The sequence below is a fragment of the Streptomyces sp. NPDC020884 genome (assembly GCF_044333935.1).
GTDB lineage: Bacteria > Actinomycetota > Actinomycetes > Streptomycetales > Streptomycetaceae > Streptomyces.
In genome coordinates this window covers 1-57671 of the sequence record NZ_JBIRRY010000003.1, presented here as the reverse complement: position 1 = coordinate 57671, position 57671 = coordinate 1, and the positions used below count along the sequence as shown (strand labels likewise).

The window sequence follows — 57671 nt, the reverse complement described above, 5'->3', positions numbered from 1 at the left end:
CCCAGCAGCCGGCGCAGCAGCGGCAGCGAGAGCCCGATGACATTGCCGTGGTCGCCCTCGATGGAGTCGACGAACGGCGCCGAGCGGCCGTCCAGGGTGAACGCCCCCGCGACATGGAGCGGTTCGCCCGAGGCCACATACGCGGCGACCTCCGCGTCGCTCGGCTCGCCGAACCGTACGACGGTGGACGCCGTCGCCGAGGCGTGCCGGCCGGAGGCGGTGTCGATCACGCTGTGGCCGGTCCGCAGGATGCCGGACCGGCCGCGCATCGCCTTCCAGCGGGCGGTGGCCTCCTCGGCGTCGGCCGGCTTGCCGAGCGCCTCGCCGTCCAGCTCCAGCACCGAGTCGCAGCCGATGACCAGGGCGTCCGCCGCCTCGGGGCGCTCCGCGACCGCCGCCGCCTTCGCCCGTGCCAGGACGAGCGCCAGCTCGGCGGGGGTCGGTGCGCTCAGCGCGTCCTCGTCGACCCCGCTGACGATCACCTCGGGGGCGAATCCGGCCTGCCGCAGCAGACCGAGACGGGCGGGGGAGGCGGAGGCGAGCACGAGACGGCGCTGCTGCTGATCAGTCATACGGGCCATCGTAGAAGGGCCCGCGGGGCCCTCTGGCCGGGCCTCAGCGGATGCCGAGGACGTACATCGCCACCAGCATCGCCAGGGCCACCAGGAAACCCGCTCTGCGCATCATGGCCTGGGCGTCGCGCAGTTCCTTGGGCGGCTTGTTCTCGGGGTCGGACCAGAGCATGCCTCGATCCTGCTGCGCCGCCCGGCCCCGCGCCTGAGTACGGGTACTCAAAGCCGCCCCCGCCGTGCGGACGGGGGCGGCTCGCGGCGGTCCGGCGGCTCAGGCCGGCCAGTACGTCCGGGCCCAGGCGCGGGGGCCCGGCTGCCGGCTGCCCGCGCGGGCGATGCGCCCCGGGTCGGACCACTGCTCGGGCGGCAGGGGTGCGCCGGACGACACGGCGGACGCCGCCGCGGCGCGCGCCCGGACCACCGCGAGCGCGGCGGCCAGTTCCTCCGGGGTGGGGTTGCCCCGTACGACCTTGATCATGGGCAGGCCTTTCTGCGAGTGGGCGGTCCGAACGGAAGGACCTAGAGCGGGATGTTGCCGTGCTTCTTCGGGGGCAAGGTTTCCCGCTTCGTACGCAGCTGACGCAGGCCCTTGACGATATGGGCCCGGGTGTCCGACGGCATGATCACCGCGTCGACGTAACCGCGCTCGGCCGCCACGTACGGGTTGAGCAGCGCGTCCTCGTAGTCCGTCATCAGCTCGGCGCGCTTGGTGTCCGGGTCCTCGGCGGCGGCGATGGTGCGGCGGTGCAGGATGTTCACCGCGCCCTGCGCCCCCATGACGGCGATCTGCGCGGTCGGCCAGGCGAGGTTGAGGTCGGCGCCCAGGTGCTTGGAGCCCATCACGTCGTACGCGCCGCCGAAGGCCTTGCGGGTGATGACGGTGATCAGCGGGACCGTCGCCTCCGCGTAGGCGTAGATCAGCTTCGCGCCGCGCCGGATGATGCCGCCGTGCTCCTGGTCCACGCCCGGCAGGAAGCCCGGCACGTCCACGAAGGTGATGACGGGGACGTTGAACGCGTCGCAGGTGCGGACGAAGCGCGCCGCCTTCTCGCCGGCGTTGATGTCCAGACAGCCGGCGAACTGCATCGGCTGGTTGGCGACGATGCCGACCGGGTGGCCCTCGACCCGGCCGAAGCCGGTGATGATGTTGGGCGCGAACAGGGCCTGGGTCTCCAGGAACTCGCCGTCGTCCAGCACGTGCTCGATCGCGGTGTGCATGTCGTACGGCTGGTTCGCCGAGTCCGGGATGAGCGTGTCCAGCTCGCGGTCCTCGTCGGTGGTGGCGAGGTCCGCCTCCTCCGGGAAGGCCGGGGCCTCGGAGAGGTTGTTCGAAGGCAGGTAGGACAGCAGCGACTTGACGTACTCGATGGCGTCCTTCTCGTCGCCCGCCATGTGGTGCGCCACCCCGGAGGTGGTGTTGTGCGTACGGGCGCCGCCCAGCTCCTCGAAGCCGACGTCCTCCCCGGTGACCGTCTTGATGACGTCGGGACCGGTGATGAACATGTGCGAGGTCTGGTCGACCATCACCGTGAAGTCGGTGATCGCGGGGGAGTAGACCGCACCGCCCGCACACGGGCCGACGATCAGCGAGATCTGCGGGATCACCCCGGAGGCGTGCACGTTGCGGCGGAAGATCTCGGCGAACAGGCCGAGCGCGACGACGCCTTCCTGGATCCGCGCGCCGCCGCCGTCGTTGATGCCGATGACCGGGCAGCCGGTCTTCAGCGCGAAGTCCATGACCTTGACGATCTTCTCGCCGTAGACCTCGCCGAGCGAACCGCCGAAGATCGTGAAGTCCTGCGAGTACACGCAGACCGGGCGGCCGTCGACCGTGCCGTAACCGGTGACGACACCGTCTCCGTACGGGCGGTTCTTCTCGATGCCGAAGTTGGTGGAGCGGTGCCGGGCGAACTCGTCGAGCTCCACGAAGGAGCCCTCGTCCAGGAGCAGCTCGACCCGCTCACGGGCCGTCAGCTTGCCCTTGGCGTGCTGCTTCTCGACCGCGCGGGCCGAACCGGCGTGCGTCGCTTCGTCGATGCGGCGCGTCAGGTCCGCGAGCTTGCCCGCGGTGGTGTGGATGTCGCTTAGCGGCTCGGACATCGGGGGGAGGCTCCCTGCCTGGTCACGGGGACGACGTCTGGCGCCGGTCACGGGGGGACGGCCAGCCGTCAGTCCGGCTCTGGCTACTGACTCGTAGCGTATCGGCGCGACTCCGGAAAGGCAGTGCGTCCTTTGCCACACCTAGGGTGGGTTGCATGACACCACCGGATGCGCCACACAACCGCTGGTCGGACCTGGACCGGCCGCCCCTCAACGTGACCGCGCTGCGCCGCGGACTGCTGCGGCCGGACGCGCGGTGGACGTCGCTGGAGGTCGTGGAGACCACCGGATCGACCAACACCGACCTCGCCGAGCAGGCGCGTTCCGGGGCGGTGGGCGAGGGCGCCGTGCTGGTCGCCGAGGAGCAGACGGCCGGGCGCGGACGGCTGGAGCGCACCTGGACCGCGCCGCCCCGCTCCGGACTGTTCTTCTCGGTGTACCTGGAGCCCGGCGACGTGCCGGTGGAGCGCTGGGGGTGGGTGCCGCTGCTGGCCGGGGTCGCCGCGGCGACCGGGCTCGCGAAGTCGGCGGGTGTCGACATGTCGCTGAAGTGGCCCAACGATCTGCTCGTCACGGTGGCGGGGGAGGAACGCAAGGCCGGCGGCATCCTCGGCGAGTTCGCCGGGGGCGGCATCGTCGTCGGCCTGGGCATCAACGTCTCGCTGCGCGCCGACGAGCTGCCCGCCCCCACCGCCGGATCGCTGGCCCTCGCCGGAGCGGTCTCCTGCGACCGGGAGACCCTGCTGCGCGCCGTCCTGCGCTCGCTGGAGCACTGGTACGACCGGTGGAGGGCGGCGGACGGCGACGCGGCCGCCAGCGGGCTCCAGGCCGCCTACGCGGCGGGCTGCGCCACGCTCGACCGGACGGTGCGGGCCGAGCTGCCGGGCGGGAAGTCGCTGGTCGGCGAGGCGGTCGCGATCGACGGGGACGGGCGTCTCGTCCTCTCCACCGAGGGCGGGCTCCAGCACCCGGTGTCGGCCGGCGACATCGTCCACCTGCGGGGCGCGGCGGGCGGCCTGACCTGAGGCGGGTTCCCGACCCCGACGGGCGTACCGGCGTCCACCGCGGACGCCCGGATGTCACGCGCGACGCACCGGTGGCGGGCAGCCAAGGACGTGAGCTGGGGCACACCTGCCGTATCGTTGAGGCGATCCAGCGACAGATCGGCAGGGCAGTGCGCAGGGAACGGGCAGGAGGCGGCTGGTGACCGTCGGCGACACGACGTCCGGCACGGGTGAGGAACCCGGGTCGGACTCCTCGGTCCACGCCACACCCCACCACGAGGTCGACCACACGGTGGAGCCGACCGACGACCCCCTCGCCATCCGCCTCGAAGCGCTGATCCTGGGGGCCGACCGGCGATACACGCCCTTCCAGGCGGCCCGCACCGCCGGCGTCTCCATGGATCTGGCCTCCCGGTTCTGGCGGGCCATGGGCTTCGCCGACATCGGCCAGGCCAAGGCGCTCACCGAGGCCGACGTGCTCGCCCTGCGGCGGCTCGCCGGTCTCGTCGAGGCGGGGCTGCTCAGCGAGCCGATGGCGATCCAGGTCGCCCGGTCGACCGGACAGACCACCGCCCGGCTCGCCGAATGGCAGATCGACTCGTTCCTGGAGGGTCTGACCGAGCCGCCGGAGCCCGGCATGACCCGCACCGAGGTCACGTATCCGCTGGTCGAACTGCTGCTCCCGGAGCTCCAGGAGTTCCTCGTCTATGTGTGGCGCCGCCAGCTGGCCGCCGCCACCGGCCGGGTCGTGCAGGCGGCGGACGACGAGGAGATGGTCGACCGGCGGCTCGCCGTCGGCTTCGCGGACCTGGTCGGCTTCACGCGGCTGACCCGGCGCCTGGAGGAGGAGGAGCTCGGCGAACTGGTCGAGTCCTTCGAGACGACCGCCGCCGACCTGGTCGCCGCGCACGGCGGCCGGCTCATCAAGACCCTCGGCGACGAGGTCCTCTTCGCCGCCGACGACTCGGGCACGGCCGCCGAGATAGCGCTCCGGCTGATCGAGACCCTGTCCCAGGACGAGACGATGCCCGCCCTGCGGGTCGGCATCGCCTTCGGCACGGTCACCACCCGGATGGGCGATGTCTTCGGCACCACGGTGAACCTCGCCAGCCGGCTCACCTCGATAGCTCCGAAGAACGCCGTACTGGTCGACGGGGCGTTCGCCGAGGAGCTGGTCCGGCACGGAGAGGCCCCGGAGTCCGAGGCGCAGGCCGCCGAGGCCGTCGCGGCCGCCGCCGAACGGGCCCGCCGGGCCGAGAAGGAGGGCCGCGAGCCGGACGACGAGCCGCCGCTGCCCACGTACCGCTTCGGGCTCCAGCCGATGTGGCAGCGCCCGGTGCGCGGGCTCGGCGTCGTGGAGCCGTGGCTGCTGGCCCGGCGCGGCAAAACCGGCTCCTGAGCGGTGACGCGTTCGCTCACCGCCCGCTCTGTCGGTCCGGCGGTCGCCCTGTCTAGGATCCCTGTCGATAACGCTCGTTAACAGGCGTCGTCGAGCGGACGTCGTCAACCGACAGGGGTGCAGCCATGACCGTCACGTCCGAGCAGCGGTTCGGGGAGTTCGTCGTCGTACGGCGGCACGAGGGGCAGGACCACGTCGCCGAGCTGGTCCTCGACCGGCCGAAGGCCATGAACGCCGTCTCCACCGACATGGCCCGCTCCATCGCCGCCGCCTGCGAGGCGCTCGGCGCGGACCGGGACGTCCGGGCGACCGTCCTCACCTCCAGCCACGACCGGGCCTTCTGCGTGGGCGCGGACCTCAAGGAGCGCAACTCCTTCACCGACGCCGATCTCGTACGCCAGCGGCCCACCGCCCGCGCCGCCTACACCGGGGTCCTGGAGCTGTCGATGCCGGTGATCGCCGCCGTGCACGGCTTCGCCCTCGGCGGCGGCTTCGAACTCGCCCTCGCCTGCGATGTGATCGTCGCCGACGCCACCGCCGTGGTCGGACTGCCCGAGGTGTCCGTGGGCGTCATCCCGGGCGGTGGCGGTACGCAGCTGCTGCCGCGCCGGGTGGGGGCGGCGCGCGCTGCCGAGCTGGTCTTCAGCGCCCGCCGGGTCGAGGCCGCCGAGGCGCGCGAGCTGGGCCTGGTGGACGAGCTGGTCGAGGCGGGCCGGGACCGCGAGGAGGCCCTCGCGCTGGGCGGCCGGATCGCCGCCAACTCGCCGGTCGGGCTGCGCGCGGCCAAGAAGGCGCTCCGGCTGGGGCAGGGGCTGGACCTGCGGGCGGGCCTGGAGGTGGAGGACGCGGCCTGGCGGTCGGTGGCCTTCTCCGGGGACCGGGCGGAGGGTGTGGCCGCGTTCAACGAGAAGCGCCGCCCCGACTGGCCCGGTGAGTGAGCCCCGGCGCGGTCACCCAGGGTGAGCGCTTCATCAGAAATAGTTGAAATTAGTTACGCATCAAACTGATCAAAAGGGGACAAATCTACATAGGCTGGAGGAATGGGTGGTGACGATGCGCGGCTACGGGCCGTGGTTTCGCTGGCGCAGACCATGGCCGCGGCCTACACGCCGCGTGAATCGTGGCGGGCGGCGGCGCTGGGCGCCTGCGAGGCGCTGAGCGGCAGCTTCGCCGCGCTCTCCGTGTGGGAGCGGGACCGGGGCAGGCTGCGGGTGCTGGTGAACGCGGGGCAACGGGCCGAGGGGGAGGAGGAGTTCCCCGAGGAGGAGGCCTATCCGGTCCATGAGTTCCCGGAGATCACCGAGTTCCTGCACGAGCGCTGGGCCGGCGGCGGTGAGCCCGACGCCTGGGTGGAGACCGCCGACGGACTGCCCGGCGCGGGCGCTCCGGCGCGCGGCGCCCGCCCCTACTGCCACCAGCGGGTCGCGGCGCTGCGGCGGCGCGGCCGGGGCTGCTGCGTGGTCGCGCCGATCGTGCTGCACGGCCGGGCCTGGGGCGAGCTGTACGTGGCGCGGCCGGCCGGACAGCCCGTCTTCGACCGGGCCGACGCCGACTTCGCGACCGTGCTCGCCGCTGTCGTGGCCTCCGGGATCGCGCAGACCGAGCGGCTGGAGGAGGTCCGCAAGCTGGCCTTCACCGACCCGCTGACCGGCCTCGCCAACCGCCGCGCGGTCGACATCCGGCTCGACGAGGCCATCGAGCTGCACCGCGCCGACGACACCGTCGTCAGCCTCGTCGTCTGCGACCTCAACGGCCTCAAGACGGTGAACGACACCCACGGCCATGCCGTCGGCGACCGTCTGCTGGAACGTTTCGGCTCGGTGTTGTCGCTGTGCGGGGCGATGCTGCCCCAGGCGCTGGCGGCCCGGCTGGGCGGCGACGAGTTCTGCCTGCTCGCCGCCGGGCCCCCGGCCGACGCGGTGGTCGGCGTCGCCACCGAGCTCTGCGACCGGGCGGCGGTGATCGACCTGGGCAACGGCGTCGCCTGCGGGGTGGCCTCCACCGGCGATCCGATCGGCCCGGTGCGGTCGGCCCGCCGGCTGTTCCGGCTGGCGGACGCCGCGCAGTACCGGGCCAAGGCCGCGGGCTCGCCGGGGCCCGTGGTGGCCGGGCGGGACGGCGAGGTCGTCCGGCTCGCGGACTCCCCGCCGAAGTCCGCCCACGACCGGCGCAGGCTGCGCGGCAACCGCGGCTGAACGACGGGCCCGCCCGCGGTCGCCCGCAGGGGTTTCAGTGCGGCGGCGGCATCGGGTCCAGGGCGTTGGCGATGGTGCAGCCTCCCTCCCCGGGCATCCGCTGGATCCGGGACGGCACCCACGCCTCGGTGGTGCCGGGGCGGACGTGGCCGAGGAGGCAGTCCTGCGGGTCGTGGCCGTTGCCCTTCAGCGACAGGAGGACGCCGACCCGGTCGGCGCCCGCCTTCACCTCGGTGCGGATCGCCGGGTCCAGGTCCAGTGCGGCGAGCGTGCGCCGCACCTCCGCCTCGTCCACCCGGCCGCCCTCCGGCACCCGGGGAAGCCGGGCGCGCAGCTGCTCGTACGGCAGCCGGGGCGGTTCGGGCGGCGGGGCGAAGGTCAGCGGAGGGCCGTCCGGGCAGTCCACGTCGCGGGGCGTCTCGCGCCACTCCGACGTGGGCGACACCCGCACCGAGAAGCAGCGCCGCACGGTGACGGGGTCGGGGTCGAAGGTCTGGTTGTACGCCGACCCGGACGTGCGGACGACCACGTGGACGCCGTCCCCGTCATGGGTCGAGGTGCCCGTCACCCGCAGGACCTCCACCCCGTCGACGGCGGCGGCGGAGCGCCCGACCTCCTCCGCCGTGCGCGGATGCTGGCCGTGCAGCCGCTCGCCCGCCGTCCTGGCCACATCGCGGGCGGCGTCCGTCGCCTCGCCCTCGGAGGACCGGAGCACGCCGCAGCCGGCGGCGAGCAGCAACAGCGGTGCGAGGAGCAAGGATCGGCGCATGGGAACACTCTTGCGGGATCGCGCGCGAGGGTCCATCCGCCCGGGTACTCAGCCGGTTCCGTAAGGGGCCCTGAGCGGCACCGCTAGTGACATGAAGGGTTTCAGTCCGTACGCTGCTGAATATGGATATGCACACTGTCGTGGTGGGGACGTCCGGGACCACCGCCGAGGATGTCGTCGCCGTGGCCCGCCACGGCGCCCGGGTCGAGCTCTCCGCCGCCGCCGTGGAAGCCCTGGCCGCCGCCCGTCTCATCGTGGACGCCCTCGCCGCCAAGCCCGAGCCGGTCTACGGCGTCTCCACCGGCTTCGGCGCCCTCGCCAGCCGCCACATCAGCCCCGAGCTGCGGGCGCAGCTCCAGCGCAACATCGTCCGCTCGCACGCGGCGGGCATGGGCCCCCGGGTCGAGCGCGAGGTCGTCCGCGCCCTGATGTTCCTCCGGCTGAAGACGGTCGCCTCCGGCCACACCGGCGTACGCCCCGAGGTCGCGCAGACCATGGCCGACCTGCTGAACGCGGGCATCACGCCCGTCGTCCACGAGTACGGCTCGCTCGGCTGCTCCGGCGACCTCGCCCCGCTCTCGCACTGCGCGCTCACCCTGATGGGCGAGGGCGACGCGGAGGGCCCCGACGGCACGGTCCGCCCGGCGGGCGAGCTGCTGGCCGCGCACGGCATCACCCCGGTCGAACTCCGTGAGAAGGAGGGCCTCGCCCTCCTCAACGGCACCGACGGCATGCTCGGCATGCTTGTCATGGCCCTCGCCGACCTGAAAAGCCTCTACACCTCGGCCGACATCACCGCCGCCCTCTCCCTGGAGGCGCTGCTCGGCACGGACAAGGTCCTCGCCCCCGAGCTGCACGCCATCCGCCCGCACCCCGGCCAGGGCGCCAGCGCGGACAACATGCTGCGGGTGCTGGCGGGTTCCGGCCTGACGGGCCACCACCAGGACGACGCGCCCCGGGTCCAGGACGCCTACTCGGTGCGCTGCGCCCCCCAGGTGAACGGCGCGGGCCGCGACACCCTGGACTACGCGGCGGTGGTCGCGGGCCGCGAACTGGCCTCCTCGGTCGACAACCCGGTGGTGCTCCCCGACGGCAGGGTCGAGTCCAACGGCAACTTCCACGGCGCGCCCGTGGCGTACGTCCTGGACTTCCTCGCGATCGTCGCCGCCGACCTCGGCTCGATCTGCGAGCGCCGCACCGACCGGCTGCTCGACAAGAACCGCTCGCACGGGCTGCCGCCGTTCCTCGCGGACGACGCCGGGGTCGACTCGGGCCTGATGATCGCCCAGTACACCCAGGCCGCCCTGGTCAGCGAGATGAAGCGGCTCGCGGTCCCCGCCTCCGCCGACTCCATCCCGTCCTCCGCGATGCAGGAGGACCACGTCTCCATGGGCTGGTCCGCCGCGCGCAAGCTGCGCACCGCCGTGGACAACCTGACCCGGATCGTCGCCGTCGAGCTGTACGCCGCGACCCGCGCCGTCGAGATCCGGGCCGCCGCGGGCCTCACCCCCGCCCCCGCCTCGCAGGCCGCGGTGGACGCGCTGCGGGCCGCCGGCGCCGAGGGGCCCGGCCCGGATCGCTTCCTCGCGCCGGACCTGGCCGCCGCCGACACGTTCGTCCGGGAAGGGCGTCTGGTCGCGGCCGTGGAGCCGGTCACCGGGCCGCTGGCCTGAGCCGGTCCCGTACGAGTGAGGGCTGCCGCGCCGGTGGGTGCGGCAGCCCTCACCCGTAGGCCGGCGAGGGTCAGAGCGCCGCGCGGGTCCCGGCCCCGGAGTGGCGCACCGCGTAGGTGACGAAGCCCGCGCCGAGGCCCAACAGGGCGGTGCCGCCGATGAGATACGGGGTGGTGTCCACGCCCGTGCCGGTGTCGGCGAGGCGTGGGCCGGAGGCGTCGTCGGCCGGCTCGGCGGTCCGGCCGGACGGGGCGGCGGGGGCGCCCTGCGAGCCGTTCTCACCGGTCGCGTTGGCCGACGGGACGAACCAGAGAGCGGCCAGCAGGGTGCCTGCGGCGGTGGTGGTCAGCAGTGTGCGACGAGCGACGGACACAGATTCGATCCCCTTGCGACAACCATGAGTTAGCCCCGTGGGCCGATGCTAAGCAAAGCAGCGGGTCGGAGGAAAGTCGCGGCCTCGCCGAGCCTTACGCTCCGGCCTATGAGCACAGAAGAGACATCCAGGTTTGTTCGACTTCGCGTGGAGATGGTGCTGGAGGTCACCGACCTCGACGCCCTTACCGGCACCGCCCTCGAATCCATCGCCGCCGAGTACGGGGAGCCCGTCTCGACGGTCGCCGGAAGTGACACCGCCGAGGAGCGGATGCATGCCGAGGCCACGGTCCGGGCAGACGGTGCAGAGGCCCTCGCCTCGCTGGTCGACCCCTTCGACCTGGTCAGCGAGGTGCCCGGGGTCGAGCTCGCCCAGGCCTCCTGGAGCAGCGAGAGCATCGACTACGACCCCGAAGCGGAGGGCTGGGACGACGCGGACGACGGCGACGAGGACCTCTTCCTGCCACGGGACGAGGGCGATGAGGAGGGGTATGACGACGCGGTCGCGCACAATGGGAAGAACGACGGCGAGGACGGTGACCCCGCGCAGCGGGTGTGACGTGTGAGAACACCGGCCCCGGCCCCGCTGACCTGCGGACCGGGGCCGCACCGTGAGGCGGCGGAAACCGGGGCCCGGCCACGGGAACCGCCGCCGCCGCGGCCGCGTCGATGAGTGGTGTTCCCCACATCTGTCGTGGATGCGGAACGGAGCACCCTTTCCGGGTGTTCTTGGAACATTGACGGGGAATGCCCGCCTGGCGGTCCCGTCCGGGGATTTTGGGGAAATCGGCAACGATGGAGAAGCGTGTGATGACGGACAGCAAGCGGCGCAGGGGCCTCGTGGCCGTGTCCGCACTGCTCGGCGGCGTGCTGGTGCTTTCGGCCTGTAGCGACGACGGAGACAAGGGCGGCAAGACGAGCGCCGGGAGTTCGGAGTCGTCGCAGCGGGAGGTGGACAAGGCGGCAGCCGCGGACGCCTCCGAGGCGCAGATAGCGATTCTGCCGAAGAACGGCGCGACCAACGCCAGCATCAACAACGCGGCCAAGGTCACCGTCACCAAGGGCAAGCTGACCGAGGTCGTCATGACCACGGCGGACGGCGAGGCCGTCGAGGGCACCCTGGCGGCCGACGGGTCCAGCTGGAAGCCCGCGGGGCAGCTGGAGCGGTCCACCACGTACAAGATCGATGCCACGGCGGCCGACTCGAAGGGCCGCGAGGCCCACGAGAACAGCTCCTTCACCACCGTCTCGCCCGACAACAGCTTCATCGGGAACTTCACCCCCGAGGACGGCTCCACGGTCGGCGTCGGGATGCCCGTCTCGATCAACTTCAACAAGGCGATCACGGACAAGAAGGCCGTCCAGGACGGCATCACCGTGACCACCAGCAGCGGCCAGGAAGTCGTCGGCCACTGGTTCAACGCCCAGCGTCTGGACCTGCGCCCGGAGGACTACTGGCAGGGCGGCTCCACCGTCACCCTGAAGCTGGCGCTCGACGGCGTCGAGGGCGCGGACGGCGTCTTCGGCGTCCAGCAGAAGACGGTGACCTTCAAGGTCGGCCGCAACCAGGTCTCCACCGTCGACGCGCAGACCAAGACGATGACGGTCACCCGCGACGGCAAGACGATCAAGACGATCCCGATCTCCGCGGGCTCCCCCGACAACCCCACGTACAACGGTCAGATGGTGATCTCCGAGAAGCACAAGGAGACCCGTATGAACGGCGCCACCGTCGGCTTCACCGATGACGACGGCAAGGGCGAGTACGACATCAAGGACGTGCCGCACGCCATGCGCCTGTCCACGTCGGGCACCTTCATCCACGGCAACTACTGGGGCAAGGGCATCTTCGGCAACGCCAACACCAGCCACGGCTGCGTGGGCCTCGCCGACGCCAAGGGCGCGAACGACCCCAACCAGCCCGCCGCCTGGTTCTACGACAACTCCATCGTCGGCGACGTGGTCATCGTGAAGAACTCCCCGGACAAGACCATCACCCCGGAGAACGGCCTCAACGGCTGGAACATGAGCTGGGCCGAGTGGACGGCCGGCTCCCAGGCCTGATCCACCGGCCCGTTCCCCGCACCACCCCGTCCCCGCCCGAAGGCGGCGGCCCCCGAGCACTCGGGGGCCGCCGCCTTCGGCGTCGGGGGCGGCGCGACCTCCCGTCGGGGGACGCATGACCTCCGGAGTAATCGACGCCCTCCGTCCCGCCCGGCAGCATCGTGGGTGTCCCGAAGAGCCACCCGACAGCACGGAGGACCGGATCATGACCGCGTACGCCATCGCCCACCTGCGCCCCGCCGACGGCCCCGTCGAGGACGAGGTGCTGAGCTACATCGAGCGGATCCAGGCCACCATGGAGCCCTACGGAGGCCGCTTCCTCGTGCACGGCGCGGAGGCGGAGGTGCTGGAGGGGGGCTGGCCGGGCGCGCTGGTCATCATCGGCTTTCCCGGGGTCGAGGAGGCCCGCGCCTGGTACGCGTCCCCCGCCTACCAGGAGATCCTGCCGCTGCGCACCCGGCACCTCGACGGTGACGTGGTGATCCTTCCCGGAGTCGGTCCGCGGTACGACGCGTCGGCCACCGCGGCGGCGATGCGGGCGGCGCGGGACCGGGTGGCGGGCTAGGCGTGGGGCGAGGCCCCTCAGCCCGTGCGCGCCTCCACCGCGGCCCGGTAGTTCCGCAGGTCGCTGCGCCGCACCTGGCGCACCCCCGCGACGTCCTCGCGCGGCTCGGCGGGGCAGCCCGCGGGACGCTCGGGGACGCTGGGCGCCGCCGAGTCCCGGAGCCGGCGCCAGGGCTGGAGGGGCAGCCAGACAAGCCCGTACAGCCAGCGCAGCACCAGCAGCCGGAAGCCCGGCCGGCCCGCGTCGGACAGCCGGATCACCCGGACGCCCATGATCAGCTTTCCGGCGCTCGCCCGGACGGCCATCGTCAGCAGCACCTGGTTGACGAACGACAGCGCGACCAGCGGGACGACCAGCAGGGCGGCCGCGCGCCCTGCCCCGCCGGAGTCCAGACAGGACCGCACCAGCAGCCCGACGGGCAGCAGACACAGATAGCAGTCGAGCCCGACCGCCAGATAGCGCCGCATGTCCCCCGTGCCCTTGGGGATGCGCGGCTGCCCCCGGGGTCCCGGGGCGGGATACGGCGAGGGGTGGGCGTACGCCGGATACGCCGCCCGCGCGGGCGGCTGCCCGTACGGCGGCGGGGGCGGGTCCGCACGGGACCGAACGGTGCGGCTCCCGGCCCCGCGTGCTCCGTGCAGCGCCCGTAACTCTTCAGGAGGCTGCCCTCTCCGATGCCCCCGCGGCTTCGTCATGGGGGCATCATGACTGATCGTCAGGCGGGGTGTCCCTGTTCCTGACGGGTAACTCCCTTACCCCGGCGTTGTTTTCACGCGTCCCTTACGGGTGCCGGCCGCCGAGGCGGTGGTGTAGCCCGCTGCACCACCGATACGGGGGCCCGCTCCCTCCCCGTGGCGCGCCCCGGCCGACAGGCTGGAGGCATCACCGACCACGGAGGTATCGCCGCCATGAAGTCCCTGCTCCTGCTCGTCCTGTCCGCCGCACTCGCCGCCAACGTCTTCCTCAGCCTCGCCGTCGAGGAGAGCGGCCTCCAGATCGCCCTGAGCGTCGCCGCGGGCGTCGTCGCGCTCGCCTCCGGAGCCGGGCTCTGGGTGCTGCGCGAACCGCGCGAGAGCTGATCCGGAACGTGACTTTCGCCACTCGGAAGTCCGTGGCGGGCGGTCCGGGCGCTGATCGCGTCGGCCGGGCGTGGCCACTATATGGATGGTCCTCGAAGATCATCGGGTCGCACGGGAGAATCGGACCGTACGACGGTCCTGCGCGTCGCCCGGCCGGGCGACGGCCGCGCGTTCCTCCCGAGGGGGAGTCCGCGGGGCTCCGGCGGGGAACGCGGACCGGTGGCGCCTTCCGGGACGGGGGCGCCGACGCGCACGAGCCGACCACGGAAGGTCTTGATCAGATGCCGGTCATCCCTCAATCGCCCGACTCCGCCCGCGCCCAGGATGCCGCGGCCCGTGTCATCGAGCCGCTCTACGCCGAGGTCCTGCGCCGCAACCAGGGGGAGCAGGAGTTCCACCAGGCGGTCCGCGAGGTCCTGGAGACGCTCGGGCCGGTGCTGACGCAGCGCCCCGAGTTCGTCGACGCCCGCATCATCGAGCGGATATGCGAACCGGAGCGCCAGCTGATCTTCCGGGTGCCGTGGTCGGACGACTCCGGCGACATCCACGTCAACCGCGGCTTCCGGGTGGAGTTCTCCAGCTCGCTCGGCCCCTACAAGGGCGGGCTGCGCTTCCACCCCTCGGTCAACCTCGGCATCGTGAAGTTCCTCGGCTTCGAGCAGATCTTCAAGAACGCCCTCACCGGCATGCCCATCGGCGGCGGCAAGGGAGGCGCGGACTTCGACCCCAAGGGCCGGTCCGACGCCGAGATCATGCGGTTCTGCCAGTCCTTCATGACCGAACTCCACCGCCACCTGGGGGAGTACACCGACGTCCCGGCCGGTGACATCGGCGTGGGCGGCCGTGAGATCGGCTACCTCTTCGGCCAGTACAAGCGGATCACCAACCGTTACGAGTCCGGCGTCCTCACCGGCAAGGGCCTCGGCTGGGGCGGCGCGCAGGCCCGCACGGAGGCCACCGGTTACGGCACGGTCCTGTTCACCGCCGAGATGCTGCGCAGCCGGGGCGAGTCCCTGGAAGGCCAGACCGTCGCGGTGTCCGGCTCCGGCAACGTGGCCATCTACGCCACCGAGAAGGCCCAGCAGCTCGGCGCGACCGTGGTGACCTGCTCGGACTCCAGCGGCTTCGTCGTCGACGAGAAGGGCATCGACCTCGCCCTCCTCAAGGAGATCAAGGAAGCCGGCCGGGGCCGGGTCTCGGAGTACGCGGAACGACGCGGCGCACACGCCCGGTTCGTGCCCGGTACGGGGGTGTGGTCGGTCCCCGTGGACGTGGCCCTGCCCTGCGCCACCCAGAACGAACTCCACGAGGCCGACGCCCTGGACCTCGTGCGCAACGGGGTCAAGGCGGTCGCGGAGGGCGCCAACATGCCCACCACCCCGGAGGCGGTCCGGGTGTTCCAGGAAGCGGGCGTCGCCTTCGCCCCCGGCAAGGCGGCCAACGCGGGCGGGGTCGCGACGAGCGCGCTGGAGATGCAGCAGAACGCGTCCCGGGACTCGTGGACCTTCTCCCACACCGAGGAGCGCCTCGCGGAGATCATGCGGCACATCCACGACTCCTGCTTCACGACCGCGGAGCGCTACGGGAGCCCCGGCAACTACGTGGTGGGTGCGAACATCGCGGGCTTCGAACTGGTCGCGGACGCGATGCTGGCGCAGGGGCTGATCTGACCGTACGCCCAGAGGCGCGGGAGGTCCCGGGCCGCTCCCCGGACGCGGGCTCCCCCGCGCGGGGGAGCGGCCCGGTCCGCGTGGGGGATTCCCCGGCCCGTGCGCTCCGCGAGGGTGGAGCCATGACGCCGAAGATCCTTCACCGGCCCCCGCCCGAGGGTGACACCGAGCGGCCCGTTCCGCGCTGGGCGACGCGCCTGGCGTACGCGCTGCCGCTGCTCCTGCTGCCGGCGTGCCTGTGGCGGCTGCCCTTCGCCCTGCACTTCGAGATGGGGCAGGTGCAGGAGGGCGGCCTGCCCGCCTATTGGCTGAGCATCCCCTACGTCCTCGGGCTCAGCGTGCTGACGGAAGTGATCGCGATCCTCACCATCGGGCTGGTGCGGGGCTGGGGAGAGGTGGCGCCCGCCTGGATACCGGTCATCGGCGGCCGCCGCGTCCGGCCGATGGCGGCCGTCGTCCCGGCCGTCCTGGGCGGCCTGGTCCTCACCTTCCTGTTCACCGCCGTCCCCCTGGGCGGCGGTCGCGACCTCACCTTCTACGGCGTCATCGACGGCGTCGGGTACTCCCATGCCGCCTGGAACGCGCTGGCGACGGTGTGCGTCACCCCCATCGCCGCCTGGGGACCCATTACCCTCGCTCTCGCGACCGCCTACTGGCGCCGCCGCCGGTAGTACTCCGCGCAGCCCGTGTTCAGGGCCAGGACGACGGCGAGCGCCCCGGCCGCGACCGGGTGCCCCAGGGCGTACACGGCCGCCGCGCCGCCGCCGAGGACCAGGGTCTTCACCGCCAGCACCCCCGCGAGCGGCGGCCTGAACCGGGCGCGGGGCGCGGCGAACAGTCCCCACAGGGTCACGGCCGCCGCGGGCGTCCCGAGGCCGAGCAGGACCGATACGAGGACTCCGTCCACGGCGGTGAAGCCCCACAGCGCCAGGCAGCCGATCGCCACCAGCTCCAGCAGGAAGGCGAAGAGCTCGTTGGCGGCCAACCAGGGGTGGTCGCGGAGCGCGTGCGGATCGTGGTGCCCCGCGCGTCCCGCCGGCTGCTCCCGCGTCACCCTGAACCCCCTGAAGAGAACCCGCTGTCGGGCGTGACGATAGCGGCCGTCCCCCGCGCCCGGCCCTCTGTCACGCTCCTTCGCCACCAGCAGATTCGCCCGGAGCGCAACGCCCGACCGGTGCCGGGGCGGCCCGCTGCTCCTAGGCTGGGACGGTGAGCATCCGAGCGACGAACCAGGCCGACGTGATCCCCCTGCGCCCGTTCCCGACGGCGGTGGCCCCGGCCGCGCCCCGGGAGCCGCTCTGGCGCGACCTCGTCGGAGAGGTGCTGCGCCGCGAACGCCGGGCGCAGGGACGGACGTTGAAGGATGTGGCCGAGGCGGCCCGGATCTCCATGCCGTATCTCTCCGAGGTGGAGCGGGGCCTCAAGGAGGCCTCGTCCGAGGTGCTGGCCGCCGCCGCCCAGGCGCTCGGCCTGAGCCTCGCCGACGTCCTGGCGCTGGCCGGGGAGCGCCTGGTCAGTCTGGTGGCGGCGCGGTCCCGGCCCCGGTCGCTCGGGACGGCCGGCGGCCACCGGTCCGTGGGCCCGGCGGGTCCGATGGGCGGCGTGCAGCTGGCGGCCTGACCACGGGGCGGCATGACCGTGTGGCCTGACCGCGGGGCGGTCCCTACGCGCGGTCGTCCACCCGGGCGGCCCGGTCCGCGAGCGCCCGCACCTCGGCGGCGACCGTCGCGTGCAGCTCGCGCGGAATGTCGTGGCCGACGCCTGGCTGGAGGACCAGTCGGGCATCGCGGATCGCCGCGGCGGTGGCCCGGCCCGCGGAGGGCTTGAGCAGCGGGTCGTCCATGCCGTGCAGCACCAGTGCGGGGACGCGCAGTTCGGCCAGGGACGGGCCGTGCCAGGCCGCACCGATCTGGCGGGACTGGGCGTCCGGGTCGGCGATGCCGGAGTCCACGTCGGCGGTGATCCGCTCCAGGGCCTCCGCCTCGTCGAACGGGTAGCCCGGCGACGCGCAGAGCCGCGCCACCGTGAGCCCGGCCGTGATCCGCTCCTCCCGGTTCCGGGCGGGCTTGACGCGGGCGAACTTCGCGAGTGTGCCGAGCCGGAGATGGCGGAAGGCCGCCAGCCCGCCGACGTCGCTGGGCAGCGCGGCGGACGAGGTGAGCGTGCGCACCCGGTCCGGGTGGCGCAGGGCGACGCGCTGGGCGACGGCGCCGCCCATCGAATGTCCGAAGAGGTGCGCCGACTCCCAGCCGAGCGCGTCCATGACGGCCACCGCGTCGTCGGCCATGTCCTCGGCGGTGTAGGCCGCACCGCGCCCGGCGGCCAGGGCGGCGAAGGGGTTGCCCCGGCCGGCGCGCTTCGGCAGCCGGGTGGACTCGCCCGCGTCCCGCTGGTCGTAGCGGGCGACGGCGAACCCGGCGTCGGCGAAGGCCGCGCACAGCGACCCCGGCCACCAGTGCCGGGAGACCGCCAGGCCCATCAACAGGAGCAGCGGTTCGCCGTCCGCGCCCTCCTGGAGCCGGTCGTGGGCGAGCTCGACCGCACCGTTGCGGGCGAAGCGGCGTTCGGTCCAGGTCATGGGAGCTCCTTCGGTGGCGAGATACTGCGATCGGTGTTCGCAGTATTAGACTACAGCCGGTTCACGACTCCCGAAAGGAAGGTGGCGGACAGTGGCCGACCACGAGACCCCGCCGACCACCGTCTGGTCACGCCCCGAGCGCGGAGCGCGCGGCCCCGTCCCCGAACGCAGCCGCCCCCAGATCACCGAGGCGGCCCTCGCCCTCGCCGACGCGGAGGGCCTGGCAGCGGTGTCGATGCGCGCGCTCGCCCAGCGGCTGGGCACCGGGCCCGCCTCGCTCTACCGCTACGTGGGGAGCCGGGACGAGCTGCTGGACCTGATGGCGGACGCGGTCGCCGGCGAGCTGGACCTCTCCGCCGCCCCTGGCGGCGACTGGCTGGACGGGCTCGTCGGCCTGGCCCTCCAGTACCGGGCCGCGCACGTCCGGCACCCCTGGCTGGCCGACCTCGACGACCGGCGCGGCGAGGTGCTGGGGCCGCACGCGATCGACTACCTCGACCACGCGCTCGGCATCCTGGCCCCCGCGCCGGGCACCAGCGGGCAGAAGCTGGAGGCCATCGGCCTCCTCGGCGGACTGGCCGTGCTCTTCGCCCGACGCGAGGCCATCGCCACCACGGCGGCCGCCCAGGCGGCCCACCTGGCCGCGGTCGCCGCCGAGGGCCGCCACCCGCACCTGCTCGCCGCCCTCACCACGGCCGGCGACCCGCCCCCGGGCGACCGGGACACCCTGTTCGTCCGGCTGCTGCGGCAGCTGCTTCCGGCGATGCTGACCGGCTGACGCGGGGCCCGCGTCAGCCGAGAGGCCCGGAGGCCTCTCCTCCGGTGCGGGTCAGCTCTCGGCCGGGGCCACGCCGATCGGGCAGGACACGCCCGTACCGCCGATGCCGCAGTAGCCGCCCGGGTTCTTGTCCAGATACTGCTGGTGATACGCCTCCGCCGGCCAGAACGGGCGGCCCTCGGCCGGGAGGATCTCCGTGGTGATGTCCTTGTGGCCCGAGGCGTGCAGGACCTTCTGGTACGCCGCACGGGACGCCTCGGCGGCCGCCGCCTGCGCGGGGGAGTGGGTGTGGATCGCCGAGCGGTACTGGGTGCCCACATCGTTGCCCTGGCGGAAGCCCTGGGTCGGGTTGTGCGACTCCCAGAACAGCTTCAGCAGCTCCTCGTACGGGACGACCGCGGGGTCGAAGACGACACGCACCGCCTCCGTGTGCCCGGTCAGGCCCGAGCAGGCCTCCTCGTACGAGGGATTCTCGGTGTAGCCGCCCTGGTAGCCGACGAGCGTCGTCCAGACGCCCTCGGTCTGCCAGAACTTCCGCTCCGCGCCCCAGAAACAGCCCAGCGCGAAGTCCGCCACCTCCAGGCCCTCCGGATACGGGCCCACCAGGGGGTTGCCGAGGACCGTGTGGCGGGAGGGGACGGTGAACTCGGGGACGGGGCGGCCGCGCAGGGCCTGCTCCGGGGTGGGGAGCTCGGGGGTGCGGCGGTTCAGGAACATACGGGGGCTCCTCCGGGGATCGGTGTTCGGTACCTACAACAAGGGAGCGGCCGCCCGGATTCCGGGCGGCCGCACACACCGGCGATCAGAGCGACAGCGTCGCCGGGCTGCCGCCGTTCGCCTCGTACCCCGCGACCGCCAGCGCCCGGTAGACCGTGTACTGCGCGGCCGGGTCCGGATCCTGGGTCCACGGCAGCGCGCCCACATGACCGTCGATCCGGACCAGCTGCTGCATCGCCTCCGACCAGCGCTCCATGTGGACCAGGAACAGCACCAGCAGATGACGCACGTGGGCGAGCATCGGATCGTCCGGCCGGGCCGCGTGCACCGCGAACATCGCGCCCTCGACCGCCTTGGTCACCACCTGGCCGCGGTAGAAGCCCTGCACCAGATTGACCTCCGGCAGGTGCTCGTACACCGCGAACAGCGGCAGCGCCGCGAGCAGCGAACCCCGCGGGGCGCGGGCCGCGGCGGCCGTCGCGAAGCGGTCGGCGTCCGCGCGGGAGCCGTGCCACTTCTCGCAGTGGAAGTGCAGCGCCGCGATGTGCGCGCCGAAGTGCGCCGGAGCCCGGTCGATGATCTTCGCCCAGAGCTGGTCGAACTGCTCGGGGGAGTAGCCGAGCCCCCGGGCCACCGCCAGCTCCACGATGTACGGGACGGGATCGCCCGGCGCGAGCAGCGCCGCCTCGCCGCAGACCGTACGGGCCTCCTCCAGGATGATCCGGAAGTCGTCGCTCCCCGCCGCCGAGGACCGCCACGCCTGCTGCACCAGGAACTCCGCGTGCACCGCCGCACCGCCCGCGTCCTTCGGGGACTCCGCACGCCAGGTCCGCAGCCACGCGCCGCCGACGCCGGGCCGCTGCGCCAGCTCCAGCGAGGCGGAGCCCGCGAAGGCCTGGATCCGCTGCCAGCGCACCTCGCCCTCCTTCGACGTCCCGGCCAGCAACTGGGAGGCCGCCCGCCAGTCCTGGGTGCCCTGGACGACGTCCAGCACGTCCAGGAGGTCCTGGTCGGGACCCGGCATCCGGACGTCCAGCTCCTCCTGGCGGGCGAAGCCGTACGTGTCCGGGTCGGCCGCGTCCGGCGAACCGGGGTCGACCTGGCGGATACCGCCCCGGCGGCGCATGACCCACGGACCGATCACCGCCGCGAGCATGCACATCGCGAGCAGGAACAACAGAATCTCCATGGCTCCATTGTCCCCGGAGTGGCGAGTGGCCGGTAAGGGCCCTCCGTACGAACTACGCTCGGGCCTCATGAGCGACGAGCACAGCTTCGAAACCCTCGCCATCCACGCGGGGAACACGGCCGACCCCCTCACCGGTGCGGTGGTTCCGCCGATCTACCAGGTGTCCACGTACAAGCAGGACGGCGTGGGCGGACTGCGCGGCGGCTACGAGTACAGCCGCAGCGCCAACCCGACCCGCACCGCCCTCGAGGAGAACCTCGCGGCCCTCGAAGGCGGCCGCCGCGGTCTCGCCTTCGCCTCCGGCCTCGCCGCCGAGGACTGCCTCCTGCGTACGCTGCTGACCCCCGGCGACCACGTGGTCATCCCGAACGACGCCTACGGCGGCACGTTCCGGCTGTTCGCGAAGGTCGCCTCGCGGTGGGGCGTGGAGTTCTCGGTGGCCGACACCTCGGACGTGGCCGCCGTACGGGCCGCGATCACCCCGCGCACCAAGGCGATCTGGGTGGAGACCCCGTCCAACCCGCTGCTCGGCATCACCGACATCGCCGCCGTCGCCCAGGTCGCACGGCAGGCCGGGGCGCGCCTCGTCGTCGACAACACCTTCGCCTCGCCCTACCTCCAGCAGCCGCTCTCGCTCGGCGCGGACGTCGTCGTGCACTCCACCACCAAGTACATGGGCGGCCACTCCGACGTCGTCGGCGGCGCGCTCGTCGTCAGCGACCCGGAGCTCGCCGAGGAACTGGCGTACCACCAGAACGCCATGGGCGCGGTCGCCGGCCCCTTCGACGCCTGGCTCGTGCTGCGCGGCATCAAGACCCTCGCCGTCCGCATGGACCGGCACACCGAGAACGCCACCAAGGTCGCCGACCTGCTGACCCGGCACCCCAAGGTCTCCCAGGTCCTCTACCCGGGCCTGCCCGAGCACCCCGGCCACGAGATCGCCGCCAAGCAGATGAAGGCCTTCGGCGGCATGGTGTCCTTCCGCGTCGCGGGCGGCGAGGAGGCGGCGGTCGAGGTCTGCAACCGCGCGAAGCTCTTCACGCTCGGCGAGTCGCTCGGCGGTGTGGAGTCCCTCCTGGAGCACCCGGGCCGGATGACGCACGCCTCCGCCGCCGGCTCTCCGCTGGAGGTCCCCGCCGACCTGGTCCGGCTCTCCGTCGGCATCGAGAACGGCGACGACCTGCTCGCCGACCTCACCCAGGCACTGGGCTGACCCGCCCCCACCCGGAGAACACGGGGGCGCCCGCCGTGACCGGCGGGCGCCCCCGCACGTTCAGACGCCCACCTTCTCGTCCTCCAGCATGCCCCTGATCTGCTCGCGCAGTTCGGGACCGTCCTCGTGTCCATGGACCGACGCAGCGTGCTCACTCGCGGCCCGGACGACCTCGTCCTCCTCACCGATGAGCGTGAGGGAGCAGTTCGTCTCGCTCGGATACCTGCGGCAGTCCGCGACCTTCCTGGTCATCACGGCCTCCTCGGCTCGTACGACAGCCGGCCCCTCCAGCGTAGGCCTCCCGCACCGGGACCCCCAACGGCTCACCAGCCCTCCAACGGCGGAGTGACCTGGGCGGGCTCGGTGGCCCACGGCTGCTCGACGCCGACCCAGACGAGGAACGCGGCGAGCGCCACACCCAGCACCCAGCCCGCCGTCCGCCCCGCCGCCCGGCGCAGCCGCAGCCGGCGGCCGCCGCGCCGGACCGCCCGCTCCGCCAGATCCGGCGGCAGGACCGGATGCGGTCCGTCCAGCATCCGCCGGACCTGCTCCTCGCGCGGGTCCCGCCGGTCCGCGCTCACGGCGTCCCCCGGGGCCCCGGAGCCGTGCCCGGCCCCGCCCCGGCGCTCCCGCGCGGGGCGACGGCCCGCACGCGCCGGGGCCCGGCCGCCCGCAGCGTCGCCACCGCGCGGGCGCACACCGCCCGGATCCGGTCCGCCGGCAGCCCGAGCAGCGCCGCCGTCTGCTCCTCGCCGACCTCCTCGTACACGCGCAGGACCAGAACGAGCCGCTCGATGGGCGTCAGCCGGTCCAGCGGACCGCCGCGCGGCCGCTGGTGGCGCCGGGCCTCCCGGGCGAACCGGAGCGCCAACTCCCGGCGGGCCCGGTCGTAGGGGTCGCCGCCGCGCAGCCGGTCCCAGTCGGCGTAGGTGCACGCGAGCGCCGCGTGCAGCAGCCGCTCGGCCCGTACGTACGCGCCCGGCGGCTGCGACGGTTCGCCGGTGAGCAGCGTCGCCGTGTGCAGCAGGCGTCCGCCCGCGCCCGCCACGAAGTCCTCGAACTCCAGGGCGCGGAGCCGGTCCCGGTGGGTCGCCCGCTCTGCCATGGACCACATACGAGCCCCGGAACACCGCCCAGGTCAAGAGCCCGGACGCGGCCGGTGCGAGGCCCCTTCGCCGGTGTGCCGCGCCGTCAGTCGGACTGCGGCGGCTGGTGCGCCGCCTGGCGGGCGGCGAGGGAGGAGTTGAAACGGGTGAGCAGCGCGCAGAACGTGTCCCGCTCCTCCTGCGACCAGCCGTCCGTCACCTGGGACATCAGCTCGCGCCGCGAGGCGCGGACCTCCTCCAGCCGGGCCTGACCGCGCGGCGAGAGCTGGAGCACCACGGCCCGGCCGTCCTCGGGGTGCGAGGTGCGCTTGACCAGGCCGGTGTCGACGAGCGGCGCGACCTGCCGCGTCACCGTCGAGGAGTCGATACCCATCCCGGCCGCCAGCGCCTTGACGCCCATCGGGCCTTCCCGGTCCAGCCGGTTCAGCAGCAGGTAGGCCGCCCGGTCCATCGAGTTGCGGACCTGGCCGACACCACCGAGGCGGGTCTGCTCGGCACGGCGGGCGAAGACCGCCACCTGGTGCTGGAGCGCGTCCAGCAGGCGGTCGGGGCCCGGGTGTTCGGGGGCGGCGCCCCCGGAAGGAGACGCAGCAGTCGTCATGTCCTGAGGGGGCATGGCCGGGGGCTCTCTTCGTGCGGTGTCGGATGGGTGGGGGACAGAGTACGCGGCCCCGGGGCAACGCGTACCAGTGCCGCACAAACCTGCGGACACCACCGCAGGCCGCTGTGAGACAACTCTGCCGGGCGCCCTGCGAGCTGCAAGACTTGCGGACATGAGCTTCCGCACGACCGCCCCGCACCCGGCCCTGATCCTCGACGACGTCCGGGGCGCGCAGAAAATGCTGGACGGGGTGGCCAGGGTGACCGCGCTGGAGGGCAGCCGCCATCTGACCGAACTGGTCGGCGCCCCGGTCCACCTCAAGTGCGAGAACCTCCAGCGCACCGGCTCCTTCAAACTGCGCGGCGCCTACGTCCGGATCTCCGGCCTCACCCCGGTGGAGCGGGCGGCCGGGGTGGTCGCCGCCAGCGCCGGGAACCACGCCCAGGGCGTCGCGCTCGCCTCGACCCTCCTCGGCGTGCGCTCCACGGTCTTCATGCCCGTCGGCGCACCCCTGCCCAAGGTCGCCGCGACCCAGGAGTACGGGGCCGAGGTGCGGCTGCACGGCCAGGTCGTCGACGAGACCCTCGCCGCGGCCCAGCACTACGCGGAGGAGACCGGCGCGGTCTTCATCCACCCCTTCGACCACCCCGACATCATCGCGGGCCAGGGCACCGTCGGTCTGGAGATCCTGGAGCAGTGCCCCGAGGTCCGCACGATCGTCCTCGGCATCGGCGGCGGCGGATTCGCCGCGGGCGTCGCCGTCGCGGTGAAGGCCCTGCGCCCCGACATCCGGATCGTCGGCGTCCAGGCCGAGGGCGCCGCCTGCTACCCGCCGTCCCTGGCCGCCGGGCACCCCGTCTCGCTCGACTTCCCGGCCACGATGGCCGACGGCATCAAGGTGGGCCGCCCCGGCGACGTGCCGTACCGGCTGGTCGCAGAGCTGGTCGACGAGGTCCGCACGGTCACCGAGGACGAGCTGTCCAGCGCGCTGCTGCTCTGCCTGGAGCGGGCCAAGCTGGTCGTCGAGCCGGCCGGAGCCAGCCCGGTGGCCGCGCTGCTCAGCGACCCGAAGGCGTTCCGGGGCCCGGTGGTGGCCGTGCTGTCCGGCGGCAACGTCGACCCGCTGCTGATGCAGCGCATCCTGCGGCACGGGATGTCCGCCGCGGGCCGCTACCTGAGCCTGCGGCTGCGGCTCACCGACCGCCCCGGGGCGCTGGCCGCCCTGCTGGCCACGCTGACCGTGGCCGACGCCAACGTCCTCGACATCAGCCATGTGCGCACCGACCCGCGCCTCGGGCTGACCGAGGCCGAGGTCGACCTGCATCTGGAGACGAAGGGACCGCGGCACTGCGCGGAGGTCGAGGCGGCGCTGCGCGCGGCGGGCTACCGGGTGATGGGCTGAGGAAGGCGCCCACAACGGCTGATTCGCGCGGTCTGGCCGGATGTGACCGTTCAGCGGGCGGCGGGCACCCGCCGATCCTAGGATCGGCTCAGAGAGCCGCCACCGGCGACACCATCCGCGAGTGACGGGGGAGTCCTTCCATGCCAGGTGCGATCCACGCCGAAGGTCTGGTCAAGACCTTCGGTGACGTACGAGCCCTGGACGGCGTCGATCTCGACGTCCCCGAGGGCACCGTCCTCGGACTGCTCGGGCCCAACGGCGCGGGCAAGACCACCGCCGTACGGGTGCTGACCACGCTGCTGCGCCCGGACAGCGGCACCGCCGTCGTGGCCGGCATCGACGTCCTGAAGAAGCCCAACGAGGTACGCCGTTCGATCGGGCTCTCCGGACAGTTCGCCGCGGTCGACGAGTATCTGACCGGCCGGGAGAACCTCCAGATGGTCGGGCAGCTCTACCAGCTGAGCGCCCGGGACGCGAAGGCCCGTGCGGGCGTCCTGCTGGACCGGTTCAACCTCGGCGACGCCGCCGACCGCACCGCCAAGACGTACTCCGGCGGTATGCGCCGACGCCTCGACCTCGCGGCGGCGCTCGTCGTCTCACCGCCCGTGATGTTCATGGACGAGCCGACGACCGGCCTCGACCCGCGCAACCGGCAGCAGCTCTGGGACGTCATCGAGGACCTGGTGGCGGGCGGCACGACCCTGCTGCTGACCACGCAGTACCTCGAGGAGGCCGACCGCCTCGCCCACGACATCTGCGTCATCGACCACGGCAAGGTCATCGCCCGTGGCACCTCCGACCAGCTCAAGGCCCGCACCGGCGGCGAGCGCGTCGAGGTCGTCGTGCACCGCCCCGACGAGATCGAGCGCGCCCGGTCCGTGCTGACCGCCCTCGGCAAGGGCGAGGTCACCGTCGCCCAGCTGTCCCGCAAACTGACCGTCCCGGTGAGCGGCGGGGCCAAGCTGCTCGCCGAGATCATCCGCGACCTGGACGCCCGGGGTGTGGAGATCGACGACATCGCCCTGCGCAGACCCACCCTGGACGACGTCTTCCTCTCCCTCACCGGTCATGCGGCCGAGGCGCGCGAGAACGGGGACGAGGAGTCCGGCGGGGCACCGGCGGAACAGTCCCGTGGCTCCCGGAGCAAGGAGGGCACCCAGTGAGCGCGATCGCCAAGGACGCACCCACGCCGGCCCCCCGCCCCTCCGGGGGCCTCGCCCAGTCCGTGAAGGACTCCCTCGTCGTCGCCAAGCGGAATCTGATCCGGATGACCCGGATCCCCGAGATGGTGATCTTCGGGCTGATCCAGCCGATCATGTTCGTGGTGCTCTTCACGTACGTCTTCGGCGGCTCGATCAGTATCGGCGGCTCCACCGACCCGCAGCTGTACAAGGAATTCCTGATGGCGGGCATCTTCGCCCAGACCGTCACCTTCGCCACCGCGGGCGCCGGTGCGGGCATCGCCGACGACATGCACAAGGGCCTCATCGACCGCTTCCGGTCGCTGCCCATGGCCCGGGGCGCGGTCCTCACCGGCCGGACCCTCGCCGATCTCGTACAGACCACCCTCACCCTCGTCGTGCTCGCGGGAGTCGCGCTGATCGTCGGCTGGCGCACCCACGAGAACATCGGCAAGGTGCTCTGCGGATTCCTGCTGCTGCTCCTGCTCGGCTACGCGTTCTCCTGGATCGGGGCCCTGATCGGGCTGTCCGTGCGCACCCCGGAGGCGGCGACCTCCGGCGGGCTGATCTGGCTGTTCCCGCTGACGTTCATCTCGAACGCCTTCGTGCCGGTCACCGGAATGCCGACGTTCCTCCAGCACGTCGCCGAATGGAACCCGTTCAGCGCGACCGTGGCGGGGGCCCGGGAACTCTTCGGGAACACGATGCCGGGCGTGCCGAAGTCGGTCACCGGGGCCTGGCCGATGGAGCACCCGATCCTCGCCTCGGTCATCTGGTCCGTGCTGATCATCGTGGTCTTCCGCACCCTCGCGGTCCGCAAGTACCGCTCGGCCGCCGTCTGACACCCGCTCCGGGCGGAGCGATGAATCCTGGCGGCGTCACGAGTCACTTCTCTGCATCCCCGGTACGCGTCCCACCGGATCCCCGGCACGCGTCCCACCGGCATCCCCGGTGCCAGACACCACGGAGGACACCATGACGACCGCACCCGACGACGACCCGGCCGCCCCGCGGCCCGGCCTCCCGCCGGTGGTCGACCCGGCCACCTGGCAGGCCGCCCGGGACGAGCTCCTGGTCCGCGAGAAGGCCCATATGCGGCAGGGCGACGCCATCGCGGCGGCCCGCCGCCGGCTGCCGATGACGGAGGTCGACGGGACCGTCGAGGTCGTCGGTCCCCAGGGCCCGGTCCCGTTCCTGGACCTCTTCGAGGGCCGCGACGAACTCGTCGTCTACCAGCACATGTGGTACGACGCCGCACCGCACCAGGGCCAGTGCGAGGGCTGCACCGACGCGGTCTGGCACATGAAGGACGCTGTCTACCTCAACGCCCGGGGCGTCTCGTTCGCCGTCCTGACCTCGGGGGCCTGGGAGGAGGTGGCCGCCTACACCGCGTTCATGGGCTACACCCAGCCCTGGTACTCGGTGCGGGGCCTGGACGCGCCGATCGGCGGCGAGATGGGACACCTCGCCTGCTTCCTGCGCGACGGCGGGCGGGTCTTCCTCACCTACTCCACCACCGGCCGCGGAATCGAGCCGGCCAACGGCTCCTTCGCCCTGCTCGACATGACGCCTTACGGCCGTGGCGAGGCGTGGGAGGAGAACCCCGAGGGCCGGCCGGTGCTCGGCCGGGTCCGCGACGGGTATCCGGGCGAGGGCGGCCAGGTCTGCTGGTACTGGCGCACGTCCGCGGACGGGATCGCGGACTGGGGCCCGACCAGCCGCCCCACCGCGCAGTGGACCCGCCCCGGCGCGACCCCGGAGAAGACCCTGGGCCGCACCGGCGACTGCTCCTGACCCGGCCGGCCGCGACGACCCGGTCCGCCGGGCGACGCGATCCGCCGGGACGACCCGGTCCGCCGGGCGAGGACGCGAAAGAGCCCCGGCCTCCCTGAGGCCGGGGCTCCCGCGTCGATCCGTCGTGAAGGGCCGGGTCAGCCGGCGTAGGGCTTCGCCGCCAGGATCTTCACCGTGGCGGTCTTGCCGTTCGGCAGCTCGTAGTCCGCGTTCTCGCCCGTCCGCTTGCCGTCCACGCCGATGCCGAGCGGGGACTGCGGGGAGTACGTCTCGATCTCCGTGCTGGCGTATTCGCGGGAGGCGAGGAGGAAGGTCATCGTGTCGCTCTCGTCGCCGTCGAAAGCGATCGTGACGACCATGCCGGGCTCGACCACGCCGTCGTCGGCCGGCGCCTCGCCGACCTTCGCGTGCTCCAGGAGCTGGGTCAGCTGGCGCACCCGCAGCTCCATCTTGCCCTGCTCCTCCTTGGCCGCGTGGTACCCGCCGTTCTCCCGGAGGTCACCCTCCTCACGGGCCGCCGCGATCTTGACGGCGATCTCCGTGCGCGCGGGACCAGACAGGTACTCCAGCTCGGCCTTGAGCTGGTTGTACGCCTCCTGCGTGAGCCAGGTGACGTTTTCGCTGGTCTGGGTCACAGGTGCTCCTCGTCGGTGCTGGGAATACAAAGCATCGCCCTACCCAGAAGCATGTGCTTCCACGGGTGGGCGAAACCACGAGCCTAACAATTCCGCAGGAAAAGGGGGAGAAGGTAAACCGTCACACGCCCGGGGCAGCCGCTGCGACCCGTATCGTCGCAGGTCAACAGGGGTGTGCCCGGATCAGTCCGTCGGGCCGTCGTCGGCCGTGCAGCCCATCGGCTCGACCGCGGTCGCCCGGGACCGGGTCACCACCCTCACGACCTCGTCGATCCGGTCCTCGGCCCGGTCGAACCGGACCTCCTTGCGGCCCACCTCGGAGCCGTCCTCGCTGAGCGCCCGCACCAGGCAGTAGCCGTGCCCCTCACGGTCCTTGCGGACCTCCAGGTGCACATCGGCCCGGGTGTCGGAGACGATCTTGAACTTGATCATCTCGGCGCTGATGCCCTGGCCGCCCACATAGCCGAACCCGATCCACCCGATCACGCCGAGCAGAGCGACGCCCAGGACCGATCCGACGATCTTCAGCTTGCGGTCCGCACGCTGATCCTCGGTCCGGCCGTACCGCCCCTCGGGCGCAGCCTCGCGAACCGCCGTCATGATCGTTCCCTCCGGACCTGGCATCGAGGAATTTTCCGGCCCCTCGGTCAGTCACTATAGAAGCCGCCCGCCCGTCACCCGACCGCGCCCCACACAGACGTCGCGCGGGCCGGCACCTCTGAGACAGAGACCGGATCGACCAGAGCGACCAATGACTGAGGATCGAGCTTTGACTGAGCAGCTGCGGCTGATGGCCGTTCACGCCCACCCCGACGACGAGTCGAGCAAGGGCGCGGCCACCATGGCCAAGTACGTGTCCGAGGGGGTGGACGTGCTGGTCGTGACCTGCACGGGAGGCGAGCGCGGCTCCATCCTCAACCCGAAGCTCCAGGGCGACGCGTACATCGAGAAGAACATCCACGAGGTCCGCAAGAAGGAGATGGACGAGGCCCGCGAGATCCTGGGCGTCCAGCAGGAGTGGCTCGGCTTCGTCGACTCGGGGCTGCCCGAGGGCGACCCGCTGCCGCCGCTGCCCGACGGCTGCTTCGCCCTGGAGGACCCGGAGACCGCCGCGGGGCGCCTGGTGGCGAAGATCCGCGCGTTCCGGCCGCAGGTCATCACCACGTACGACGAGAACGGCGGCTACCCGCACCCCGACCACATCATGACGCACACGATCTCGATGATCGCGTTCGACGGTGCGGCCGACGCGGAGCGGTTCCCCGAGGACGAGTTCGGCCCGGTCTGGGCGCCGCAGAAGCTCTACTACAACCAGGGCTTCAACCGGCCGCGCACCGTCGCGCTGCACGAGGCGCTCCTCTCCCGCGGCCTGGAGTCGCCGTACGGCGAATGGCTGGAGCGCTGGAAGGAGTTCGAGCGCGTGGAGCGGACGCTGACCACGCACGTTCCCTGCGATGAGTTCTACGAGATCCGCGACAAGGCGCTCATCGCGCACGCCACGCAGATCGACCCCGAGGGCGGCTGGTTCCGGGTCCCGATGGACATCCAGCGCGAGGTCTGGCCGACCGAGGAGTACGAGCTGGCGAAGTCTCTGGTCGATACCTCCCTCCCCGAGAGCGACCTCTTCGCGGGCATCCGCGACAATGCCTGATATGCACGCGACCCAGGCACTGACGCACCTCGTCCCGCTCGCCGCCGAAGAGCTCGACAAGAACAAGGTCACCCCCGGCGTCCTCGGCTTCCTCGTCTTCGCGGCGCTCGCCGTCGGCGTGTGGCTGCTGATGAAGTCGATGAACCGCCACATGGGCAAGGTCAACTTCGAGGAGGCCCCGGACCCGGACGCGAAGCCGGCCAAGGCCGCGAAGCCGGCCGAGTCCGCCGAGTCCGCGGAGCCCGCAGGGAACGGGGCGGGCACCGCCCGGAAGTAGCCCCCGCGGGGCGCGCGTACGAGCAGGGCGTCCGGCCCCGGTGCCGGACGCCCTCCCGGTCACGGCTGTGCCGTCACGGCCGGGCCGGCTCCGTCGCGACGCCCATGATCTCGCCCGCGCGGCGCGTCGGCGTGAGCCCGAGCCGCCACGCCTGCCAGCCGTCCTCCAGGTCCACACCCCGCTCCAGGGCCACCGCGAACGCCGCCGCGGACTGCTCCAGCTTCCCGTCCCGCGCCGGGTGCCGGGCCTCGATCAGCTCGGCCAGCTCCTGCTGGGCCACCACCGTGCCCACCTCGCTGCCCCCGGGCGAGGCATACGGCAGCAGCGTGCAGTGCAGGAACCGGGCCCAGTCGCCGCCCCGCGCGTCCCCGTACGAGGCGAACAGCTCGGCCGCCTCCCCGCACAGCTCCAGCGCCTGCGGCGCGCGCCCGTTGCCCGCGTCGATCAACGCCAGCTCCACGCACGCCCACGCCTCCCCGTACGGCACCTTGATCCGCCGGAAATCGGCCCGCGCGTCCATCAGCAGCTGCCGGGCGAACCCCGAATTGCGCAGGTTGCCCGTCTGCGCGGCCCGCTGGTCCCGGGTCACCCGGCCCGAATGGTGCCGGGCGCAGGCCAGCCCGTACACGTCCCGCATCCGGGAGAACATCGTGCGCGCCCGCTCCAGCTCGCGCACCGCCTGATCGGTGTCCCCGTCCTCCTCCAGCGCCTGGCCCAGGTAGTACAGGGTCCACGCCTCACCGCGCGCGTCCTCGTTGTCCCGGTGCCGCTCCAGCGCCTCGCGCAACTGCTCCCGAGCGGCCGCCGGATCCCCCTCCAGCAGGCGGGCCCGCGCCAACTGCGTCAGCGCCCACGCCTCACCGCGTTCGTCGCGGGTGCGCCCGTACAGCTCCAGAGCGGTGTTCAGCGCCGCCTCGGCCGGGGCCACCTCGCCCGTCCGCAGCCGCACCTGCCCCAGCTGGAACTGCGTCCACGCCTCCCCGTGCAGCGACTCGCCCTCCCGGTGGAGGCGCAGCGCGTCGTCCAGCAGCATGAGCGCCTTCGCCAGATCACCCCGGTCACGCTCCACGGCGGCCAGGGCGTGCAGGCTCCAGGCCCGGTCCTCGGCCTGCGCCCGGGAGGACTGCAGGGCCAGCGCCTCGCCCAGCCGGGCCGCCGCCTCGGTCAGATTGCCCTGGTGGTGCAGGGTGATGCCGAGCGAGCAGAGGGCCAGCGCCTCGCCCGCGTCGTTCTGCGCCTCGTGGTAGAGGCCGACGACGGAGGACAGCGTGGTGCGGGCCTTGTCCAGCTCGCCGAGCTGCCGGGCCGCGATGCCCGTACGCCACTGCACCGACCGCTCCAGCAGCCCCTGGTCCACGGCCTGCGTCAGCTCGCTGATCTCACCCAGGCGGTACAGGTCGCCGCGCAACAGGCAGTAGTCGCACAGAGCGCCCAGCAGATGCAGCACCGTGCCCTGGTCGACGCCCTCCGCGTGCCGCAGCGCCGCCGTGATGAAGCTCGACTCGTCGTCCAGCCAGCGCAGCGCCGAGTCCAGCGAACCGAAGCCGTGCGAGCCGAACTGCCCCGCACGGGTCGACATCTTGCCGTCGACCATCCGGATCACCGCGTCGGCCAGCTCCGCGTAGTTCCTCAGCAGCCGCTCCTGGGCCGCCGTCCGCTCGGCCGGCTCCTCCTCGTCCAGCAGCCGGGCCAGCGCGAAGGCCCGCACCAGATCGTGCAACCGGTAGCGAGACCCTCGTACGCGGGTGAGCAGCCCGGCCCGCGCCAGCACGGTGAGCAGCCGCTCCGCCTCCTGCTCGTCCGCCGCGAGCAGCGAGGCCGCCGCCGCCGCGCCGAGGCTCGCCCGGCCCGCCAGCGCGAGCCGCCGCAGCAGCCGCCGGGCCCCTTCGCCCTGGTCGGTGTAGCGCAGCCACAGGGCCCGCTCCACCGGGTCCACCGGGCCGTACGCGCCCAGATCCGCCGCCAGCGTGTGCCGGCTACGGGCCCCGAGCGCGGAACCGGCCACCCGCAGCGCCAGCGGCAGCCCGCCGCACAGCTCCACGACCGTGTCCGTGGACGGGTAGTCGTAGGGCCCGGTCTCCTCCTCCTCGGCCACCTCGCGCAGCAGCTCCTCCGCGCCCGCCGCGTCCAGCGGCCCGACCGGCAGCCGGTGCACCCAGGCCGGCAGGTCCTCGGGCAGCTCCAGCGGCTCCCGGGCGGTGACGATCACCAGACTGTCCGAGCGCTCCGGCACCAGGGTGCGCACCTGCTCGGCGTCCGTCGCGTCGTCGAGCACGATCGTGACCGGTGTCCCCGTGAGGTGCTGGTGGTACAGCTCGCCGAGCCGCCGCACCTGCTGCTCGGCCGAAGCGCCCTCCCGGAACAGCAGTTGCTCACGCGGCGCGCCCAGCCGGTTCAGCAGGTGCAGCAGGGCGTCCCGGGTCCGCAGCGGGCTCTCCCCGGCCACCTGGCCGCGCAGATCGACCACGCACGCGCCCCGGAACTGGTCCTTGAGCGCATGGGCGGCCCGCACCGCGAGCGCGGTCCGCCCGGACCCCGGCTCGCCGTGCAGCACGACGACGGTGGGCCGGGTCCGGGTGGAGGCGCGGGCCGCGTGCACCCACTGGGCGATCTGCGCCAGCTCGGCCCGCCTGCCGGTGAACGGCCCCTCCGCGTGCGGCAGATGGCCGAAGGACTGCTCCAGCACCACCCGGGTCCGCGCCGCCGCGCTGCGGTCGCCGCCGCGCAACTGCCGTACCACCGGGGCGGTCTGCTTCTTCGGGGCGCGGGTGGCCGGGGTCAGCATCCGCTGCTGGTCCAGATACGGGCGGATGCCCCGCACCTCCAGGGCGGTCAGCCACTGGAGCCGCAACTGCTCGGCCCCGCCCGGCTGTCCGGCCGCCCCGGCGCGACGGTGGGCGGCGGGCCAGTGCGAGGCAGTCACCTTCGCCACGGTCGTCGCCGTGCCGGCCACCGCGACGGCCGCGCCCGCGCCGAACGCCAGGCCGGTGTTCGCGCCGAGCGCCAGGTCGGCGCCGAACGCCGCCGCAGCGGCAACACCCGTCACCAGCAGGGGTGTTCCGAGTGTCGCCCGGCTGAAGCGCTCCGCGAGCGGGCGGTCTCCCGCCGCCACCGAGTCCAGCGCCTGGGTGTACGCGGCGTACTCCTCGCCCGCACCGGCGGCCATGGTGTCGAGCGCGGCCCGTGCCCGCGCCATCAGCGCACCGGCGTCCGTCCGGCCCCCGGTGCGCCGCGACTCCTCCTCCACGGCGCGCACCAACAGCCTCTCGGCTTCCGCCCGATGGCTGTCCCGCATCTGAGTCCCCCTCCGAGAGCTGCTTCCCGAGCATCCGTCGCCGGGCGTCAGTGACCCGGCGTCAGGATCAAGTGTCCTGCGTACGGCGCTCCGGCGCGAGGGCCACCGGGCAAGGGGACGGTCAAGGAAGGTCGGGCGGGCGACCGACCCGGGGTGCTCCGGCGGCGTTCGGGGGGCGTTCCGGGGACCTTTGGCGGCGTCGGGCGGCCGTTGCGGCGGCGTCGGTCGCTCGCCCGCCGTATACGGTCACGCCGTGCGCGGGGCCCCTGGTCCGCGAGGGCCGGGATCCCCGTGGCGGGGCTCGGCGACGGCCGGTTCCGCTGGGCAGAGCGCCGGGGACGGTGCGCCTCGCTCCCCCCGGAGCACTCACCTCCTGGCGGGCCGGATATCCGTGTGGAGGGCAACTTTCAGCCACACACCAGGAGCTGGGTGAGATCCCTGATCCCAGGACCGAGCCGACCGATCCGCGCACCCCGGACGACCGCCGCACGGGGTGATCGCGCAAGGTGCCGGCCTCGCCCCGTGCCTGTTCATCGGCGAGGTGGCCGTGATCAAGCCCAGCGGCAAGGCCCACCGCCTGTCCTGGGGAATTACCCGTCGCGCGCGACATATCCCTCAGCAGGCAATTCGTTCACTACGCACACTGTGCGCCCTGATACGCACCCCTCGGGAAAATCGTCCGAAAATCGCGGCCCCGCATCATTGCGTCCCACCCGTTGGACAACGTCGGTCGAACTGTCCCGAGTTAATCCATTGCTGACGTGCTGTCAACCCAATGGTGGTGGTGCCGACTGACTTGATCTGACACGATCGAAAATGGCCATCCGTTACGGTGGAGAGGTGTCGACGGATGGCAAGTCCGCTTCAGTTCCCTGCGTATTGCCGAGATTTATCGGTAGGAAAAGCGCAGAGGTGCTCTGAAGTGGCCAAACGGTCGGCGAGCGCAGGATTTTCGACTGCGAGCGGAGTCACAGCGTGATACGGGGGAAGATCGACATGAGTTTGACGGGCAGACGGGCCGAACGGTCGGATTCATGCGTGATCACGGAGGAGTGCGACGAGGGCACCGCCGTCCGGCGACTGATCCGCAGGAGCCGACGCTCCCTGACCGTCACCCTCACCGGGCCCGGCCGGTTCACCGAAGCCGTCCTCCAGCACCTCGCCCTCACCCCGCACCCCGTCGCCGTCCAGATCCTGTGCGTCGCCGGCTTCGCCGACGACCTGGCCAAACGCCTCGGCGAGATCCCCGCCCCGTACCGCGACATCCGCGTCTCCGACAGCGAACTGCGCGGCGTCCTGGTGGCCGACGGCGTCACCGCACTCGTCCCGGGACCCGCCGGACCGGCCGTCATCGACGACCTGGCCGCCGTGCGCGCCCTGCACCTGCTCTTCACTCAGGCCTGGTCCAGCGGCCGCCCGCTCGCCGACCGGCAGCGCCCCAGTGCGCGACTGCACACCGAACTCGTCCAGGACATCCTGCAGCGGATGCGCGAGGGCCACACCGACGAAGTCGCCGCACGCGCCATCAACGTCTCACTGCGCACCTACCGGCGCCACGTCGCCGAGATCATGCGCGAGCTCGACGCCAACTCCCGCTTCCAGGCCGGAGCGCGAGCGGTCGAGTACGGCCTGCTCCCAGCCTGAGCAAGACATCACCAGGAGCCCCGCGGGGCCCAGGGGTCCAGGGGCGCGGGGAGCGACGAAACAGGTCGAAGGACCGGGGGGAAGTATGTCCACAACGCACAAAATCGCACTGGAACAAGCACTGTCCGAACTACGGGCGCTCACCGCACGGACCGACATCGCACCGGACGCCGACGGCGAACGGCAGGTACTGGCAACCCCGGTGGCCAGCACCTGGCCCGCACTCCTCGACACCGCCCGGAGCCTGGTCGGCGAAGCCACCCGCAGCATCGACATGGTGGACGCGCGCCGGTCCAGCCTCTGGGAATCGGCCCCCTGCCTGACGGGCCGGGCCAAGCGGGAGGCGCACGGCGCCGCGTCGGGCGTCTCCGTACGCCTCCTGACCATCCCGCCCCAACTCGACGACGCCCCCCTGCGGGACCCGTGGGGCGCCGTCGTCCCCTCGGCGGTCCGCGGCGGCCGGATGCCACCGCTTCAGGCCCTCGTCGTGGACGGCCGCGCGGCCCTCGTGGTGACCGAATCCGAAACCGGCGCCAGATCCTCGGTCATCCGCACACCGGAAGTCCTCAACACCATCTGCTCGCTCTTCGAGAGCGTCTGGTCCGACGCGGACCCCGCCCACCGGACCATCGTCTTCGGCGACGGCGAACGCACCGCCCTGGCCCGCCGGATACTCGGCCACCTGCACGCAGGCGTCACGGACGAGGTCGCCGCCCGCGAACTCACCGTCTCGGTACGAACCTACGGACGCTACGTCGCGGAGATCATGACGCTGCTCGGCGCCAACTCCCGCTTCCAGATGGGCGTACGCGCCGCTGAACTCGGCCTGATCCCCACCCCGCGCCGCGCCGCGCCGATCGAGGGGGGAACCAGAGTCAGGACCGGGGCCGGAGAAGAGGAAGCGGGCGGGGTTCACCCGGCCGAGGCGTCCGCCTCGGCCCGCCGGCGTACGGCATAGAGCTGGCGGGTCAGCAGAGCGGCATGCGCCCCCGACCCGATGACGAGCCGGCCGTACGCCCGGCCCGTCACCCCCGGGAACGTCGCATACGTACGCGCGCTGAGCAGCGTCCCGCCCGGCCGCTCGGCCAGGGCGAAGACCAGCGCGTAACGGGAGTACCGGTGGCGGCCGGCGAACCGGACCAACCGCTCCGGCACCGACTCCGCCACCGCGAAACCGGGCAGCGTCGAACCCTCGGCGAGCGGCTCCCCGGCGCTGCGCCGGGGATCGGCAGCCACCAGATGCCCGTACACCCCGGTCACCGACGCCATCGAGCCACCACCGCCGTACGCCCGTGAGAGCGCCCGCCATACGGCGGCGGCGGATGCCTTCACCAGTACGGAGTGTTCGTCCACGAACGGCAGGTCCTCGAGAGGCAGATCCTCGGACGGCCCGTCCTGGTGCGGCCCTTCCTTGGACGGCCTTTCGCCGGACGGCCCGTCCTGGTGCGACCCGTCCGCGGGCGCGGGCTCGGGCTCGCTGTCGGAGGTGGGTTCGGCCTCGCGGTCGGAGGTGGATTCGGCGTCGGGTTCGTCGGCAGGTTCGGCCCGCCGTGCGGAGTCGCTCATGTCGCTCAGACGGCTTCGGAGAGAAGGTCGCCGCGGTGGTCGGCGAGGTGGTCGGCGATCGCCTCCGCCCAACGGCGGTACCCGATCGCCCCCGGATGGAAGCCGTCCCGCGCGAAGAACTCCGGTCCCATCGGCAGCAGCACGTCCGCGCCGATCCAGGTCACCCGCTCCCGCTCGGCGCACACCCGCCGGGACGCCACATCGAGGGCGGCCGCCTGCTCGGCGAGGAAACGCCCCAGCATCCCCGGCAGCGACGGCACCGACGCGAACGGCGGGGTCCCGGCCACCACCACATGCTCGGCCTGCCCCGCCAGATGATCGACGACCGCCCCGAGGTCGTCCGCCCAGTCCTGCGGCGAACGGCGCACCAGCACGTCGTTCACGCCGACGAGCAGCGTCGCCACGTCCAGATCGCCGCCCAGCTCGGGCATCAGCCGGTGGCGGACCCGGCGCAGCGTGGCACCGTACTCCCCGACCACCTGCCAGCCGACGGGCCGCCCGGTCCGCTCGGCGAGCAGCCCGGCCAGCAGCGCCGGAAACGCCTCTGCCTGCGTGTCCACCCCGCAACCCGCCGCCGTCGATTCACCCAGGACACCGATCCGCATCGGCGCCCCTGCACCGTCCCCCTCGGTCCCTTCGGTGGGACCCGCGGCCGGGGGAATCCGCTCGGTCTTCGATCGCACCCACAGCCCTTGCGCGGCGACGATGGGCAGCAGGAGGGGATTCATGGGGGGTTGTCCTCGTCATTAGGGGTCGCCGGGGTGAGGGAAGAGTCTCCGGAGAGCACGGAGAGGCGACGGCCCCCGGCCCCCGCCACCAAAATCCACACCGAGGGGCCACGCACGGACGACCGGCGCACCGAACGCCGGACACCGCATCGGCTCGTCCTGGTCCGCGCCGGCGGGCCGGCCGGCTCACGCCCGCGATCCCGCGACGACGGCGCTCAGCCCTCATGGCTGAAGCATGGCAGCAGCAACTACCCACTATCAAGGGCATCCGGCCGGCCGGCGCGCTCGTATGGCGCGACCTCGGCGTTTACCCGAAGGTTGGCAGTTTCTGGACAGCCCCCTATCCGGACCGGAACAGCGGCCTAGCCTCCCGTCGAGTACGACCTGCGACTGCATTGACGACGGAGGAGTGCCATGACGGGGGCCGATCGACAGCAGATCGCGATCGTGGGGATGGCGTCCCGGACGCCGGGGGCTGCGGGGACCGACGAGTTCTGGCAGCTCCTGCGCCACGGGCACGACGCGATCCGCGACCGCGACACCAACCGGCCCCACGGCCCCGAGCGCGGCGGATTCATCGAGGACGTCGAGGAGTTCGACGCGGACTTCTTCAACATGTCCCCGCGCGAAGCCACCGCGGCTGACCCGCAGCAACGGCTCGCGCTGGAACTGGCCTGGCACGGGCTGGAGGACGCGGGCATCGTCGGCGGCCCGAAGACCGGGGTCTTCCTCGGCGTCATGTCCGCCGACTACGCGGACCTGGTGGCGATGGCGGGCGTCGACGAGGTCACCCGTCACACCCTCACCGGCCTCGGCCGCTCCCTGGTCGCGAACCGCGTCTCGCACACCCTGGGCCTGTCGGGCCCGAGCATGACGGTCGACACCGGCCAGTCGTCCTCGCTCGTCGCCGTACACCTCGCCTGCGAGAGCCTGCGCAACGGCGACTCCGAGATCGCGCTCGCCGGTGGCGTCCACCTCAATGTCTCCCCGCTCAGCACGGCCGTCGTCGAGGCCGCGGGCGCACTGTCCCCCGACGCGAAGAGCTACGTCTTCGACGAGCGCGCCAACGGATACGTACGGGGCGAGGGCGGCGGCCTGGTCGTGCTCAAGCCGCTCGCGCGCGCCCTCGCGGACGGCGACCACGTGTATGCCGTCATCGAAGGCAGCGCCGTCGCCGCCGGCACCGGAGAGGGCGGTCTGACCGTCCCGAGCGCCTCCGCCCAGCAGCGCACGATCACCGAGGCCCTGGAGCGGTCCGGCGTCACCTCCTCTCAGGTGCAGTACGTGGAACTCCACGGCACCGGCACCCCGGTCGGCGACCCGATCGAGGCGGAGGGCCTGGGCGCCGCGTACCAGCGCACGAACAGCGCCGACGCGCTCGTGGTCGGCTCGGTCAAGACGAACATCGGGCACCTGGAGGGCGCAGCGGGCGTCGTGGGCCTGATCAAGACGGCCCTCTGCATCGACCACCGCGAACTGGTTCCCAGCCTCAACTACACCCGCCCCAACCCGCGGATCGACCTGGACGAGCTGGGGCTGCGGGTCGCCCTGGCCAACGAGCCCTGGCCGGCGAACGGCCGGCCGATCGTGGCGGGCGTGTCGTCGTTCGGCATCGGCGGGACGTGCTGCCATCTGGTGCTGAGCGGAGCCCCGGAGGTTTCGGCGGAGCCGGACGCTGAGGTGTCGGTTCCGGAGCGGCCTTCTGCGGTGGTGCTGTCGGGGAAGAGCAGGGCGGCGCTGCGGGCTCAGGCTGGTCGTCTGCGGGATCACCTGGTGACGTCTCTGGGGCTGGGTCTGGGTCTGGCTGATGTGGGTCTGTCGTCGGTGTTGACGCGGGCGCAGTTGGAGGAGCGGGCCGCGGTGGTGGCCTCGGATCGTGAGCAGTTGCTGGCGGGGTTGGCGGCTCTGGCTGATGGTGTGCCGGCTGCTGGTGTGGTGGAGGGTCGTGCTGGGTCTGGGCGTACGGCGTTCCTGTTCACGGGGCAGGGTGCGCAGCGTGCCGGGATGGGTGTGGAACTCGCTGCTTCCTATCCGGTGTTCGCAGAGGCGTTGGAGGCTGTCTGCGCGGAGCTGGATCCGCTGCTGGGCCGTTCGCTGCACGGGCTGCTGGTGGCGGAGGAGGGTTCGGCCGATGCCGACCTCCTCAATGCGACGGAGTTCACGCAGGCCGCGCTGTTCGCGGTCGAGGTGGCGTTGTTCCGCCTGGTGGAGTCTCTGGGCATGCGCCCGGATTATCTGATCGGGCATTCGGTCGGTGAGCTGGTGGCGGCGCATGTGGCTGGGGTGTTGTCCCTGGCGGATGCGTGTGTGCTGGTGGTGGCGCGTGGTCGGTTGATGGGTGCGCTGCCGGCGGGTGGCGGTATGGCTGCTGTCCAGGCCACTGAAGAAGAGGTTGCGGGGTCTCTGGCCGGGTTTGAGGGCCGTTTGGAGATCGCGGCGCTGAATGGTCCGCGGTCGGTGGTGGTGTCGGGTGATCTGGACGCGCTGGACGAGTGGTTGCCGCAGTGGAAGGACCGTAAGACGACGCGTCTGCGGGTGAGTCATGCGTTCCACTCGCCGCGCATGGAGCCCATGCTCGACGAGTTCCGGGTGGTGGCTGAAGGGTTGTCTTTCAGTGAGCCGCACATTCCGGTTGTTTCGAATGTGACGGGCGCGGTGGTTTCTTCGGAGCTGACCGATCCGTCCTATTGGGTGAATCATGTCCGGCGGGCTGTGCGTTTCACCGATGGTGTGCGCCTGCTTGAGCGTGAGGGTGTGACCCGGTTCCTGGAGCTGGGGCCGGATGCGGTGTTGACCTCGCTGGTCCGGCAGACGGTGGACGAGGATTCCGCGGTGGCCGTCTCGGCGCTGCGGACGGGTAGGGCAGAGGCGGAGACCTTTGCCGCGTTCCTCGCTCAGGCGCATGTCGCGGGTGTGGGGATCGACTGGGAGGCGTTCTACGCCGGGACCGGCGCGCGACGCGTTCCCCTGCCCACGTACGCCTTCCAGCGCGAACGCTACTGGCTTGCGTCGGCTGACGACATCGCGGATTCGGCAGCCTCAGGGGCGGGCACCGACGCGCTCTTCACCGTCGCGTGGGTCGCTGCACAGGACGCGGTGCGTTCGGTGGAACGGCTAGCTGTACTGGGCGAGTTGGCGGCGCCGGGCGAGCGGTTCGCGGATCTGGACGCGCTGGAGTCGGCCGTCGCCGCGGGTGCCGCAGTGCCGGAAGCGGTGCTGGTCGACGTCACGGCGGCGGGCGGGGGCGGTGCCTCGGCCGCGCGGGAGGTGACCGCGAACACGCTGGAGCTGCTGCAGCGCTGGGTGCGGAGCGAGGCCCTCGCTGAGTCGCGGCTCGTGGTGGTGACGCGCCAAGGCGTGGCAGTGGGGGAGGAGTCTCCGGATCTGGCGCTGGCGCCGGTGTGGGGTCTGGTGCGCAGCGCGCAGTCCGAGAACCCGGACCGGTTCGTGCTGGTGGATGTTGAGGGTGAGGTTCCGGAGTGGGGTGCGCTGGCCACTCTGGAGGAGCCGCAGCTCGCGGTGCGGGGTGGTGTGTGCCTGGCGCCGAGGTTGGTCCGTGCGTCTGAGGGTGCTGGGGCGGAGGCTCCGGAGTTCGACCCGGACGGGACGGTTCTGATCACGGGCGGTACGGGTGGTCTGGGCGCACTCTTCGCCCGGCACCTGGCCGAACAGCGCGGTGTGCGCCGCCTGTTGTTGGCAAGTCGGCGTGGTGCCGAGGCGCCCGGGGTCACCGACCTGGTCGCCGGGCTCGAGGCCGTCGGCTGCCAGGTGCGGGTGGCGGCGTGTGATGTCTCCTCACGCGACCAACTGGCGTCGCTGCTCTCCTCATTGGATGCGCCGCTGACTGCTGTGATTCATGCGGCGGGTGTGGTGGATGACGGTGTTCTGGAGTCGTTGACCGCTGAGCAGGTGGAGCGGGTGATGCGTCCGAAGGTGGATGCGGCGCTGCATCTGCACGAGCTGACGGCGGAGATGGACCTGTCGGCGTTCGTGCTGTTCTCGTCGGTGGCGGCGCTGATCGGGAGCCCCGGTCAGGGCAACTACGCGGCCGCGAACTCTGCGCTCGACGCTCTGGCGGCGCACCGCCGGGCGCAGGGTCTGCCGGCCACATCGCTGGCGTGGGGTCTGTGGGCGGATGCCTCCGGTATGGCCGGTGGCCTGAACGAGGCGGGGCCGGCGCGGTGGGAGCGGATGGGTGTGGCTGCCCTCTCCGCCGAGCTGGGGCTGGGGCTGTTCGATCGGGCTCTGCGGGTGGGCGTGTCTCTGGTTGTGCCGGTGCGCCTGGATCTTGCGGCGTTGCGGGTGCAGGCGCGTTCCGGGTTGCTCCCGGCTCTGCTGCGGGGCCTGGTGCGGGTGCCGAAGCAGTCGGCCGGGGCGGGCAGTTCGCTGGCTGAGCGTCTGGTGGGTGTGCCGGAGTCCGACCGTGAGCGGGTGGTGCTGGACCTGGTCCTGGTCCAGGTCGCTGCGGTGCTCGGTCATGCCACGTCTGCTGCGATCGCTCCCGACCGTGCGTTCAAGGAGCTGGGTTTCGACTCGCTGGGTGGGGTCGAGCTGCGCAACCGGCTGACGCAGGCGAGTGGCATGCGGCTGCCCTCGACGCTGGTCTTCGACCACCCGTCGCCTGCCGCCGTGGCGCGCTATCTGCTGGCTGAGGTCGGTGGGGATGTCGCTGCGGAGAAGCGGCCGGTGGTCCGGGCGTCGTCCCGGGTCGATGAGCCCCTCGCGATTGTGGGGATGAGCTGCCGGTATCCGGGTGGGGTGTCCTCGCCCGCTGAGTTGTGGGAGCTGGTCTCCCAGGGCCGGGACGCGGTGTCGGGGCTTCCCGAAGACCGTGGCTGGGACCTGGAGCGGTTGTACGACCCGGATCCGGAGCGGGTCGGCACGGTGTACACGCGGGGCGGCGGCTTCATCGACGACGTTGCTGATTTCGACGCGGGGTTCTTCGGGATCAGTCCGCGTGAGGCCTTGGCGATCGATCCGCAGCAGCGGTTGGTGCTGGAGGCGGCCTGGGAGGCCGTCGAGGACGCGGGCATCGACCCGACCTCGCTGCGCGGCACGGAGACGGGAGTCTTCTGCGGCGTCATGTCGATGGAGGGCTACGACGGTGCGATGCCGCCGGAGCTGGAAGGCTTCCGGCTGACGGGTACGACGTCGAGCGTGGTGTCGGGCCGGGTGGCCTACAGCCTGGGGCTCGAGGGTCCGGCGATCTCGGTGGACACCGCGTGCTCGTCGTCGCTGGTCGCACTGCATATGGCGGCCCAGGCGCTGCGCGCAGGCGACTGCTCCATGGCCCTGGCCGGTGGCGTGACGATCATGTCGGGCCCCTTCCTGCTCCGGGAGTTCAGTCGTCAGCGTGGTCTTGCCCCGGATGGTCGGTGCAAGTCGTATGCGGCGGGTGCGGACGGGACGGGGTTCTCGGACGGGCTTGGTCTGTTGGTGCTGGAGCGGTTGTCGGACGCGCGGCGTCTTGGGCACCGTGTGCTGGGTGTGATGCGTGGGAGTGCGGTTAATCAGGATGGTGCGAGTAATGGTCTGACGGCTCCGAATGGTCCGTCGCAGGAGCGGGTGATTCGTCAGGCTCTGGCTAATGCGGGTCTGACGGCTGCTGAGGTGGACGCCGTCGAGGGGCATGGGACGGGCACGCGGTTGGGTGACCCGATCGAGGCGCAGGCTTTGCTGGCGACGTACGGTCAGGAGCGCGTGGACGGTCCGCTCCGGCTGGGTTCGATCAAGTCGAACATTGGTCATACGTCGGCGGCTGCGGGTGTCGCGGGTGTGATCAAGATGGTCATGGCGATGCGTAATGACAAGCTCCCGGCCACGCTGAATGTGGATGAGCCGTCGCCGCGCATCGACTGGGAGTCTGGAGAGGTCCGCCTCCTGACGGAAGCCGAGGACTGGCCCGCGTCTGCGCGTCCCCGGCGCGCTGGTGTCTCCTCCTTCGGCGTCAGCGGAACGAACGCGCACGTGATCCTGGAGGAGGCCCCGGAGGCCCCGGCGGAGCCTGTTGTCGAGGTGTCGGTGCCGGAGCGGCCTTCTGCGGTGGTGCTGTCGGGGAAGAGCGGGGTGGCGCTGCGGGCGCAGGCGGGTCGTCTGCGGGATCACTTGGTGGCGTCCCCGGGACTGGGTCTGGCTGATGTGGGTCTGTCGTCGGTGTTGACGCGGGCGCAGTTGGAGGAGCGGGCCGCTGTGGTGGCCTCGGACCGTGAGCAGTTGCTGGCGGGGCTGGCAGCTCTGGCTGATGGTGTGCCGGCTGCTGGTGTGGTGGAGGGTCGTGCTGGTTCTGGTCGTACGGCGTTCTTGTTCACCGGACAGGGTGCGCAGCGTGCCGGAATGGGCATCGAGCTCGCCGCGTCCTATCCGGTGTTCGCGGAGGCCCTGAGTGAGGTGTGCGCGGAGCTGGATCCGTTGCTGGGTCGTTCGCTGCATGGGTTGTTGGTGGCGGAGGAGGGTTCGGCTGATGCCGATCTTCTGAATGCGACGGAGTTCACGCAGGCCGCGCTGTTCGCGGTCGAGGTGGCGTTGTTCCGTCTGGTGGAGTCTCTGGGCATGCGCCCGGATTATCTGATCGGGCATTCGGTCGGCGAGCTGGTGGCGGCGCATGTGGCTGGGGTTTTGTCCCTGGCGGATGCGTGTGCGCTGGTGGTAGCGCGTGGTCGGCTGATGGGTGCGCTGCCTGCCGGTGGCGGAATGGCTGCCGTCCAGGCGAACGAGGAAGAAGTCATCGCGTCCCTGACCGGGTTCGAGGGCCGTCTGGAGATTGCCGCCCTCAATGGTCCGCGGTCGGTGGTGGTGTCGGGTGATCTGGATGCCCTGGACGAGTGGTTGCCGCAGTGGCAGGACCGTAAGACGACTCGCCTCCGGGTGAGCCACGCGTTCCACTCACCGCGCATGGAGCCCATGCTCGACGAATTCCGTTCCGTGGCTGAGGGGTTGTCGTTCAGCGAGCCGCGCATCCCGGTCGTTTCCAACGTGTCCGGCAAGCCCGTCTCCATGGAACTCACCGACCCCGGCTACTGGGTGGACCATGTCCGCTGCGCGGTCCGTTTCACCGACGGCGTGCGCATGCTCGAACGTGAGGGTGTGACGCGGTTCCTGGAGCTGGGGCCGGATGCGGTGTTGACCGCGTTGGCCCGGCAGACCTCGGACGAGGATTCCGCCGTGTTCGCTTCGGCGCTGCGGGCGGGGAAGGCCGAGGCGGAGACCTTTGCCGCGTTCCTCGCTCAGGCGCATGTCGCGGGTGTGGGGATCGACTGGGCGGCGTTCTACGCCGGAACCGGCGCGCAGAAGGTCGAACTGCCCACGTATGCCTTCCAGCGCGAGCGCTACTGGCTCACGCCCGGCCGTAGCGCCGGGGACCTGGCCGCCGCGGGACTGGGGCAGTTGGAGCATCCGCTGCTGAGTGCGGCGGTTGCGGTGGGAGACCGCGACGAGTGGGTGTTCACCGGGCGGTTGTCCAGGGAGACCGCGCCGTGGGTGAAGGATCACGCCGTGCTGGGCACGGTACTGGTGCCCGGTACGGCGCTGGTGGAGCTGGCCATGGCGGCCGGTCGCCACGCGGGGGCACCGGTCCTTGAGGAACTCGTACTCGAAGCCCCGCTGATCCTGGACGAGAAGGCATCGGTCCAGCTCCAGGTCACCGTGGGAGACGCGGACGACGAGGGCCGCCGCGCGGTCGCCGTCTACTCCCGGCCCGAGGCCGCAGGCGATGCGGAGGCGGACGCGGTCTGCCACGGGCGGGGCACGGTGGTGCCGGCCGAGGACGCTCCGGACGCGGAGTTCCCCGCCCACTGGCCGCCTACGGGCGCCGAGCCGATCGAGGTCGATGCGCTCTACGCAGAGCTGGCGGACTCCGGATACGACTACGGCCCGGCCTTCCAGGGCGTGCGGGCTGCCTGGCGCGTCGGCGAACACGTCTACGCCGAGGTGGCCCTGGCCGATGAGCACGCCGGGACGGCGGGCGGCTTCGGCCTGCATCCGGCCCTCTTCGACGCCACGCTCCACGGTGGTCTCGGCCGGCTGGACCAGGGCGACGCATCGTCCGCCAGCCTGCCGTTCTCCTGGGCCGGTGTACGGGTGGACCGCACCGGTTCGACCCGGGTGCGGGTGCGCATCAGCACGGTGGACGAGTCGGCCCTGCGGATCGACATGGTGGGTGAGCAGGGCGAGCCCGTCGCGAGCGTGGAGAGGCTCGCCTTCCGCCCGGTGGATACCGCGCGTCTCGCGGGGGCTCAGCAGACCGGTGGCGACTCCTTGTTCCAGGTGGAGTGGGTGGTGTTGCCGGAGGCCGATGGTTCGCGGGGTGGTTCGGCGGACCGGGTCGTGGTGCTGGGTGATCTGGTGGCTCCGGGTGACCGGTTCGCGGGTGTGGGGGAGTTGGAGGCGGCGGTCGTTGCGGGTGCGGCGGTGCCGGATGTGGTGTTGGTCGAGGTCGAGGCCGAGGTCGACGCGGTGGGCAGGGAGAGCGCCGCGGTGGCCCGGGAGGTCACGGCGAGGACGTTGGAGTTGTTGCAGCGGTGGGTCGGTAGCGAGCCTCTTGCTGATGCGCGGCTTGTGATGGTGACGCGTCGGGGTGTGGCGGTGGGTGAGGAGTCTCCGGATCTGGCGTTGGCGCCGGTGTGGGGTTTGGTTCGGAGTGCTCAGTCGGAGCATCCGGGTCGGTTTGGTTTGGTTGATGTGGTGGGTGGGGTTCCGGACTGGGGTGTGGTGCTTGCGGTGGGGGAGCCGCAGGTGGCGGTGCGTGGTGGTGTCTGTGTGGTGCCTCGGTTGGGGCGTGTGGGTGCGGGTGTGGGGCCTGGTGGGTCGTGGCGTCTGGGTGTGGAGCGGAAGGGGTCGTTGGAGGGGTTGGGGGTGGTTGCTTCGGGTGGGGGGCGGCCGCTTGGTGTGGGGGAGGTGCGTTTGGGGGTTCGGGCTGCGGGTCTGAATTTCCGGGATGTGCTGATTGCGTTGGGGTTGTATCCGGGGGACGCGCCGTTGGGCAGTGAGGCGGCGGGTGTGGTGTTGGAGGTTGGTTCGGGGGTGGTGGATCTGGTTCCGGGTGATTGTGTGATGGGCCTGGTGCTGGATTCGTTCGGGCCGGTTGCGGTGGCGGATCGGCGGATGGTGGTGCGGATGCCGGAGGGGTTCTCGTTTGTTGAGGCTGCTTCGGTTCCGGTGGTGTATTTGACGGCGTTCTACGGGTTGGTGGATCTGGCGGGTCTGCGGTCGGGTGAGCGTTTGTTGGTTCATGCGGCTGCTGGTGGTGTGGGTATGGCTGCGGTGCAGTTGGGCCGGCATTTCGGGGCTGAGGTTTTCGCTACGGCGAGTGCGCCGAAGTGGGATGCGGTGCGTGGGTTGGGGGTGGACGGGGAGCGTATTGCGTCTTCGCGTGATCTGTCGTTCCGGGACCGGTTCCTGGGGGTGACGGGTGGTGAGGGTGTTGATGTGGTTCTCGATGCTCTCGCGGGTGAGTTCGTGGATGCGTCGTTGGATCTGCTGCCGCGGGGTGGCCGGTTCATCGAGATGGGCAAGGCCGATATCCGCGACCCTGAAGAGGTGGCGCGGGAACGTGCTGGGGTCCGTTATCGCGCTTTCGATCTCTTCGAGGCGGGTCCTGACCGGGTTCAGGAAATGCTGCTGGAGATTGTTGGCCTGTTCGAGCAGGGCGTGTTGCGTCATGCGCCGATTCGGGCGTGGGATGTGCGGCGGGGTGTGGAGGCTTTCCGGTTCCTGCGGGAGGGCCGTAATACGGGCAAGGTTGTCCTGACGGTTCCGCGTCCGCTCGACGTGGATGGAACGGTGCTGATCACGGGTGGCACGGGTGGTCTGGGCGCGCTCTTCGCCCGACACCTGGCCGAGCACCACGGCATACGGAACTTGCTCCTGGTCAGCCGGCGAGGCCCCGCGGCGGACGGCGTCGCCGAACTGGTCGCCGGGCTTGAAGCGGTCGGCTGTCAGGTGCGGGTGGCGGCGTGTGATGTCTCCTCACGCGACCAACTGGCTGCGCTGCTCTCCTCGTTGGATGTGCCGCTGACTGCTGTGATTCATGCGGCGGGTGTGGTGGATGACGGTGTTCTGGAGTCGTTGACCGCTGAGCAGGTGGAGCGGGTGATGCGTCCGAAGGTGGATGCGGCGCTGCATCTGCATGAGCTGACGGCGGGGATGGACCTCTCGGCGTTCGTGCTGTTCTCGTCGGTGGCGGCGCTGATCGGGAGTCCTGGTCAGGGCAACTACGCGGCGGCGAACGCGGTTCTTGATGCTCTGGCTGCTCATCGTAGGTCGCAGGGTCTGCCGGCTACTTCCCTTGCGTGGGGGCTGTGGGCCGAGGAGCGGAGTATGGCCGGGAGCCTGGATGAGGGCAGTGTGGCCCGGTGGGCTCGGATGGGTATTGGTGCGTTGCCGAACGGGCTTGGTCTGGAGTTGTTCGACCGGGCTCAGGGGCAGGACGCCTCGCTGGTCGTGCCGGTGTTGTTGGAGCAGGGTGCGTTGCGTGCGCAGGCGCGCTCGGGGATGCTCGCGGCGCTGCTGAGCGGGTTGGTGCGGATGCCCGCCCGCCGTGCGGAGAGCACTGGCGGTTCGCTGGCCCAGCGTCTGGTGGGTGTGTCGGAGTCCGATCGTGAGCGGGTGGTTCTGGACCTGGTCCAGGCCCAGGTGGCCGCGGTCCTCGGTCATGCCACGTCTGCCGCGATCGTGCCGGACCGGGCGTTCAAGGAGCTGGGCTTCGACTCCCTCGCCGCAGTCGAACTGCGCAACCGGCTGACGCAGGCCAGTGGGGTGCGACTGCCCTCGACGCTGGTCTTCGACCACCCGACCCCGGACGGGGTCGCGGCCTTCCTCCTGGCGGAGGTCGGCGGAGCAGACGAGAAGCGCCCCTCACCGCTTGAGGAAGAGCTGCAGAAGATCGAGGCGCTGCTGGTCCAGGTGGCGGGCGACGAGGAGCAACTCGCCACGTACGAGCCACGACTGCGCGCCTTCAGCAACCGGCTGTGGTCTGTGCTCGGCGGACCTGCGGGCCATATCGACGCCGTGGACGAAGACCCCGATGCCTTCCTCGACGGGGTGTCGGACGAAGAGATGTTTGAGTTGATCGACAAGGAGCTCGGATCGTGACCCAGGGTGCAGAGGACCAGCGGAGCAGCTCGATGACGGACGAGCACAAGCTCCGCCTGTATCTGAAGAAGGTTACGGGGGAGCTGCGCACGGCGAACCGTCGCGTGCGCGAGCTGGAGCAGCGCGATCTTGAGCCCCTCGCGATCGTGGGGATGAGCTGCCGGTATCCGGGTGGGGTGTCCTCGCCTGCCGAGCTGTGGGAGCTGGTGGAGCAGGGGCGGGACGCCGTGTCGCCGCTTCCCGACGACCGTGGCTGGGACGTCGAGCGTCTCTACAACCCCGACCCCGAGCAGGTGCGCAGCGTCTACTCCAGCGGCGGCGGCTTCGTCGAGGGAGTGGCCGACTTCGATGCGGGGTTCTTCGGGATCAGTCCGCGTGAGGCGTTGGCGATCGATCCGCAGCAGCGGTTGATGCTCGAGGCGGCCTGGGAGGCCGTCGAGCATGCGGGCATCGACCCCACATCTCTGCGCGGCAGCGACACCGGTGTCTTCTGCGGTGCCCTGACCGCCGACTACGGGGGTCGTATGCCCCCGGAGCTCGAGGGCTTCCGGCTCACGGGCACCACGACCAGCGTCCTCTCCGGGCGTGTCGCCTACACGCTGGGGCTTGAAGGTCCCGCCGTCACGGTCGACACCGCATGCTCGTCGTCACTGGTCGCTCTGCACCTCGCCACCCAGGCCCTGCGGTCCGGTGAATGCTCCATGGCCCTGGCCGGTGGTGTGACGGTGATGGCGAGTCCCTTCCTGCTGACCGAGTTCAGTCGTCAGCGTGGGCTCGCCTCCGATGGTCGGTGCAAGTCGTATGCGGCGGGTGCGGACGGGACGGGGTTCTCGGACGGGCTGGGTCTGTTGGTGCTGGAGCGGTTGTCGGACGCGCGGCGTCTTGGGCACCGTGTGCTGGGTGTCATTCGTGGCAGTGCGGTCAATCAGGATGGTGCGAGTAATGGTCTGACGGCTCCGAACGGTCCGTCGCAGGAGCGGGTGATTCGTCAGGCGCTGGCGAACGCGGGTCTGACGGCTGCTGAGGTGGACGCCGTCGAGGGGCACGGGACCGGGACCCGGTTGGGTGACCCGATCGAGGCTCAGGCGTTGCTTGCGACGTACGGTCAGGAGCGCGTGGACGGTCCGTTGCGGCTGGGTTCGATCAAGTCGAACATCGGTCATACGTCGGCGGCTGCGGGTGTCGCGGGTGTGATCAAGATGGTCATGGCGATGCGCAACGACAAGCTCCCGGCCACGCTGAATGTGGATGAGCCGTCGCCGCAGATCGACTGGGAGTCCGGAGAGGTCCGCCTCCTGACAGAGGCCGAGGACTGGCCCGCCTCTTCCCGTCCCCGACGCGCGGCAGTGTCGTCCTTCGGAATCAGTGGGACGAACGCGCACCTGATTCTGGAAGAGGCGCCGGAGGTTTCGGCGGAGCCGGACGCTGAGGCTCCTGTGCCGGTGGCACCGGTGCTGCCGGTGGTGCTGTCGGGGAAGAGCGGGGTGGCGCTGCGGGCGCAGGCGGGTCGTCTGCGGGATCACCTGCTGGCGTCCCCGGGACTGGGTCTGGGTCTGGCTGATGTGGGTCTGTCGTCAGCTTTGACGCGGGCGCAGTTGGAGGAGCGGGCCGCTGTAGTGGCCTCGGACCGTGAGCAGTTGCTGGCGGGGCTGGCGGCTCTGGCTGATGGTGTGCCGGCTGCTGGGGTGGTGGAGGGTCGTGCTGGGTCTGGGCGTACGGCGTTCCTGTTTACGGGGCAGGGTGCGCAGCGTGCCGGAATGGGCGTTGAACTTGCCGCGTCGTACCCGGTGTTCGCGCAGGCGCTGAGTGAGGTGTGTGCAGGGCTGGATCCGTTGCTGGGTCGTTCGCTGCATGGGTTGTTGGTGGCGGAGGAGGGTTCGGCTGATGCCGATCGTCTGAATGCGACGGAGTTCACGCAGGCTGCGCTGTTTGCGGTCGAGGTGGCGTTGTTCCGGCTGGTGGAGTCTCTGGGCATGCGCCCGGATTATCTGATCGGGCATTCGGTCGGCGAGCTCGTGGCGGCGCATGTGGCTGGGGTGTTGTCCCTGGCGGATGCGTGCGCGCTGGTGGTGGCGCGTGGTCGACTGATGGGTGCGCTGCCGGCCGGTGGCGGAATGGCGGCTGTCCAGGCGACCGAGGAAGAGGTTGCGGGGTCTCTGGCCGGGTTTGAGGGCCGTCTGGAGATCGCGGCGCTCAATGGTCCGCGGTCGGTGGTGGTGTCGGGTGATCTGGACGCGCTGGACGAGTGGTTGCCGCAGTGGAAGGACCGTAAGACGACTCGCCTCCGGGTGAGCCACGCGTTCCACTCGCCGCGCATGGAGCCCATGCTCGCCGAGTTCAGGAAGATCGCCGCGACTCTCACGTACAGCGCGCCGCGTATCCCGGTGATCTCGAATGTGACGGGCACGGTGGTCTCTTCGGAGCTGACCGATCCTTCCTACTGGGTGGATCACGTCCGGCGGGCTGTGCGGTTCACCGATGGTGTGCGCTTGCTTGAGCGCGAGGGTGTGACCCGGTTCCTGGAGCTGGGCCCCGACGCCGTACTGACCGCGTTGGCCCGGCAGACGGTGGACACGGATTCCGCGGTGGCCGTGCCCGCGCTGCGGGCGGGGAAGGCCGAGGCGGAGACCTTTGCCGCGTTCCTCGCGCAGGCGCATGTCGCGGGTGTGGAGATCGACTGGGAGGCGTTCTACGCCGGAACCGAAGCGCGACGCGTACCCCTGCCCACGTACGCCTTCCAGCGCGAACGCTACTGGCTCGCTCCGAGTGCGGGCGAGAGCGGTGCCGCGGCGACCGGTCTGGATCGGCTGGACCACCCGCTGCTGAGTGCGGCAGTAGCCCTCGGCGACCGCGACGAATGGCTGCTCACCGGGCTTCTCTCCGCGGAGACGGCGCCCTGGACACAGGACCACGTCGTACTCGGCACGGTGATCGTGCCGGGGACGGCGCTGGTGGAGCTGGCCATGGCGGCCGGTCGCCACGTTGGGGCGCCGGTCCTCGAAGAGCTGGTGCTCGAAGCGCCGTTGGTCCTGGACGGAGACGTGCCCGTTCAGCTTCAGGTCGCTGTCGGGGAACCCGACGAGGACGGTCGCCGTACGGTCGCCGTCTACTCCCGCTCGGAGAAGGGCCGGGAAGGCGAACAGCGCGAGGCCACGTGCCACGGTCGCGGCACGGTCGTTCAGGAGACGGCGGCGGAGCCGTCGGTGCCGGACTTCGGGACGGAGTGGCCTCCGGTGGGGGCGGAGCCCGTCGCGGTCGATTCGCTGTACGAGCGTCTGGCCGAAGTGGGTTACGAGTACGGCCCGTTGTTCCAGGGGCTGCGGGCAGCCTGGCGCGTCGGCGATGACGTGTACGCCGAGGTGGGGCTGTCCGACGGCGCCGGCGGTGAGGGTTTCGGCATCCATCCGGCGCTGTTCGACGCGGTGCTGCACGGGGGGTTGCTGGAGAAGGACGCGGGGTCCCCGGCGGACCTGCCGTTCTCCTGGTCCGGCGTCCGGCTGGGCCAGGGCGGCGAGGCTTCACAGGTGCGGGTCAGGATCGCGGGGACGGCCGAGGCCGGGCTGCGGATCGACGTCGTCGGTGAGCAGGGCGAACCCGTCGTCAGCGTGAACAAGCTCGTACTGCGGTCGGTGGACCCGGCCCGCCTTGCCGGTGCCCAGGGAACCGATGGCGACTCCTTGTTCCAGGTGGAGTGGGTCGTGCTGCCGGAGGCCGATGGTTCGCGGGGTGGTTCGGCGGACCGGGTCGTGGTGCTGGGTGAACTGGTGGCTCCGGGCGATCGGTTCGCGGGTGTGGCGGAGCTGGAGGCGGCCGTCGCCGCGGGTGCGGCGGTGCCCGAGGTGGTGCTGGTCGAGGCCGAGGTCGACGCGGTGGACAGGGAGAGCGCCGCGGCAGCCCGGGAGGTCACGGCGAGGACGTTGGAGTTGTTGCAGCGCTGGGTCGGTAGCGAGCCTCTTGCCGACGCGCGGCTCGTCATCGTGACGCGTCTGGGTGTGGCGGTGGGTGAGGAGTCTCCGGATCTGGCGTTGGCGCCGGTGTGGGGTTTGGTTCGGAGTGCTCAGTCGGAGCATCCGGGTCGGTTTGGTTTGGTTGATGTGGTGGGTGAGGTTCCGGATTGGGGTGTGGTGCTTGCGGTGGGGGAGCCGCAGGTGGCGGTGCGTGATGGTGTCTGTGTGGTGCCTCGGTTGGGGCGTGTGGGTGCGGGTGTCGGGCCTGGTGGGTCGTGGCGTCTGGGTGTGGAGCGGAAGGGGTCGTTGGAGGGGTTGGGGGTGGTTGCTTCGGGTGGGGGGCGGCCGCTTGGTGTGGGGGAGGTGCGTTTGGGGGTTCGGGCTGCGGGTCTGAATTTCCGGGATGTGCTGATTGCGTTGGGGCTGTATCCGGGGGACGCGCCGTTGGGCAGTGAGGCGGCGGGTGTGGTGCTGGAGGTTGGTTCGGGGGTGGTGGATCTGGTTCCGGGTGATTGTGTGATGGGCCTGGTGCTGGATTCGTTCGGGCCGGTTGCGGTGGCGGATCGGCGGATGGTGGTGCGGATGCCGGAGGGGTTCTCGTTCGTTGAGGCTGCTTCGGTTCCGGTGGTGTATTTGACGGCGTTTTACGGGTTGGTGGATCTGGCGGGTCTGCGGTCGGGTGAGCGTTTGTTGGTTCATGCGGCTGCTGGTGGTGTGGGTATGGCTGCGGTGCAGTTGGGCCGGCATTTCGGGGCTGAGGTTTTTGCTACGGCGAGTGCGCCGAAGTGGGATGCGGTGCGTGGGCTGGGAGTGGATGGGGAGCGTATTGCGTCTTCGCGTGATCTGTCGTTCCGGGACCGGTTCCTGGGGGTGACGGGTGGTGAGGGTGTTGATGTGGTTCTCGATGCTCTCGCGGGTGAGTTCGTGGATGCGTCGTTGGATCTGTTGCCGCGGGGTGGCCGGTTCATCGAGATGGGCAAGGCCGATATCCGCGACCCGGAGGTTGTGGCGTCGAGCCATCCTGGGGTGCGGTATTCCTCGTATGACTTGTTCGAAGCGGGTCCTGACCGGGTTCAGGAAATGCTGCTGGAGATTGTGGGACTGTTCGAGCAGGGCGTGCTGCGTCATGCGCCGATTCGGGCGTGGGATGTGCGGCGTGGTGCGGAGGCTTTCCGGTTCCTGCGGGAGGGCCGGAACACGGGCAAGGTTGTCCTGACGGTTCCGCGTCCCCTGGATGTGGACGGGACGGTGCTGATCACGGGGGGTACGGGTGGTCTGGGTGCGCTGTTCGCCCGGCACCTGGCCGAGCAGCATGGTGTGCGGAACTTGCTCCTGGTCAGTCGGCGTGGTCCTGCGGCGGACGGCGTCGCCGACCTCGTAGAGGAGTTGGCAGCGACGGGTTGCACGGCACGCGCAGTGGCCTGCGACGTGTCGGATCGCAGTCAACTGGCTTCACTGCTCTCCTCGTTGGATGCGCCGCTGACTGCTGTGATTCATGCGGCGGGTGTGGTGGATGACAGTGTCCTGGAGTCGCTGACCGCCGAGCAGGTGGAACGGGTGATGCGTCCGAAGGTGGATGCGGCGCTGCACCTGCACGAGCTGACAGCAGGGATGGACCTGTCGGCGTTCGTGCTCTTCTCCTCCGTCGCCGCCCTCGTGGGCAGCCCCGGTCAGGGCAACTACGCCGCCGCCAACGCGGTCCTCGACGCTCTGGCTGCTCATCGTAGGTCGCAGGGTCTGCCGGCTACTTCCCTTGCGTGGGGGCTGTGGGCCGAGGAGCGGAGTATGGCCGGGAGCCTGGATGAGGGCAGTGTGGCCCGGTGGGCTCGGATGGGTATTGGTGCGTTGCCGAACGGGCTTGGTCTGGAGTTGTTCGACCGGGCTCAGGGGCAGGACGCCTCACTGGTCGTTCCGGTGTTGTTGGAGCAGGGTGCGTTGCGTGCGCAGGCGCGCTCGGGGATGCTTCCGGCGCTGCTGAGCGGGTTGGTGCGGATGCCCGCCCGCCGTGCGGAGAGCACTGGCGGTTCGCTGGCCCAGCGTCTGGTGGGTGTGTCGGAGTCCGATCGTGAGCGGGTGGTTCTGGACCTGGTCCAGGCCCAGGTGGCCGCGGTCCTCGGTCATGCCACGTCTGCCGCGATCGTGCCGGACCGTGCCTTCAAGGAGCTGGGCTTCGACTCCCTCGCCGCAGTCGAACTGCGCAACCGGCTGACGCAGGCCAGCGGCGTACGGCTGCCGTCCACGTTGGTCTTCGACCACCCGTCGCCTGTGGCTGTGGCGCGTTTTCTGCTGGCTGAGGTCGGTGGGGATGTTGTTGCGGAGAAGAGGCCGGTGGTGCGGGCGAAGCGGGCGTCGTCCGGGGCCGATGAGCCGTTGGCGATCGTGGGGATGAGCTGCCGGTATCCGGGTGGGGTGTCCTCGCCTGCCGAGCTGTGGGAGCTGGTCTCCCAGGGCCGGGACGCGGTGTCGCCGCTTCCCGACGACCGTGGCTGGGACGTCGAGCGTCTCTACAACCCCGACCCCGAGCAGGTGCGCAGCGTCTACGCCAGTGGCGGCGGCTTTGTTGAGGGCGTGGCCGATTTCGATGCGGGGTTCTTCGGGATCAGTCCGCGTGAGGCGTTGGCGATCGATCCGCAGCAGCGGTTGATGTTGGAGGCGGCCTGGGAGGCCGTCGAGGACGCGGGCATCGACCCGACCTCGCTGCGTGGGTCTGACACGGGTGTGTTCTGTGGTGTGGTGACGTCGGATTACGGCGGTGTGATGCCGCCGGAGCTGGAGGGTTTCCGGCTGACGGGTACGACGTCGAGTGTGGTGTCGGGCCGGGTGGCCTACAGCCTCGGTCTTGAGGGTCCGGCGGTGTCGGTGGACACGGCGTGTTCGTCGTCGTTGGTGGCGATGCATATGGCGTCGCAGGCGTTGCGGTCGGGTGAGTGCTCGATGGCGCTTGTCGGTGGTGTGACGGTGATGGCGGGTCCGTTCTTGTTGACGGAGTTCAGTCGTCAGCGTGGTCTTGCTCCGGATGGTCGGTGCAAGTCGTATGCGGCGGGTGCGGACGGGACGGGGTTCTCGGACGGGCTGGGTCTGCTGGTTGTGGAGCGGTTGTCGGACGCGCGGCGTCTTGGGCACCGTGTGCTGGGTGTCATTCGTGGCAGTGCGGTCAATCAGGATGGTGCGAGTAACGGTCTGACGGCTCCGAATGGTCCGTCGCAGGAGCGGGTGATTCGTCAGGCTCTGGCGAATGCGGGTGTCTCTGCGGCTGAGGTGGACGCCGTTGAGGGGCATGGGACCGGTACGCGGTTGGGTGACCCGATCGAGGCGCAGGCGTTGCTGGCGACGTACGGTCAAGAGCGGGCGGACGGTCCGTTGCGGCTGGGTTCGATCAAGTCGAATATCGGTCACAGTTCTGCCGCTGCGGGTGTTGCGGGTGTGATCAAGATGGTCATGGCGATGCAGCACGGGAAGCTCCCGGCCACGCTGAACGTGGATGAGCCCTCGCCGCAGATCGACTGGGAGTCCGGAGAGGTCCGCCTCCTGACAGAGGCCGAGGACTGGCCCGCCTCCTCCCGCCCCCGACGCGCAGGTGTGTCGTCGTTCGGGATCAGCGGGACGAACGCGCACGTGATCCTGGAGGAGGCGCCGGAGGCCCCGGCGCAGCCTGTTGTCGAGGTGTCGGTGCCGGAGCGGCCTTCTGCGGTGGTGCTGTCGGGCAAGAGTGAGGTGGCGCTGAGGGCGCAGGCGGGTCGTCTGCGGGATCACCTGCTGGCGTCCCCGGGTCTGGGTCTGGCTGATGTGGGTCTGTCGTCGGTGCTGACGCGGGCGCAGTTGGAGGAGCGGGCCGCTGTGGTGGCCTCGGACCGTGAGCAGTTGCTGGCGGGGCTGGCAGCTCTGGCTGATGGTGTGCCGGCTGCTGGGGTGGTGGAGGGCCGTGCCGGGACTGGTCGTACGGCGTTCCTGTTCACCGGACAGGGTGCGCAGCGTGCCGGAATGGGCATCGAACTTGCCGCGTCCTACCCGGTGTTCGCACAGGCGCTCAGCGAGGTGTGCGCGGAGCTGGATCCGCTGCTGGGCCGTTCGCTGCATGGGCTGCTCGCGGCGGAGGAGGGTTCGGCCGATGCCGACCTCCTGAATGCGACGGAGTTCACGCAGGCTGCGCTGTTCGCGGTCGAGGTGGCGCTGTTCCGCCTGGTGGAATCCCTCGGTATACGCCCGGATTACCTGATCGGGCATTCGGTCGGTGAACTGGTCGCGGCCCACGTCGCCGGGGTGCTGTCCCTGGCCGATGCCTGCGCGCTGGTGGTGGCGCGTGGTCGGCTGATGGGTGCGCTGCCGGCCGGCGGTGGAATGGCGGCCGTCCAGGCCACCGAGGAAGAAGTCATCGCGTCTCTGACCGGGTTCGAGGGCCGTCTGGAGATTGCCGCCCTCAATGGTCCGCGGTCGGTGGTGGTGTCGGGTGATCTGGACGCACTGGACGAGTGGCTCCCCCAGTGGCAGGACCGCAAGACGACTCGCCTCCGGGTGAGCCATGCGTTCCACTCGCCGCGCATGGGTCCCATGCTCGCCGAATTCCGTTCTGTGGCTGAGGGGTTGTCGTTCAGCGAGCCGCGTATCCCGGTCGTTTCCAACGCGTCCGGCAAGCCCGTCTCCATCGAACTCACCGATCCCTCCTACTGGGTCGATCACGTCCGTAGCGCGGTGCGTTTCACCGATGGCGTGCGGGCACTCCGCGAGGAGGGCGTGACCCGGTTCCTGGAGCTCGGCCCCGACGCCGTGTTGACGGCGTTGGCCCGGCAGAGCGTGGAGGAATCGGCGGAGGAGTCGTCGG

At 71.4% G+C, this 57671-nt stretch carries 44 protein-coding genes (1 of these 44 running past the window's edge); 24 read left to right on the top strand and 20 right to left on the bottom strand.

Features of this window, described 5'->3' with window-relative positions:
* The 4 genes from ACH4UK_RS11130 to ACH4UK_RS11115 form a co-directional block, all read right to left on the bottom strand.
* Positions 1-581: the 5' portion of a nucleoside triphosphate pyrophosphatase gene (locus tag ACH4UK_RS11130; protein WP_398355775.1), read on the bottom strand. Its footprint begins 37 nt before the window's first position; only the first 581 of its 618 coding nucleotides appear in the window; the start codon lies at positions 579-581; its stop codon lies beyond the left edge, outside the window.
* A 34-nt stretch (positions 582-615) separates the two neighbouring features.
* Positions 616-744 carry a morphogenic membrane protein MmpB gene (gene mmpB, locus ACH4UK_RS11125; protein ID WP_398355774.1) on the bottom strand — a complete coding sequence of 43 codons (129 nt, stop codon included), beginning with the start codon at positions 742-744 and terminating at the stop codon, positions 616-618.
* Positions 745-843: 99 nt separating this feature from the next.
* Positions 844-1050, bottom strand: a complete 207-nt coding sequence (locus ACH4UK_RS11120; RefSeq protein ID WP_398355773.1) for an acyl-CoA carboxylase epsilon subunit — start codon at positions 1048-1050, stop codon at positions 844-846.
* 41 nt (positions 1051-1091) lie between these two features.
* Positions 1092-2672 carry an acyl-CoA carboxylase subunit beta gene (locus ACH4UK_RS11115; RefSeq protein WP_398355772.1) on the bottom strand — a complete coding sequence of 527 codons (1581 nt, stop codon included), beginning with the start codon at positions 2670-2672 and terminating at the stop codon, positions 1092-1094.
* Positions 2673-2827: 155 nt separating this feature from the next.
* Between ACH4UK_RS11115 and ACH4UK_RS11110 the strand changes: the two genes are divergently transcribed.
* The 4 genes from ACH4UK_RS11110 to ACH4UK_RS11095 all read left to right on the top strand — a co-directional run bounded on the left by ACH4UK_RS11110 (position 2828) and on the right by ACH4UK_RS11095 (position 7270).
* Positions 2828-3697, top strand: coding sequence for a biotin--[acetyl-CoA-carboxylase] ligase (locus ACH4UK_RS11110; RefSeq protein ID WP_398355771.1), 870 nt, complete (start codon positions 2828-2830; stop codon positions 3695-3697).
* A gap of 178 nt (positions 3698-3875) precedes the next feature.
* Positions 3876-5075 carry an adenylate/guanylate cyclase domain-containing protein gene (locus ACH4UK_RS11105; protein WP_398355770.1) on the top strand — a complete coding sequence of 400 codons (1200 nt, stop codon included), beginning with the start codon at positions 3876-3878 and terminating at the stop codon, positions 5073-5075.
* A gap of 125 nt (positions 5076-5200) precedes the next feature.
* A complete protein-coding gene (locus ACH4UK_RS11100) occupies positions 5201-6013 on the top strand; it encodes an enoyl-CoA hydratase/isomerase family protein (RefSeq protein WP_398355769.1) in 813 nt (270 codons plus the stop codon).
* A gap of 102 nt (positions 6014-6115) precedes the next feature.
* A complete protein-coding gene (locus ACH4UK_RS11095; protein ID WP_398355768.1) occupies positions 6116-7270 on the top strand; it encodes a diguanylate cyclase domain-containing protein in 1155 nt (384 codons plus the stop codon).
* Positions 7271-7304: 34 nt separating this feature from the next.
* On the opposite strand, the gene ACH4UK_RS11090 is transcribed toward ACH4UK_RS11095, so the two are convergent.
* Entirely contained in the window at positions 7305-8039 is a 735-nt protein-coding gene (locus ACH4UK_RS11090) for a translation initiation factor IF-2 (RefSeq protein ID WP_398355767.1), read from the bottom strand.
* Positions 8040-8161: 122 nt separating this feature from the next.
* Here ACH4UK_RS11090 and hutH point away from each other — a divergent pair, with 122 nt between their 5' ends.
* Complete coding sequence (gene hutH, locus ACH4UK_RS11085) at positions 8162-9712, top strand: histidine ammonia-lyase (protein WP_398355766.1); 1551 nt, start codon at positions 8162-8164, stop codon at positions 9710-9712.
* 70 nt (positions 9713-9782) lie between these two features.
* Here the strand turns inward: hutH and ACH4UK_RS11080 are convergent, their stop codons facing one another.
* Positions 9783-10085, bottom strand: coding sequence for a hypothetical protein (locus ACH4UK_RS11080; protein ID WP_398355765.1), 303 nt, complete (start codon positions 10083-10085; stop codon positions 9783-9785).
* Positions 10086-10193: 108 nt separating this feature from the next.
* Between ACH4UK_RS11080 and ACH4UK_RS11075 the strand changes: the two genes are divergently transcribed.
* The 3 genes from ACH4UK_RS11075 to ACH4UK_RS11065 all read left to right on the top strand — a co-directional run bounded on the left by ACH4UK_RS11075 (position 10194) and on the right by ACH4UK_RS11065 (position 12713).
* Entirely contained in the window at positions 10194-10643 is a 450-nt protein-coding gene (locus ACH4UK_RS11075) for a hypothetical protein (RefSeq protein ID WP_398355764.1), read from the top strand.
* A gap of 236 nt (positions 10644-10879) precedes the next feature.
* Positions 10880-12148 (top strand): Ig-like domain-containing protein, encoded by a 1269-nt coding sequence (locus tag ACH4UK_RS11070; protein WP_398355763.1) that lies wholly within the window; start codon positions 10880-10882, stop codon positions 12146-12148.
* Between the two features lie 205 nt (positions 12149-12353).
* A complete protein-coding gene (locus ACH4UK_RS11065) occupies positions 12354-12713 on the top strand; it encodes a DUF1330 domain-containing protein (RefSeq protein ID WP_398355762.1) in 360 nt (119 codons plus the stop codon).
* A 17-nt stretch (positions 12714-12730) separates the two neighbouring features.
* On the opposite strand, the gene ACH4UK_RS11060 is transcribed toward ACH4UK_RS11065, so the two are convergent.
* Complete coding sequence (locus ACH4UK_RS11060; RefSeq protein ID WP_398355761.1) at positions 12731-13180, bottom strand: RDD family protein; 450 nt, start codon at positions 13178-13180, stop codon at positions 12731-12733.
* 441 nt (positions 13181-13621) lie between these two features.
* Between ACH4UK_RS11060 and ACH4UK_RS11055 the strand changes: the two genes are divergently transcribed.
* The 3 genes from ACH4UK_RS11055 (at position 13622) to ACH4UK_RS11045 (ending at position 16133) form a co-directional block, all read left to right on the top strand.
* Entirely contained in the window at positions 13622-13792 is a 171-nt protein-coding gene (locus ACH4UK_RS11055) for a hypothetical protein (RefSeq protein WP_398355760.1), read from the top strand.
* A 281-nt stretch (positions 13793-14073) separates the two neighbouring features.
* On the top strand, positions 14074-15462 hold the full coding sequence (gene gdhA, locus ACH4UK_RS11050) for an NADP-specific glutamate dehydrogenase (RefSeq protein ID WP_398355759.1): 1389 nt from the start codon (positions 14074-14076) through the stop codon (positions 15460-15462).
* Positions 15463-15584: 122 nt separating this feature from the next.
* Positions 15585-16133, top strand: a complete 549-nt coding sequence (locus ACH4UK_RS11045; protein WP_398355758.1) for a hypothetical protein — start codon at positions 15585-15587, stop codon at positions 16131-16133.
* Here ACH4UK_RS11045 and ACH4UK_RS11040 read toward each other — a convergent pair.
* On the bottom strand, positions 16112-16516 hold the full coding sequence (locus tag ACH4UK_RS11040; protein WP_398355757.1) for a YrdB family protein: 405 nt from the start codon (positions 16514-16516) through the stop codon (positions 16112-16114). The two genes, ACH4UK_RS11045 and ACH4UK_RS11040, sit on opposite strands and share 22 nt — an antisense overlap.
* 155 nt (positions 16517-16671) lie before the next feature.
* Here ACH4UK_RS11040 and ACH4UK_RS11035 point away from each other — a divergent pair, with 155 nt between their 5' ends.
* Positions 16672-17082, top strand: coding sequence for a helix-turn-helix domain-containing protein (locus tag ACH4UK_RS11035; RefSeq protein WP_398355756.1), 411 nt, complete (start codon positions 16672-16674; stop codon positions 17080-17082).
* Positions 17083-17125: 43 nt separating this feature from the next.
* On the opposite strand, the gene ACH4UK_RS11030 is transcribed toward ACH4UK_RS11035, so the two are convergent.
* Positions 17126-18040, bottom strand: coding sequence for an alpha/beta fold hydrolase (locus ACH4UK_RS11030; protein ID WP_398355755.1), 915 nt, complete (start codon positions 18038-18040; stop codon positions 17126-17128).
* Positions 18041-18131: 91 nt separating this feature from the next.
* Here ACH4UK_RS11030 and ACH4UK_RS11025 point away from each other — a divergent pair, with 91 nt between their 5' ends.
* Positions 18132-18818, top strand: a complete 687-nt coding sequence (locus ACH4UK_RS11025; protein ID WP_398355754.1) for a TetR/AcrR family transcriptional regulator — start codon at positions 18132-18134, stop codon at positions 18816-18818.
* 51 nt (positions 18819-18869) lie between these two features.
* On the opposite strand, the gene msrA is transcribed toward ACH4UK_RS11025, so the two are convergent.
* Positions 18870-19535 carry a peptide-methionine (S)-S-oxide reductase MsrA gene (msrA, locus tag ACH4UK_RS11020; RefSeq protein WP_398355753.1) on the bottom strand — a complete coding sequence of 222 codons (666 nt, stop codon included), beginning with the start codon at positions 19533-19535 and terminating at the stop codon, positions 18870-18872.
* 85 nt (positions 19536-19620) lie between these two features.
* Complete coding sequence (locus tag ACH4UK_RS11015) at positions 19621-20724, bottom strand: hypothetical protein (RefSeq protein ID WP_398355752.1); 1104 nt, start codon at positions 20722-20724, stop codon at positions 19621-19623.
* Positions 20725-20791: 67 nt separating this feature from the next.
* Between ACH4UK_RS11015 and ACH4UK_RS11010 the strand changes: the two genes are divergently transcribed.
* Entirely contained in the window at positions 20792-21937 is a 1146-nt protein-coding gene (locus ACH4UK_RS11010) for a cystathionine gamma-synthase (RefSeq protein WP_398355751.1), read from the top strand.
* 60 nt (positions 21938-21997) lie between these two features.
* Here the strand turns inward: ACH4UK_RS11010 and ACH4UK_RS11005 are convergent, their stop codons facing one another.
* The 4 genes from ACH4UK_RS11005 to ACH4UK_RS10990 form a co-directional block, all read right to left on the bottom strand.
* Entirely contained in the window at positions 21998-22189 is a 192-nt protein-coding gene (locus tag ACH4UK_RS11005; RefSeq protein WP_398355750.1) for a DUF1059 domain-containing protein, read from the bottom strand.
* A 71-nt stretch (positions 22190-22260) separates the two neighbouring features.
* Positions 22261-22518: a hypothetical protein gene (locus tag ACH4UK_RS11000; protein ID WP_398355749.1), complete on the bottom strand. Its 258-nt coding sequence runs from the start codon at positions 22516-22518 to the stop codon at positions 22261-22263.
* A complete protein-coding gene (locus ACH4UK_RS10995; RefSeq protein ID WP_398355748.1) occupies positions 22515-23042 on the bottom strand; it encodes a sigma factor-like helix-turn-helix DNA-binding protein in 528 nt (175 codons plus the stop codon). Before ACH4UK_RS10995 ends, ACH4UK_RS11000 begins: the two co-directional genes overlap by 4 nt.
* An 86-nt stretch (positions 23043-23128) precedes the next feature.
* Complete coding sequence (locus ACH4UK_RS10990; protein ID WP_398355747.1) at positions 23129-23659, bottom strand: MarR family winged helix-turn-helix transcriptional regulator; 531 nt, start codon at positions 23657-23659, stop codon at positions 23129-23131.
* A gap of 157 nt (positions 23660-23816) precedes the next feature.
* On the opposite strand from ACH4UK_RS10990, the gene ilvA reads away from it, so the two are divergent.
* From ilvA to ACH4UK_RS10970, 4 genes are all read left to right on the top strand, one after another.
* A complete protein-coding gene (gene ilvA / locus ACH4UK_RS10985; RefSeq protein WP_398355746.1) occupies positions 23817-25046 on the top strand; it encodes a threonine ammonia-lyase in 1230 nt (409 codons plus the stop codon).
* Between the two features lie 140 nt (positions 25047-25186).
* Positions 25187-26209 carry an ATP-binding cassette domain-containing protein gene (locus ACH4UK_RS10980; protein WP_398355745.1) on the top strand — a complete coding sequence of 341 codons (1023 nt, stop codon included), beginning with the start codon at positions 25187-25189 and terminating at the stop codon, positions 26207-26209.
* On the top strand, positions 26206-27069 hold the full coding sequence (locus ACH4UK_RS10975) for an ABC transporter permease (protein WP_398355744.1): 864 nt from the start codon (positions 26206-26208) through the stop codon (positions 27067-27069). The genes ACH4UK_RS10980 and ACH4UK_RS10975 overlap by 4 nt, the downstream gene beginning before the upstream one ends.
* A gap of 133 nt (positions 27070-27202) precedes the next feature.
* Complete coding sequence (locus ACH4UK_RS10970; protein ID WP_398355743.1) at positions 27203-28021, top strand: DUF899 domain-containing protein; 819 nt, start codon at positions 27203-27205, stop codon at positions 28019-28021.
* Between the two features lie 137 nt (positions 28022-28158).
* Here ACH4UK_RS10970 and greA read toward each other — a convergent pair whose 3' ends face one another.
* Positions 28159-28656: a transcription elongation factor GreA gene (greA, locus tag ACH4UK_RS10965; protein WP_398355742.1), complete on the bottom strand. Its 498-nt coding sequence runs from the start codon at positions 28654-28656 to the stop codon at positions 28159-28161.
* A 183-nt stretch (positions 28657-28839) separates the two neighbouring features.
* Positions 28840-29256: a DUF4307 domain-containing protein gene (locus ACH4UK_RS10960; RefSeq protein WP_398355741.1), complete on the bottom strand. Its 417-nt coding sequence runs from the start codon at positions 29254-29256 to the stop codon at positions 28840-28842.
* 169 nt (positions 29257-29425) lie between these two features.
* Between ACH4UK_RS10960 and mca the strand changes: the two genes are divergently transcribed.
* On the top strand, positions 29426-30307 hold the full coding sequence (gene mca / locus ACH4UK_RS10955; protein ID WP_398355740.1) for a mycothiol conjugate amidase Mca: 882 nt from the start codon (positions 29426-29428) through the stop codon (positions 30305-30307).
* Between the two features lies 1 nt (position 30308).
* On the top strand, positions 30309-30584 hold the full coding sequence (locus tag ACH4UK_RS10950; protein ID WP_398355739.1) for a hypothetical protein: 276 nt from the start codon (positions 30309-30311) through the stop codon (positions 30582-30584).
* A 73-nt stretch (positions 30585-30657) separates the two neighbouring features.
* Here the strand turns inward: ACH4UK_RS10950 and ACH4UK_RS10945 are convergent, their stop codons facing one another.
* Positions 30658-33879, bottom strand: a complete 3222-nt coding sequence (locus tag ACH4UK_RS10945) for a tetratricopeptide repeat protein (RefSeq protein WP_398355738.1) — start codon at positions 33877-33879, stop codon at positions 30658-30660.
* 1038 nt (positions 33880-34917) lie between these two features.
* Here ACH4UK_RS10945 and ACH4UK_RS10940 point away from each other — a divergent pair.
* Positions 34918-35523: a response regulator transcription factor gene (locus tag ACH4UK_RS10940; RefSeq protein WP_398355737.1), complete on the top strand. Its 606-nt coding sequence runs from the start codon at positions 34918-34920 to the stop codon at positions 35521-35523.
* An 85-nt stretch (positions 35524-35608) separates the two neighbouring features.
* On the top strand, positions 35609-36481 hold the full coding sequence (locus ACH4UK_RS10935; protein ID WP_398355736.1) for a LuxR family transcriptional regulator: 873 nt from the start codon (positions 35609-35611) through the stop codon (positions 36479-36481).
* Here ACH4UK_RS10935 and ACH4UK_RS10930 read toward each other — a convergent pair.
* On the bottom strand, positions 36436-37089 hold the full coding sequence (locus ACH4UK_RS10930) for a hypothetical protein (protein WP_398355735.1): 654 nt from the start codon (positions 37087-37089) through the stop codon (positions 36436-36438). The genes ACH4UK_RS10935 and ACH4UK_RS10930 overlap by 46 nt on opposite strands.
* A gap of 5 nt (positions 37090-37094) precedes the next feature.
* Entirely contained in the window at positions 37095-37817 is a 723-nt protein-coding gene (locus ACH4UK_RS10925; protein WP_398355734.1) for an SGNH/GDSL hydrolase family protein, read from the bottom strand.
* A 414-nt stretch (positions 37818-38231) separates the two neighbouring features.
* On the opposite strand from ACH4UK_RS10925, the gene ACH4UK_RS10920 reads away from it, so the two are divergent.
* Both ACH4UK_RS10920 and ACH4UK_RS10915 read left to right on the top strand, forming a co-directional pair.
* Positions 38232-48905 carry an SDR family NAD(P)-dependent oxidoreductase gene (locus tag ACH4UK_RS10920; RefSeq protein ID WP_398355733.1) on the top strand — a complete coding sequence of 3558 codons (10674 nt, stop codon included), beginning with the start codon at positions 38232-38234 and terminating at the stop codon, positions 48903-48905.
* Between the two features lie 32 nt (positions 48906-48937).
* On the top strand, positions 48938-57671 hold an 8734-nt coding region (locus ACH4UK_RS10915), incomplete at its 3' end, for an SDR family NAD(P)-dependent oxidoreductase (RefSeq protein ID WP_398355732.1).

What these genes read in the sequence shown, in the direction of transcription:
- mmpB (WP_398355774.1), bottom strand. Translation starts at nt 744, where the DNA reads ATGCTCTGGTCCGACCCCGAGAACAAGCCGCCCAAGGAACTGCGCGAC.
- ACH4UK_RS11120 (WP_398355773.1), bottom strand. Translation starts at nt 1,050, where the DNA reads ATGATCAAGGTCGTACGGGGCAACCCCACCCCGGAGGAACTGGCCGCC.
- ACH4UK_RS11115 (WP_398355772.1), bottom strand. Translation starts at nt 2,672, where the DNA reads ATGTCCGAGCCGCTAAGCGACATCCACACCACCGCGGGCAAGCTCGCG.
- ACH4UK_RS11110 (WP_398355771.1), top strand. Translation starts at nt 2,828, where the DNA reads ATGACACCACCGGATGCGCCACACAACCGCTGGTCGGACCTGGACCGG.
- ACH4UK_RS11100 (WP_398355769.1), top strand. Translation starts at nt 5,201, where the DNA reads ATGACCGTCACGTCCGAGCAGCGGTTCGGGGAGTTCGTCGTCGTACGG.
- ACH4UK_RS11095 (WP_398355768.1), top strand. Translation starts at nt 6,116, where the DNA reads ATGGGTGGTGACGATGCGCGGCTACGGGCCGTGGTTTCGCTGGCGCAG.
- ACH4UK_RS11090 (WP_398355767.1), bottom strand. Translation starts at nt 8,039, where the DNA reads ATGCGCCGATCCTTGCTCCTCGCACCGCTGTTGCTGCTCGCCGCCGGC.
- hutH (WP_398355766.1), top strand. Translation starts at nt 8,162, where the DNA reads ATGGATATGCACACTGTCGTGGTGGGGACGTCCGGGACCACCGCCGAG.
- ACH4UK_RS11075 (WP_398355764.1), top strand. Translation starts at nt 10,194, where the DNA reads ATGAGCACAGAAGAGACATCCAGGTTTGTTCGACTTCGCGTGGAGATG.
- ACH4UK_RS11070 (WP_398355763.1), top strand. Translation starts at nt 10,880, where the DNA reads ATGGAGAAGCGTGTGATGACGGACAGCAAGCGGCGCAGGGGCCTCGTG.
- ACH4UK_RS11065 (WP_398355762.1), top strand. Translation starts at nt 12,354, where the DNA reads ATGACCGCGTACGCCATCGCCCACCTGCGCCCCGCCGACGGCCCCGTC.
- ACH4UK_RS11060 (WP_398355761.1), bottom strand. Translation starts at nt 13,180, where the DNA reads ATGCGGCGCTATCTGGCGGTCGGGCTCGACTGCTATCTGTGTCTGCTG.
- ACH4UK_RS11055 (WP_398355760.1), top strand. Translation starts at nt 13,622, where the DNA reads ATGAAGTCCCTGCTCCTGCTCGTCCTGTCCGCCGCACTCGCCGCCAAC.
- gdhA (WP_398355759.1), top strand. Translation starts at nt 14,074, where the DNA reads ATGCCGGTCATCCCTCAATCGCCCGACTCCGCCCGCGCCCAGGATGCC.
- ACH4UK_RS11045 (WP_398355758.1), top strand. Translation starts at nt 15,585, where the DNA reads ATGACGCCGAAGATCCTTCACCGGCCCCCGCCCGAGGGTGACACCGAG.
- ACH4UK_RS11030 (WP_398355755.1), bottom strand. Translation starts at nt 18,040, where the DNA reads ATGACCTGGACCGAACGCCGCTTCGCCCGCAACGGTGCGGTCGAGCTC.
- msrA (WP_398355753.1), bottom strand. Translation starts at nt 19,535, where the DNA reads ATGTTCCTGAACCGCCGCACCCCCGAGCTCCCCACCCCGGAGCAGGCC.
- ACH4UK_RS11015 (WP_398355752.1), bottom strand. Translation starts at nt 20,724, where the DNA reads ATGGAGATTCTGTTGTTCCTGCTCGCGATGTGCATGCTCGCGGCGGTG.
- ACH4UK_RS11010 (WP_398355751.1), top strand. Translation starts at nt 20,792, where the DNA reads ATGAGCGACGAGCACAGCTTCGAAACCCTCGCCATCCACGCGGGGAAC.
- ACH4UK_RS11005 (WP_398355750.1), bottom strand. Translation starts at nt 22,189, where the DNA reads ATGACCAGGAAGGTCGCGGACTGCCGCAGGTATCCGAGCGAGACGAAC.
- ACH4UK_RS10995 (WP_398355748.1), bottom strand. Translation starts at nt 23,042, where the DNA reads ATGGCAGAGCGGGCGACCCACCGGGACCGGCTCCGCGCCCTGGAGTTC.
- ACH4UK_RS10990 (WP_398355747.1), bottom strand. Translation starts at nt 23,659, where the DNA reads ATGCCCCCTCAGGACATGACGACTGCTGCGTCTCCTTCCGGGGGCGCC.
- ilvA (WP_398355746.1), top strand. Translation starts at nt 23,817, where the DNA reads ATGAGCTTCCGCACGACCGCCCCGCACCCGGCCCTGATCCTCGACGAC.
- ACH4UK_RS10980 (WP_398355745.1), top strand. Translation starts at nt 25,187, where the DNA reads ATGCCAGGTGCGATCCACGCCGAAGGTCTGGTCAAGACCTTCGGTGAC.
- ACH4UK_RS10970 (WP_398355743.1), top strand. Translation starts at nt 27,203, where the DNA reads ATGACGACCGCACCCGACGACGACCCGGCCGCCCCGCGGCCCGGCCTC.
- ACH4UK_RS10960 (WP_398355741.1), bottom strand. Translation starts at nt 29,256, where the DNA reads ATGACGGCGGTTCGCGAGGCTGCGCCCGAGGGGCGGTACGGCCGGACC.
- ACH4UK_RS10950 (WP_398355739.1), top strand. Translation starts at nt 30,309, where the DNA reads ATGCACGCGACCCAGGCACTGACGCACCTCGTCCCGCTCGCCGCCGAA.
- ACH4UK_RS10945 (WP_398355738.1), bottom strand. Translation starts at nt 33,879, where the DNA reads ATGCGGGACAGCCATCGGGCGGAAGCCGAGAGGCTGTTGGTGCGCGCC.
- ACH4UK_RS10935 (WP_398355736.1), top strand. Translation starts at nt 35,609, where the DNA reads ATGTCCACAACGCACAAAATCGCACTGGAACAAGCACTGTCCGAACTA.
- ACH4UK_RS10930 (WP_398355735.1), bottom strand. Translation starts at nt 37,089, where the DNA reads ATGAGCGACTCCGCACGGCGGGCCGAACCTGCCGACGAACCCGACGCC.
- ACH4UK_RS10925 (WP_398355734.1), bottom strand. Translation starts at nt 37,817, where the DNA reads ATGAATCCCCTCCTGCTGCCCATCGTCGCCGCGCAAGGGCTGTGGGTG.
- ACH4UK_RS10920 (WP_398355733.1), top strand. Translation starts at nt 38,232, where the DNA reads ATGACGGGGGCCGATCGACAGCAGATCGCGATCGTGGGGATGGCGTCC.